This window comes from Arthrobacter sp. NicSoilB11 (assembly GCF_019977375.1).
Classification (GTDB): domain Bacteria; phylum Actinomycetota; class Actinomycetes; order Actinomycetales; family Micrococcaceae; genus Arthrobacter.
Window position 1 is genome coordinate 1 of record NZ_AP024658.1, and the last position, 55,501, is coordinate 55,501.

The 55,501-nt window shown below is 64.9% G+C and carries 41 protein-coding genes and 5 pseudogenes; 23 read left to right on the plus strand and 23 right to left on the minus strand.

Annotated elements, in window-relative coordinates; genetic code table 11:
- Window positions 1-271: 271 nt before the first annotated feature.
- Window positions 272-589, plus strand: coding sequence for a hypothetical protein (locus LDO14_RS20500; protein ID WP_018769621.1), 318 nt, complete (start codon window positions 272-274; stop codon window positions 587-589).
- 233 nt (window positions 590-822) lie between these two features.
- Here the strand turns inward: LDO14_RS20500 and LDO14_RS20505 are convergent, their stop codons facing one another.
- From LDO14_RS20505 to LDO14_RS20520, 4 genes are all read right to left on the minus strand, one after another.
- Entirely contained in the window at window positions 823-1,893 is a 1,071-nt protein-coding gene (locus LDO14_RS20505; protein ID WP_134165609.1) for an alkene reductase, read from the minus strand.
- Window positions 1,894-2,013: 120 nt separating this feature from the next.
- On the minus strand, window positions 2,014-2,778 hold the full coding sequence (locus LDO14_RS20510) for a hypothetical protein (protein ID WP_223993951.1): 765 nt from the start codon (window positions 2,776-2,778) through the stop codon (window positions 2,014-2,016).
- A gap of 164 nt (window positions 2,779-2,942) precedes the next feature.
- Window positions 2,943-3,605 carry a DUF6318 family protein gene (locus LDO14_RS20515; RefSeq protein ID WP_223993950.1) on the minus strand — a complete coding sequence of 221 codons (663 nt, stop codon included), beginning with the start codon at window positions 3,603-3,605 and terminating at the stop codon, window positions 2,943-2,945.
- Window positions 3,606-3,815: 210 nt separating this feature from the next.
- A complete protein-coding gene (locus LDO14_RS20520; RefSeq protein ID WP_223993949.1) occupies window positions 3,816-5,543 on the minus strand; it encodes a hypothetical protein in 1,728 nt (575 codons plus the stop codon).
- 184 nt (window positions 5,544-5,727) lie between these two features.
- Between LDO14_RS20520 and LDO14_RS20525 the strand changes: the two genes are divergently transcribed.
- Window positions 5,728-6,162: a pyridoxamine 5'-phosphate oxidase family protein gene (locus tag LDO14_RS20525; RefSeq protein WP_026265824.1), complete on the plus strand. Its 435-nt coding sequence runs from the start codon at window positions 5,728-5,730 to the stop codon at window positions 6,160-6,162.
- Between the two features lie 19 nt (window positions 6,163-6,181).
- Complete coding sequence (locus tag LDO14_RS20530) at window positions 6,182-6,625, plus strand: very short patch repair endonuclease (RefSeq protein ID WP_223993948.1); 444 nt, start codon at window positions 6,182-6,184, stop codon at window positions 6,623-6,625.
- A gap of 129 nt (window positions 6,626-6,754) precedes the next feature.
- Here LDO14_RS20530 and LDO14_RS20535 read toward each other — a convergent pair whose 3' ends face one another.
- Window positions 6,755-7,894 carry a glycosyl hydrolase gene (locus LDO14_RS20535; RefSeq protein ID WP_223993946.1) on the minus strand — a complete coding sequence of 380 codons (1,140 nt, stop codon included), beginning with the start codon at window positions 7,892-7,894 and terminating at the stop codon, window positions 6,755-6,757.
- 330 nt (window positions 7,895-8,224) lie between these two features.
- Here LDO14_RS20535 and LDO14_RS20540 point away from each other — a divergent pair, with 330 nt between their 5' ends.
- Entirely contained in the window at window positions 8,225-8,635 is a 411-nt protein-coding gene (locus tag LDO14_RS20540; protein WP_018769614.1) for an Hpt domain-containing protein, read from the plus strand.
- Here LDO14_RS20540 and LDO14_RS20545 read toward each other — a convergent pair.
- Entirely contained in the window at window positions 8,608-9,372 is a 765-nt protein-coding gene (locus LDO14_RS20545; RefSeq protein ID WP_186447835.1) for a response regulator transcription factor, read from the minus strand. The genes LDO14_RS20540 and LDO14_RS20545 overlap by 28 nt on opposite strands.
- A 94-nt stretch (window positions 9,373-9,466) precedes the next feature.
- Between LDO14_RS20545 and LDO14_RS20550 the strand changes: the two genes are divergently transcribed.
- A complete protein-coding gene (locus tag LDO14_RS20550; RefSeq protein ID WP_223993944.1) occupies window positions 9,467-11,122 on the plus strand; it encodes a PAS domain-containing sensor histidine kinase in 1,656 nt (551 codons plus the stop codon).
- A 19-nt stretch (window positions 11,123-11,141) separates the two neighbouring features.
- Here LDO14_RS20550 and LDO14_RS20555 read toward each other — a convergent pair whose 3' ends face one another.
- From LDO14_RS20555 to LDO14_RS20605, 11 genes and pseudogenes are all read right to left on the minus strand, one after another.
- Window positions 11,142-12,395: an McrC family protein gene (locus LDO14_RS20555; RefSeq protein ID WP_223993942.1), complete on the minus strand. Its 1,254-nt coding sequence runs from the start codon at window positions 12,393-12,395 to the stop codon at window positions 11,142-11,144.
- Window positions 12,382-14,613 carry an AAA family ATPase gene (locus LDO14_RS20560; RefSeq protein WP_223993940.1) on the minus strand — a complete coding sequence of 744 codons (2,232 nt, stop codon included), beginning with the start codon at window positions 14,611-14,613 and terminating at the stop codon, window positions 12,382-12,384. The genes LDO14_RS20555 and LDO14_RS20560 overlap by 14 nt, the downstream gene beginning before the upstream one ends.
- A gap of 70 nt (window positions 14,614-14,683) precedes the next feature.
- A complete protein-coding gene (locus tag LDO14_RS20565; protein ID WP_026265820.1) occupies window positions 14,684-14,941 on the minus strand; it encodes a membrane protein in 258 nt (85 codons plus the stop codon).
- A gap of 98 nt (window positions 14,942-15,039) precedes the next feature.
- Window positions 15,040-15,456 (minus strand): thioesterase family protein, encoded by a 417-nt coding sequence (locus LDO14_RS20570; RefSeq protein ID WP_018769608.1) that lies wholly within the window; start codon window positions 15,454-15,456, stop codon window positions 15,040-15,042.
- 110 nt (window positions 15,457-15,566) lie between these two features.
- On the minus strand, window positions 15,567-17,603 hold the full coding sequence (locus tag LDO14_RS20575) for an ABC transporter ATP-binding protein (RefSeq protein ID WP_056389187.1): 2,037 nt from the start codon (window positions 17,601-17,603) through the stop codon (window positions 15,567-15,569).
- A gap of 41 nt (window positions 17,604-17,644) precedes the next feature.
- The gene (locus LDO14_RS20580) at window positions 17,645-19,378 is read right to left on the minus strand and encodes an ABC transporter ATP-binding protein (RefSeq protein WP_223995117.1); all 1,734 of its coding nucleotides are present in this window, start codon (window positions 19,376-19,378) and stop codon (window positions 17,645-17,647) included.
- A gap of 233 nt (window positions 19,379-19,611) precedes the next feature.
- On the minus strand, window positions 19,612-21,840 hold the full coding sequence (locus tag LDO14_RS20585; RefSeq protein WP_134165618.1) for an MDR family MFS transporter: 2,229 nt from the start codon (window positions 21,838-21,840) through the stop codon (window positions 19,612-19,614).
- Window positions 21,833-22,327, minus strand: a complete 495-nt coding sequence (locus LDO14_RS20590) for a MarR family transcriptional regulator (RefSeq protein ID WP_018769604.1) — start codon at window positions 22,325-22,327, stop codon at window positions 21,833-21,835. The genes LDO14_RS20585 and LDO14_RS20590 overlap by 8 nt, the downstream gene beginning before the upstream one ends.
- Before the next feature lie 155 nt (window positions 22,328-22,482).
- The gene (locus tag LDO14_RS20595; protein WP_144601266.1) at window positions 22,483-24,171 is read right to left on the minus strand and encodes a thiamine pyrophosphate-binding protein; all 1,689 of its coding nucleotides are present in this window, start codon (window positions 24,169-24,171) and stop codon (window positions 22,483-22,485) included.
- A 4-nt stretch (window positions 24,172-24,175) separates the two neighbouring features.
- Window positions 24,176-25,240 (minus strand): annotated as a pseudogene (gene speB, locus LDO14_RS20600) (agmatinase).
- A 113-nt stretch (window positions 25,241-25,353) separates the two neighbouring features.
- Window positions 25,354-25,928: pseudogene (locus LDO14_RS20605) on the minus strand (cupin domain-containing protein).
- A 258-nt stretch (window positions 25,929-26,186) separates the two neighbouring features.
- On the opposite strand from LDO14_RS20605, the pseudogene LDO14_RS20610 reads away from it, so the two are divergent.
- Window positions 26,187-27,705: pseudogene (locus LDO14_RS20610) on the plus strand (sodium:solute symporter).
- A gap of 88 nt (window positions 27,706-27,793) precedes the next feature.
- Here the strand turns inward: LDO14_RS20610 and LDO14_RS20615 are convergent.
- On the minus strand, window positions 27,794-29,314 hold the full coding sequence (locus LDO14_RS20615; RefSeq protein WP_018769600.1) for a sodium:solute symporter: 1,521 nt from the start codon (window positions 29,312-29,314) through the stop codon (window positions 27,794-27,796).
- Window positions 29,315-29,572: 258 nt separating this feature from the next.
- Between LDO14_RS20615 and LDO14_RS20620 the strand changes: the two genes are divergently transcribed.
- The 11 genes and pseudogenes from LDO14_RS20620 (at window position 29,573) to LDO14_RS20670 (ending at window position 44,360) form a co-directional block, all read left to right on the plus strand.
- Entirely contained in the window at window positions 29,573-30,148 is a 576-nt protein-coding gene (locus tag LDO14_RS20620; RefSeq protein ID WP_223993938.1) for a cupin domain-containing protein, read from the plus strand.
- 113 nt (window positions 30,149-30,261) lie between these two features.
- Window positions 30,262-31,326: an agmatinase gene (gene speB, locus LDO14_RS20625; RefSeq protein WP_018769602.1), complete on the plus strand. Its 1,065-nt coding sequence runs from the start codon at window positions 30,262-30,264 to the stop codon at window positions 31,324-31,326.
- Window positions 31,327-31,330: 4 nt separating this feature from the next.
- A complete protein-coding gene (locus tag LDO14_RS20630) occupies window positions 31,331-33,019 on the plus strand; it encodes a thiamine pyrophosphate-binding protein (protein ID WP_144601266.1) in 1,689 nt (562 codons plus the stop codon).
- Window positions 33,020-33,174: 155 nt separating this feature from the next.
- Window positions 33,175-33,669, plus strand: a complete 495-nt coding sequence (locus LDO14_RS20635; RefSeq protein ID WP_018769604.1) for a MarR family transcriptional regulator — start codon at window positions 33,175-33,177, stop codon at window positions 33,667-33,669.
- The gene (locus LDO14_RS20640) at window positions 33,662-35,890 is read left to right on the plus strand and encodes an MDR family MFS transporter (protein ID WP_134165618.1); all 2,229 of its coding nucleotides are present in this window, start codon (window positions 33,662-33,664) and stop codon (window positions 35,888-35,890) included. The genes LDO14_RS20635 and LDO14_RS20640 overlap by 8 nt, the downstream gene beginning before the upstream one ends.
- Before the next feature lie 233 nt (window positions 35,891-36,123).
- Window positions 36,124-37,857 carry an ABC transporter ATP-binding protein gene (locus LDO14_RS20645; RefSeq protein ID WP_223995117.1) on the plus strand — a complete coding sequence of 578 codons (1,734 nt, stop codon included), beginning with the start codon at window positions 36,124-36,126 and terminating at the stop codon, window positions 37,855-37,857.
- 41 nt (window positions 37,858-37,898) lie between these two features.
- Window positions 37,899-39,936: pseudogene (locus LDO14_RS20650) on the plus strand (ABC transporter ATP-binding protein).
- A 110-nt stretch (window positions 39,937-40,046) separates the two neighbouring features.
- Entirely contained in the window at window positions 40,047-40,463 is a 417-nt protein-coding gene (locus tag LDO14_RS20655; protein WP_018769608.1) for a thioesterase family protein, read from the plus strand.
- Window positions 40,464-40,561: 98 nt separating this feature from the next.
- Window positions 40,562-40,819: a membrane protein gene (locus LDO14_RS20660; RefSeq protein ID WP_026265820.1), complete on the plus strand. Its 258-nt coding sequence runs from the start codon at window positions 40,562-40,564 to the stop codon at window positions 40,817-40,819.
- A 70-nt stretch (window positions 40,820-40,889) separates the two neighbouring features.
- Window positions 40,890-43,120: pseudogene (locus LDO14_RS20665) on the plus strand (AAA family ATPase).
- Entirely contained in the window at window positions 43,107-44,360 is a 1,254-nt protein-coding gene (locus tag LDO14_RS20670) for an McrC family protein (RefSeq protein WP_223993942.1), read from the plus strand. Before LDO14_RS20665 ends, LDO14_RS20670 begins: the two are co-directional and overlap by 14 nt.
- Before the next feature lie 19 nt (window positions 44,361-44,379).
- Here the strand turns inward: LDO14_RS20670 and LDO14_RS20675 are convergent, their stop codons facing one another.
- Window positions 44,380-46,035, minus strand: coding sequence for a PAS domain-containing sensor histidine kinase (locus LDO14_RS20675; protein ID WP_223993944.1), 1,656 nt, complete (start codon window positions 46,033-46,035; stop codon window positions 44,380-44,382).
- A gap of 94 nt (window positions 46,036-46,129) precedes the next feature.
- Between LDO14_RS20675 and LDO14_RS20680 the strand changes: the two genes are divergently transcribed.
- A complete protein-coding gene (locus LDO14_RS20680) occupies window positions 46,130-46,894 on the plus strand; it encodes a response regulator transcription factor (RefSeq protein ID WP_186447835.1) in 765 nt (254 codons plus the stop codon).
- On the opposite strand, the gene LDO14_RS20685 is transcribed toward LDO14_RS20680, so the two are convergent.
- Complete coding sequence (locus LDO14_RS20685) at window positions 46,867-47,277, minus strand: Hpt domain-containing protein (RefSeq protein WP_018769614.1); 411 nt, start codon at window positions 47,275-47,277, stop codon at window positions 46,867-46,869. The genes LDO14_RS20680 and LDO14_RS20685 overlap by 28 nt on opposite strands.
- A 330-nt stretch (window positions 47,278-47,607) precedes the next feature.
- On the opposite strand from LDO14_RS20685, the gene LDO14_RS20690 reads away from it, so the two are divergent.
- Window positions 47,608-48,747 (plus strand): glycosyl hydrolase, encoded by a 1,140-nt coding sequence (locus LDO14_RS20690; protein ID WP_223993946.1) that lies wholly within the window; start codon window positions 47,608-47,610, stop codon window positions 48,745-48,747.
- Window positions 48,748-48,876: 129 nt separating this feature from the next.
- Here LDO14_RS20690 and LDO14_RS20695 read toward each other — a convergent pair whose 3' ends face one another.
- Entirely contained in the window at window positions 48,877-49,320 is a 444-nt protein-coding gene (locus LDO14_RS20695) for a very short patch repair endonuclease (RefSeq protein ID WP_223993948.1), read from the minus strand.
- A 19-nt stretch (window positions 49,321-49,339) separates the two neighbouring features.
- Window positions 49,340-49,774, minus strand: coding sequence for a pyridoxamine 5'-phosphate oxidase family protein (locus tag LDO14_RS20700; protein WP_026265824.1), 435 nt, complete (start codon window positions 49,772-49,774; stop codon window positions 49,340-49,342).
- Between the two features lie 184 nt (window positions 49,775-49,958).
- Here LDO14_RS20700 and LDO14_RS20705 point away from each other — a divergent pair, with 184 nt between their 5' ends.
- The 4 genes from LDO14_RS20705 (at window position 49,959) to LDO14_RS20720 (ending at window position 54,679) form a co-directional block, all read left to right on the plus strand.
- Complete coding sequence (locus LDO14_RS20705) at window positions 49,959-51,686, plus strand: hypothetical protein (protein ID WP_223993949.1); 1,728 nt, start codon at window positions 49,959-49,961, stop codon at window positions 51,684-51,686.
- 210 nt (window positions 51,687-51,896) lie between these two features.
- Complete coding sequence (locus LDO14_RS20710) at window positions 51,897-52,559, plus strand: DUF6318 family protein (protein WP_223993950.1); 663 nt, start codon at window positions 51,897-51,899, stop codon at window positions 52,557-52,559.
- A gap of 164 nt (window positions 52,560-52,723) precedes the next feature.
- Window positions 52,724-53,488 (plus strand): hypothetical protein, encoded by a 765-nt coding sequence (locus LDO14_RS20715; RefSeq protein WP_223993951.1) that lies wholly within the window; start codon window positions 52,724-52,726, stop codon window positions 53,486-53,488.
- A gap of 120 nt (window positions 53,489-53,608) precedes the next feature.
- Window positions 53,609-54,679 (plus strand): alkene reductase, encoded by a 1,071-nt coding sequence (locus LDO14_RS20720; RefSeq protein WP_134165609.1) that lies wholly within the window; start codon window positions 53,609-53,611, stop codon window positions 54,677-54,679.
- 233 nt (window positions 54,680-54,912) lie between these two features.
- Here LDO14_RS20720 and LDO14_RS20725 read toward each other — a convergent pair whose 3' ends face one another.
- A complete protein-coding gene (locus LDO14_RS20725) occupies window positions 54,913-55,230 on the minus strand; it encodes a hypothetical protein (protein WP_018769621.1) in 318 nt (105 codons plus the stop codon).
- Between the last annotated feature and the right edge of the window lie 271 nt (window positions 55,231-55,501).

Sequence of the window (55,501 nt, forward strand, 5' to 3'; positions counted from 1 at the left end):
AGGCCGCCGTCGAGCAATTCAACTGCAGCCTTCACTTGCCAGGCCTTGACCCCCAGCTCAGCAGCGATCTGGGCAAAGAGTTCGTCCTCCCCTGATGCGCTGGGGCGGACGGAAGCGGCGGAAGGTCCTGGCATTTGGGTCACCAGAACATCTTGCCTTACCGGCCTGCGGGGCTCCACCGCCGCCGTACTCGCTGAGGCGCCATCGGGAAAAGCAGGTATTCCCCTGGGACGCGCAAAGTGCTGTAGTGGACTAGCCATCACTGGCACCCATGCTCGAGGAAGAGGCCACCATGCGGGAATTGCTGGTTGTGTTTCAGGACGGGTTCGACGAAGCGAACGTCACCGTGACCGTGAACGGGAAGGCTGTGCGCAGGGATGTGGGGATTTCCACGAATCCGCTTCTCGGCATCGCGTCAGAGGTCTCGGTAGAGCTGCCGGCCAAGGGTGCCCAGGTGGGCGTTGAGGTCACCAACCGTGGGCTGAAAGCCATCACCAAGGTCAGCGGCAGGCCCAAGAGTGTGCTGGTGTCCATCGAGGACGGGCGCTTGGTGATGAAGGAAGGGACCGGCCGGGAAGCCGTGCTCTAGCGCTTTTTCCTTGCGGCAAAACTGGCTCTGGTAAGAGTCCATTCGTTGGAGTAGCATCTGATCACCGCCGGCATCCGATGGAGTCCGGCGGGCCACATAATTCTTCAGCCGTGAGGTCGTCGGATGACCTTCCGGTGTTGCTGCCCGGGACCAGCACCCCAGACAGCCAACGACGGCGGCACCCATGATGGGTGCCGCCGTCGTCGTTTTGTTCAGCTCGGCCGATCCGCCGCTCAGCCCTGGTAGGCCGGGTAATCCGTGTAACCGGTGGCGCCTTCGGCGTAGAAGGTGGAGGCGTCGGGCTCGTTCAGCGGAAGGCTTTCCTTCCAGCGGCGGGCAAGGTCCGGGTTGGCGATCGCGGGGCGGCCCACCACCACGGCGTCCGCATGGCCCTCAGCCACCAGGCTCACGGCTTCTTCCCGGGTGGTGACCACGCCGAAGCCTGTGTTCACCAGGAAGGTGCCGCCGAAGCGTACGCGAAGGTCCTGGACAAGTTCGCCGGCAGGTTCGTGGTGCAGGATGCTCAGGTAGGCGAGGTTGAGCGGCGCAATGCTGTCCACGAGGACTTCGTACGTAGCACGAACATCCGCGGCGTCGGTCTCGGCAATGCCCTGGACATTGTGCTCCGGGGAAATGCGCAGCCCCACCCGGTTTGCGCCGAGGGCGGCAACCACTGCGTTGACCGTTTCGATCACAAAACGGGCGCGGTTCTCGGGTGATCCGCCGTAGCTGTCGGTCCGGATGTTGGAATTTGGCGCCAGGAACTCGTGCAGGAGGTAACCGTTGGCCGAGTGCAGTTCCACACCGTCGAACCCTGCCTCAATTGCGTTCAGGGAGGCGTTGACGATCTCCTGGATGACGACGGGGAGTTCGTCGGTGGTCAGTGCCTGCGGCACCGGGTAGGGCTTCTTGCCGGCCGGCGTCCGGACGTCGCCGTCAATCGCTACTGCACTGGGGGCGACGATGGGCAGACCGCCGGTGATGTCAGGGTGCGAAACCCGGCCGCCGTGCATGATCTGGGCGAACATGCGCCCGCCTTCGGCGTGGACGGCATCCGTAACCTTTTTCCACCCTGCAACCTGCTCCTGGGTGACGATGCCCGGCTGGCCGGGATAGGCCTGTCCTGCGGGAGTGGGGTAGGTGCCCTCGCTGACGATGAGGCCAAGGGACGCGCGCTGGCGGTAGTGCTCGACGACGAGCGGGCCCGGGATGCCTTCCTGACCGGCGCGGAGGCGGGTCAGGGGTGCCATCACCAGCCGGTTGGGAAGTTCAAGTTCGCCGAGGGTGAGTGGGGAAAACAGCATGCGCAGTTCCTTTCGAAGGCTGAAGACGTACTGCCTTTGCCAACTGTGGGGCGCGTGCAACTATTCCGGACTTTCGCGGGTGCGATAGGGATCACAGCCAGTTCTGCCCTGCTTTTGAACCTACCGTGGTGCTTCGGCACCCGGACAGCCCTGCCCCTGGGGATTGGCGTTGCAGTCGTCGGCGTAGTTGCGGGTGAGCGAGCGCCAGACGCTGATCCCTTGCGGGGGCGCGCTGAACTGGCCCTGGCCGGGTATCGGAAGGGGTGGACCGGAGTTCACCGAATAGGTGCCTTGGAACGAGGTTGTCAGCACCACCTGGAAATCGCCGGTGGATGCGTAGGCGTGGCTGGTCCGGGTCTTCTCGCCCCACCTGTCCTGTGGCAAGGCGCCGCCCATTGACGGCTGGGGGCCGAAAACCGTGCCGTCCCCGTAGTTCCAGGTGTATTGGACGGGTGTCGCCACCACGTGTACCTGTTGGCCGAACATGGTGATGTCGAACTGCTGTTCAATGGCTTCCGCGTAAAAGTTCGTCTCCGCGCCCCGGAGGGTATTGGGGCTGGGCTGCGCCACAACCTTCCCGGCGTTGACCGGCAGGTTCTGGAACTGGCGCTGGATATCGGCGGCGATCCGGGGCAGGAGGTCCTCGGGCTTCGGGTCGTAAAGGCAGGTGGGTCCTGAGTGATGCGCCCAAACCGCGCCGGGCACGCCCCGCGGCCGCGACAGCCACACGACCGGAATGCCCTTGGCACCGTCCTCCCGGTCCTTGCAGTCGAGCTGGCGGGCAAGGCAAGGGGTGTCAAAGTCTCCTCCGCCGAGGTGGCATTGGAGCTCGTACTTGTACTCGTTGGGGTCGGTGCTTACAGTCCCAGGTTCAGGTGGAGACATATGACCGGTGACTGGATCCTTAGTCCAACTGTCAACGTCTATTCCCACCTCACCGAAATCAGCTTCAAGACCGTCATCCGCAAATCCTGGGGGCACGAGCCCGGCGTTCAAAACCACCAATATGATCAGGAACGAAACAATGCTTCGCGAGCTTAATCGAAGCATCAGCGTAAGGGATGCAGATCGTTGACGCGCCAGGCGCCAGCCTCGAAGTTGGCCAACAGTACGTTGCCCGTGTTCGAACCGTTACTGGCAGTTCTAAACTCCCTGCCGCCGGGCTCGTAGTAACTGATAGGACTCTGCAGGACCTGCAAAATGACTTGGAAGTTTCCATCAGCAGATCTCTCAAACGTAGTCGTCCTGACGGGAATCGTGATCTTCCCACCCGACAGCCAGCGATTCCCTTGATAGTTGGTAATCAGAGAAGTGCTTAGTTTCGAGCAATAGTCACAGCCTGGCGAGGTTACTGACTCTAGGCCCGCCACATCACCAGTCTGGTAAGCGTAATTGAGTAGTTCAAACCAATAGGCAGTAAACGCCTCTAGTCCTTCCCTCGTTTCTGTCTTGGCTACTTCCGGCAGCACGGGAACCGGCACGTTTTGGGCGGGGCCGGACGCGTCGGCTGGCTTATAGACGGCGCTGGGTGTGGGGATGGGAGTCGGCGTGGTGCTGGCTGTGGGCGTCTCGGCCGCCACGGGCGACGAAGTGCCGCCCGGCCCCGGAGAGCCCCCGGAATTGCAGCCGGACAGAGCCAGTGAAAGACCAATAACAAGGGCTGCTGCCCCGGACCGCACAGCGCGGGACGTAAAGAAGTTCTGTGATGTCATGGGCCGCTGTACCCCCAGTAAATTTCAAGACGGCTTGCTCCGGACAGTGAGTTAAGGGTAGCCCACGTCACAATTCGGCGACCGAACTTATCCACAGGCGGACCCGGTTCCGTTTCTACCATCCGGAATGCGACAGAAGAAGTCATAAAGGAAGCCGGCACACCACGTGCACCGGCTTCCTTTTTGTAATGACCGCCAGAACTAAAGCGCCTATTTTCCGGCTGGGAGCACCAACTCCCCTGTCTTGTCCGTCGACAAGGCGAGCGAAGAAACGTACTGGATACCGCCGTCGGGAGCGTCCTGCGCGGAACGCACCATGTCCGGCCGCTCGAATTCCAACCCCGTCACGTGGCATAGGAGCTTGGCGTCGCTCGGGTTCCCATCGGCGTCGAACATGGGCAGATCAATGCCGTCTTCGGTGCGGCGAAGATAAAACCTGCCGCGGGTCAGCACAGCGAGAACCGGCGGCAGGACCAGCGCCAGGCCAACCGCGAAAATGGGCGAGTACGGCTGGATTGCGGCACCGAACGCACCAAAGAACACGGCAATGGAAATTCCTGCGGACACCAGCATGGACACGAATCCGACCGGGTTCACGGCGTACAGCATGCCGCGGCGGAACTCCGGCACCTTCGGCGAGATCTTCAGCAGGTACTTGTTGATGGCGATATCGGACGCCACCGTGACCACCCAGGCCATGGCGCAGTTGGCGTAGAAACCGAGGATGGTATTGAGGAAATCGAACATGTTCGCTTCCATCAGAACCAGCGCAATCAGCAGGTTCACCACGACGAACACCATCCGGCCCGGGTACGTCTTAGTGATGCGCGTGAACGAGTTGGTCCACGCCAGGGAGCCCGAATATGCGTTGGTGACGTTGATCTTGATCTGCGAGATGACCACCAGCACCACGGCCAGCGTCATGGCCAGCCAGGCCGGCATCATCTCCTGGTAGACGCCCAGGAACTGGTGCACGGGCTCATTGGCCGTGGCAGAGGCGGCGGGGTCCAGTGTGGCGATCAGGTAGATGGCGATAAACAGTCCCACAATCTGCTTGATCGCCCCAAAGATCACCCAGCCCGGCCCGGCAAGGATCACCGCACGCCACCAGGCTCCCTTGTTGGCCTCGGTACGCGGCGGCATGAACCGGAGGTAGTCGATCTGCTCGGCGATCTGCGCCATCAGGGACAGGCACACTCCGGCTGCGAGCATCACGGACGCCAGGTTCGGTCCGCCATCGCCGGACGCACCCGTGTACGCAAAGAAGCTGTCGATGCTCTCCGGATGGGACATCAGCAGGTAGCCCACGGGAACCACCATCAGCAGCAGCCACAGCGGAGTGGTCCACACTTGAAGTTTGGCCAGGGTGTTCATCCCATAAATCACCAACGGGATGATGATCACGGTGGAGGCGGCATACCCCAGCCACTGCGGGACGCCGAGCCCGAGCTCCAGGCCCTGCGCCATGATGGAGCCCTCCAGCGCAAAGAAGATGAAGGTGAAGGTCGCGAAAATAACGTTCGTGACCACCGATCCGTAGTAGCCAAAGCCGGAACCGCGGGTGATCAGGTCCAGGTCGATGTTGTACCGGGCCGCGTAGTAGGCCAAGGGGAATCCGGTGGCGAAGATGACGACGGCTGCGACCAGGATCCCCAGGATCGCGTTGACAGTGCCGTACGAGATCCCGATGTTCGCGCCGATCGAGAAGTCCGCCAGGTAGGCGATGCCGCCCAGCGCGCTCGTTGCCACCACTCCTGCACTCCACTTGCGGTAGGAGCGCGGCGCGAACCGCAGCGTGTAGTCCTCCAGGCTTTCCTTGGTGGCGTTCAGCGCCGCGGTGTTGCCTGCCGTCGGGGTTGCCGGGGAATGTCCGACGACGGCGGCAACGGATGGTGCCGCCGGTTCCAGTAATTGCGTTGTGTCTGTGTCGTTGCCCATTAGGTGCGTCGCTTTCGTTTGCGTTTAGCCATCACGGCCCTGCGTGCGACGCTATCCAGCAGGAAAGACAGTCCGGTCACAAGCCTGTTTCGGAAGTGTTAAGCCTTGACGGACCTGTCACAAACAGGCGGAGATGGGTACAAAGCCTCTGGCGCATTTCTACTGCGAGTAGAACAATGGCCGCATGATGTTTGAACACGCGGACGGCAATCCCGTCCTGGAACTCGATGACGAGCAGTCCTGGCGCCTGCTGGCGGCAACGCAGCACGGGCGGCTGGTGGTTTCTGTTGCGGGGGAACCGGACATTTTCCCGGTGAATTACGTGACCTCAAACCGGAAGGTCTACCTGCGCACGGCGCCGGGAAACAAACTCGCGCAACTGACCATCAACGCCCAGGTGCTGTTCGAGACCGACGGCATCCTCTCGCAGGAGGCCTGGTCGGTTGTCCTGAGGGGCACAGCGCGGGTGCTCAGCAATTCGGATGAGCTCGCAGCCATTGAGGAGCTTGGCCTGAAGACCTGGGTTCCAACACTCAAGGACTTCTACGTGGAGATCGAACCGAAGTCCGTCAGTGGCCGGCACTTCGTGTTCGGCGAACAGCCGGAACGGGAGATCTAACCGCTCCTAGACTGGAAGGATGGCGGACAGGTCCACTGCAGACAAGCTCACCCCCGAGCAGCGCAGCTGGAACATGTCCCGGATCCGCGGCAAGAACACCAAACCCGAGCTTCTGGTCCGCAGGTTGCTGCACGCCAAGGGCTATCGGTACCGCCTGCACGGCAGGTCCGGCGGCACCAAACTTCCGGGAAATCCGGATCTCGTCTTCGCCGCCCGGCACAAGGTGATCTTCGTCAACGGCTGCTTCTGGCATTTCCATGACTGCAGGGTGGGCCTGCACGCTCCGAAAACCAACGCCGAGTTCTGGGCCGCCAAACGCATCCGGACGCGAGAGCGCGACGAAGGTCAGCGCCGGCAGTTGGAAGACGCCGGCTGGGAAGTGCTGACAGTCTGGGAGTGCGAGCTGAAGGACCGTTCAGCCCTCGAAACCCAGTTGGTGAACTTCCTGGACGCCGGCGGCTGACGCAGGAATTCTTGAGGAAATCTTAAGCCGCTGCCAGCACTGTCCTTGATCCTGGCGAGGCAGGATGAACGGGTTGCCGCGATCAGGCAGCACGCCACTGACAGTTTCGGAGCGGCTATCCCCTATCCCCTAGCTTCTCCGGGCCAACAGGGCGGACTTGAAGGCGGATGCCGACGAGTCACTGCTGTTGATGCGCCAGTCCGTTTCCTTCTGCAGATGGAACCAGACGAAGCCCATCACGTCCGGCTGCGCGGCCAGATAAGACACGAGGTCCGTGTTCCAGGCGGCTTTGGAACCACCCAACTCACTGGACGCTGTCTCCGCGATCAGGACGGGTTTTCCGGGTGCCAGGGTGCGGAGCTGGGAGATGCCGGGGCCAAGGAGATCCACCGGGGAAACCCAGCTGCTCCAGGTTTGGGACGTGCCCCAGTTGTAGCCGTCCAGCGCCACGATGTCCACGTAACCTGCCCCCGGGTACAGGCCGGCCAGGTCGGTCGAGCCCCAGTAGGGCACGTTCGGGGACCAAACCCACTGGACATTGGCGGCACCCGTCGCGGCGACAACGTCGTGCACATGACGCCAAGCGGCCACATAGTCTCCGGGCTGGTTGCCGTTGACGCCCTCGGCCCACGGGTACCAGTTGCCGTTCATCTCGTGCGCAAAGCGCAGCATGACCGGCTTGCCCCAGGCCGCCAGCGACTGGCCCCACTGGGTGATATTTGCGTCGAAGTCACCGGCAGCCACCCGGTCAAGCGAATAGGCCGGCTGTTCCACCCCGCCGCCCCAAGCCCACGGCTCCCAGGTCACCAGGGGCGTGGCACCCCGCGAGCGCACCGCATCCATCTCGGTGATTGGCGGAGACTGCAGGAAATCCTTGTAGATCATGACCATCGAGGGACTTTCCCCGGCCAGGGTGGCCACCTCGTCAAGCTCGGTGCCGGCCAGCGCTCCCCCGGCGGTTGCCACTCCGAAGCGCAAGGGAGCCGTGCTGACTGTGGGCGGCTGCGGGGCGGGCGCTGGTGCTGGAGCCGGGGCAGCCTGAACCACGAAAATCGCGGAAGCCTTGATGGACGAGGTCTTGGCAGTGATGGTGAGGTTTCCGGTTGACGCCGCTGGAATGGTGATCCCCGTACTGAAAGCACCCGTCGATGTGGTCTGGAACGCGAAGGTCGTGGAACCCACAATCACTGTCCCGGTAGTGGAGACCTTGAACCCTGTTCCGGTAACGGTCACCGCGGAACCGGCCGGACCGGAAGCCGGGTTGAGCATAACTTGAGGTGAAGTGGCTGCGCTGGCCGGCTGGATTATGGACACGGCCAAACCAGCCACGATTAAGAGCGCGGCAAATAAGGTCCTGAGCGTTCGGAACACGGCAATCTATCCCCAGATTGAAGGCGGTTTTGGGCCGCTGTTGACGTCAATGCGGAAAGCACTGGCCTTGATCCTATGGGCAGCAAACCGCACTCCCATCAAGAAAACCACAATTCTTGCCGAGTCTTCTGCAAGGTAAAGGGAACGGTCCTAACCTGAAAAAAGACGAAGCACCTCCGCATTACCACCCTGTTTTCCGAGTCAGCAATTCCAGCAGAAAGGAGTGTCATGAGCACTTCAGATGATGCGCCCAGGCCGCTGGTAGACCAGTCCGTCCTGGACCGGCTGCGGGAAGAGCTTGAGGAGGAAGAAGGCTACAGCAGGGTCTTCGTGGGGAACTTCATCGAGTACCTGCCACAACGGCTGGCCCGTTTGCGGCTTGCCCTGACCACCGGAGACCTCGACGGATCGATGGATGCCGTCCTCAGCTTGAAGACCTCAAGCCAGATGGTTGGAGCCGAGCGGCTGGCGGGGCTTGCCCTGGAACTGGAGAACGAGATCCGGGCCGAGGCGCGACACGCTGACATGACGGTGGCATTGCCCAGGCTGGCAGCCGCGTACCTGCGGCCCATCACCCAGTGCAGCAGGCAAACCACGCACCGGCTGCAGGCTCAGTGCTGCCCGGGCGCCAAGCGATAACCCACTCCGCGGACTGTTTGCAGCCACCGCGGCTGCTGCGGCGAGTCGCCCAGCTTTTTGCGCAGGTTTCCCATGTGGACCTCGACGGAACGTTCGTCGGCCTCGCTGATGTAACTGCCGACGTCGTAATCCTCATCCCGAAGCCTGCGCACCAGGTCGGACTTGGTCCGGACCGTCCGGCCGGCTTCCAGGAGCGCGTACAGGAGTTCGAACTCCGTTCGGGTCAGGTTCATCTCTTTGCCGTCGACGGCCACCGTGCGGGACGCGTAGCTGAGTTCCAGCCCGTTGTGGCTGAAGTTTCCACGCTCGGGGTGGGCGGTTCCGTCTTGGGAAGCATCCACCGTTACCTCGCCGGGCTCGGGAACGGAGCGTGGCCGCCGCATCATGGCCGCGACGCGGGCGCGCAATTCGCGCGGCCGGAACGGTTTGGTGAGGTAGTCGTCCGCACCCGACTCGAGCCCGATCAGGGTGTCCAGTTCCTCGGTGCGGGCCGTGAGCATCACGATGTAGGCATCCGAAAACTCGCGGATCTGCCGCGACACCTCGAATCCGTCGATGTCCGGCAACCCCAGGTCCAGGGTGATGACGTCAGGATTCAGGCTCTTTGCCATCAGGACGCCCTCCGCGCCGCCGCTGGCGACCGAGACGTCGAATCCAGCCTGGGTCAGCACAGTGCGAACCAGTTCCCGAATGTCGTGGTCATCCTCGATGACCAGACCCACACGTGCCTCACTCATAGAGCCCCCTCAGTGCCAACGTCAGAAGTATAGCTGGCTGCGGATATCCTGCTGGTATGGCCCTGCAAACCCCCACATCCGCGTCTTCCACCCCATGAGCGACCCCACAGCCTGGTCCTCCGGACGGCTGCGGTTTTTCAAGCGGCCCTTTCACGAGTACCGGCTGACGGACCGGGTGGCCATGAGCCAGATGCCGTTGTTCGTGACCACCATCCTGACGGCCCTGCTGGTCTGGGCGTTCTTCCCGGACACCATGGACAACCCCCTTTTCGTCACGTTCCTCATCTCCCAGCTGGCGATCATGGCGCTGTGCTACCTCATCCCCTGGGAGCGCCTGCCCTACACCAGCTTCCTGGCCATCCCCCTGCTGGACTTCATCTCGATCGCCGCCGGCCGGGAGGGCGGACAGGAAAGCCTCGCGGGTATCAGCCTGCTGGCCGTGTTCCCGGTCATCTGGCTCTGCGCGTCGGGCTACTACCCGCGGGCCGCCTTGTGGCTCTCCTTCCTGGGACCGCTGGCCATTATCTGGGTGCCGTTGCTCCTGAAGGGAAACTACACGCCACAGGACTTTGCCCGGTCGCTCCTGCTGCCGGTCATGATGCTGGGCATTGGCGTCTCAGTGAGCGTCCTGACCCTGAGCATGATGCGCCAGCAGACGCAGCTGGAGGAAAAAGACGAGCAGCTGCGGGCCAACCTGCGCATCAGCAAGCGCCAGGAGGCCCTGTTAAACACCGTGCTGGAAACCGTGCACCTGGGCGTCCTTGCCGTCGACGCCGACGGCCACGACGTCCTGATGAACCGGAAACAGCGCGCCAACCATGAACTGGCCAGGCCAAAGAATATCGCGGACCCCAACGAGTCACAGCTGCTGGTCTTCGGCCCTGACCGCAAGACGCTGGTCGCCGTGGAGGAGCGGCCGGTCCGCCGGGCCGTCCTGGGGGAAACCTTCACCGATTACCTCGTCTGGCTGGGCGAGGGGAAAGAACAGCGGGCCTTTGTCACGACGGCACGCGCCATGAAGGATTCCGATGGCAACCTCGGCGGCTCTGTCATCGTCTTCAGCGACGTCACGGACCTGGTGAACGCGCTCACCGCCAAGGACGACTTCGTCTCCAGCGTCTCCCACGAATTCCGCACGCCATTGACCTCCATCCTCGGGTACGTGGAGATCCTGCTGGCCGATGAGCTGGAAGGGCCGCAGCGCGAGATGCTGGAGATCATCCGCCGGAACTCCGAGCGGCTCCTGACCCTGGTGTCGGACCTGCTGTCCAGCAGGAACGGCCAGTTGATCGTCACGCCCCACGCCGTCGATGTGGCCGAACTCGTGCGCAGCAGCGTCTCCTCCGCGATGCCGCGGGCCGCCGCCGCCGGCGTCGAACTGCGGGCCGAAACCCCGGAGCGCCTGGAAGCTCACGTGGACAGCGCCCGGATCTCCCAGGTCCTGGACAACCTGGTGTCCAATGCCATCAAGTACTCCCCGGACGGCGGCGAGGTGGTGGTGTCGCTGGCGCAGGAGGACGGCCACGTGGCCTGCCGCGTCACCGACACCGGCATGGGGATGAGCCCGGAGGACGCCTCCGAAGTGTTCGCCAAGTTCTTCCGCACCAGCAGCGTCCGCCGCACCGCCATCCCCGGCGTGGGCCTGGGCCTGCCCATCAGCAAGGCGATCGTCGAGGCACATGGCGGCACCATCGGCGTCGACAGCACGCTGGGTGAAGGGACCACCTTCATGTTCCGGGTGCCGGTGTAGCGGCCCCGCGCCCACGGGGTTACCTGGCCGGGCCTGCGGGGGCAGGACGCGGGTGGGAAACCACCTCGCCCCAGGACTGGCGGACGAGGTCCCTGACGGAGGCAAGGATGGCCGACGGCGGCTGGCTGAGATCCAGCGGGAACTCCACGATGTCGATATCGGTGTTAAGGATGCGGCGGAGTTTCATTTCGCCCTTGCCGGCATAGACGAGCCAGGCGGTGGGTACGGCCAGCGCCGTGCAGTGCGCCAGCATCTGGTAATGGTCTGCGGTGAGGGACGCACCGGCGTCCGACGCGGCCCGGTACTTGGCGTTGTACGCCACCACCGGCCGCCCACCCAGCAGGTGGACAGCATCCGGGCGCACGGACAGGCGGTCCGAGTCGCGCACCGCCTCGCTGAGGAGGGCGTTGTACCGCAGCCGAAGCTCCCCCGGATACGCGGCCATCGCCGCCCGCAGTGCGGTTCCCACGAAGTCCCCGAACACCTGGGCCATGTCCACCACGAACGAGGCCGTCCGCTGCCTGCCCTCCCCCGCTTCCGCGGACGCGTTGCGCAGGATCAGCTCCGCCAGGCGCAGCACGGCGTGGTAGCGCAGGTTCATCCTGGTGGGCTTCCACGGCGGCACCGGCGCCCCGGACGGAAGGCGCGTGACGGCGTCGAGCTTTCCCTTCAGCTGCCGCAGCCTGCCCAGCACCTCCGGCCGTACCCCCGGCACCTGCCCCATCCGCTCCAGCGCAGCGCGCAGGATCCGGTTTTCCGCGATGTCCTCGGTGAACTCGTCGTAGGAGACCTCCAGGGGAACCAGCATCCCGGGACGGCGGGAGATCTGGTCCGAAATCCGGATGCGTCCCTTGACCGTCCGCAGCGACTCGTCCACGGTGAGGTAGCCCTGCAGGACACCACGGCCCAGGGCCCCTTCGGCCAGCTGCGCCAGCGACTCGGCCAGGGCGCTCCACAGGTCACGGTCCTCGTCAGCGGCCACCAGGTCCGGCCGGAAGCCCTGATCCCCCGCATAGCTGAGGAGGAAGAGGAGCCGGCTGAGCCCCAGCCTGTCCTTGGGCCGGACGTCCAGCTGGAGCGTGGGGGTCCGGACGGAGCCCACCTTGCCCACTGGTTCAATCCTGTACAGCCCCATGCCCATGGGGGATGCCTTGGCCAGCCCGCTGGAGTTCAGGAAGGAAGCACTTGGCGCGTCCAGCCGTTCCACCAGGCCGCCTGACAGCTCGTCCAGGACCAGGTGCCGCACGGACGCCCGGGGATCAGCGCGCTGCAACGCGTCCCAGCAGCTGGTCCAGCCCGAAGCGCTCCTCCAGCTGTGCCCGCGTGAGCTGGCCGTGGTAGTGCTCCTCCAGCAGCGGCATCAGCTCATACTTCCAGATCCGGCGGAGCCCGGCCGGGGTTTGGGCCGCTGGCTTCATGAAGTAGGACGGCCCGATCATCAGGTCCCGGTCCCACTCGTCGATGGCACCGTTCAGCGCATCCAGCAGCAGCGCCGGGGTGGTGTCCAGCTGCCGGGCCTGCAGGAACCGGAGCAGGGAGCCGTTAACCGGCTCGGTCTGCGGGTGCAGCTCAATGAAGGAGAACCGGCGGCGGATGGCTGCGTCCATCATGGCGATGGAGCGGTCCGCAGTGTTCATGGTGCCGATGATGTAGAGGTTGTCCGGCAGCGTGAACGGTTCGTTGGGGCTGTACTGCAGGTAGATCCGGTCGTCGCGGTATTCCAGCAGGAAGTACAGCTCGCCGAACACCTTGGCCAGGTTGGCGCGGTTCATCTCATCGATGATCAGGAAGTACGGCTTCTTCCCGTTCCCGGGTTTAGCGGCTTCCTCCGCCAGCCTGCGCAGCGGGCCAGCCACCAGCTTGAAGGACACCTGGCCCTCGTCCGTCTTGTCCGGCCGGTAGCCCTCGAAGAAGTCCTCGTAGGCATAGGACGGGTGGAACTGGACCAGCTTGACGCGCTCGTCGGTGGTGTCGTCCGCCAGCTCGGCGGCGAGGTGCTTGGCCAGGTAGGTCTTGCCGGTGCCCGGAGGGCCGTAGAGGACCAGCTGGCGGTTCTCCTCCAGCAGGTCCGCGATCTCCTGGAGCGGTTCCAGCTCCATGTGCAGCGACGCCGCGAATTCCTGCGTCAGCGGGCGGAAGCCCTCCTGGACAGGCTGGACGACGGCGGCACCGTCAGTGTCGCCGTCGGGCTCGGTTTCCGCCTCGGCAGGCAGCAGCGCCTGCAGCGCCTGGACCACCCGGGTCACGTCCACCACGATGCCGGGGGTGGCGAGCTGGCGCTGGACGTGCCGGGGAAGGCTGGTGGTGGTGTGCCCGTCGTCGAACCAGCGCACCTTGCGCCGCAGCCGGCGGTTGTCGTCGTTGTACTCGGGCTCCCCCAGCACGCCGCCCAGCCGGACAGTTCCGGCGTGCTGGTAGAGCACCAGATCACCCGGTTTCATGACGGTCAGGAAGGCAAACACCGCAGTCTTGGTGTCCTCGCGTTCCACGTAGCCCAGGTGTTTGTAGTCCTCGTCCACGGCGTGCTGGACCAGGCCGGCGGTGACGCCGGGGTCCAGGTGCCGGAGATGTTCGACGTCGAGGGTCACCTTTTCCTCGCCGTGCCAGGCCGTGAGCAGCTCGGCGTGGTCGCTGTGCGTGCGGAGCAGCCAGGCCCGCCGGCCGGGGTCGCCCACTTTGCGCCACTGGCTGACCAGCTGGCGGGAGTACCAGTCCGTGCGCTGGCCCGCCTGCTCGTCCAGGTGCAGCCGGATGCGGTGGATGTCCGCCGTGATGTCCTCTTCGCTGTCGCCGTTGGCCCCGCCCACCAGCGACGCGAACGCGTCCCGGATTTCCTGCCGCTCCACGTCCGCCACCACCGGCTCGAAGTAGCTGGGCCAGGCCAGGAACTCAATGCTGCGGCGGATGGCGGGCTGATCGTCGGGAGTTGATGCAGCGAGGCGGTGGAACTGCACGGGGTCCTTGATGGCCGCCTGCACCACGCTTGCCGGCCGCTGCGCCACGTTCTGCACAAACCGGCACAGCCACTTCAGGTGGTCCCAGATGGTCCAGTTGAATTCGGCGGTCCGATCGCGGATCACGCCGTGGTCCGTCATGCCGGCGTACAGCTCCTCGGGAAGCTCCAGCGGCGGCTCAAGCCAGCCCGCGGCCTCGGCCACGCGGGCGCGCTTGACCTTCAACGACTTCACTTCGTGGGCCAGCGGAAGCGACTGCAGGAACAGCAGCTCCACGGCCAACTGCTTGGCCCCGCGGGTGGCGCCCTCCAAGTTCTCGCGGAGGTTGGTCATCATCGGGGCCTTGGAGTCGGCGATGCCCCGGTCCAGGCGGTCGAGCAACTCCGCGGCCGCCGGAACCGACCAGGTCCGGGTGCGGCCGTCCAGGGGTGAAGCCTTGCCTTGGAGACCGGGCCCCAGCACGAACCACGCCGCATCCTCGATCTCCTTGGAGATGCCGAGGGCGCGGGTCATGGCAACAGTGGCAGTGGGGGTCATGCCTCCAAATTTACAGGGTCAAGCTGGGCGGCCGCTCCAAACCGTCCGGCCGCCCATCCGCCATGCCGGGCTAAATGCCGGTGGCGGGCCGCTTCCTGCCGAAGACGAAGTACCCCATGGGGCCGATGAAATTGATGAACGAGGCCGCCCGCCAAACAGCCTTTGGGCCGTTAATCAGCTCGGCGGGCCTGCGCGAGATGTCCCGTTGGGCGGCAACCAGCAGGGACACCTGCATGATCGCGGTAAGGATGATGCCCGCCCTGCCGGATGGGGACATTTCCTTCCATGTCTTCTTGTTCCGGCGGCCATGGGTCTTGTTCTTTGCCATCTTGTTTTTAGCCATCTTGTTTTTAGCCATCGGGGCTTCCTTTCACCGTTCGCTGGTTGTTCCAGTCCAGTGTGTCCAGACCGGCCCTGTCCAGAGGCTTACTGCCTGTAGGGGGCCATCCGTTCCTTTTGTTCCTGGCTGAGTCTCTGCACCCGGCCGGTCGTTTCGTCCACGAACGCCAGGTGGCTGCTCGCCTTCACGCAGTCCTCGCGGGTGACGGGGTCCTGGAGCAGGTAGTGGATATCGAAGCTGGCTCCCTTGACGGCGCCGATCCAGAGCTGCACCACCGCCGGAATGTTGCGGTACTCCAGCGTCCGGACGTAGCGGATCTTGTGATCCACTACCAGCGCCATGGTTCCGGCCGGAACGTCGTTGAACAGCGATACCGGCGGCTCCACACCGGGCAGACCCGCGCCCCGGGGCGGCCCGAAGGCGGCGATCCTCGCCTCCTCCAGCATCCTGACGATCTGGACATTGTTGATATGGCCGTAGGCGTCCATGTCTCCCCAGCGCATCGGCACCAGGACCTCAATGCGCTTACCGCCGTCCGGCCCGGCCCCTTCCGCGGCCTCCCGTCCGTCTTCCTGCCGCTGCAGCCGCTGGGCTGCCTCGGCCTGCTGGGCGCTCAGCTGCGCACCGCCGTCGAATCGTCCACCGGTACTTCTCCGGCATCTGCACCCGCGAACTGTGACATGTAGAGGCGGTGGTAGGCGCCCCGGGCGTCGAGCAGCACCTGGTGGTTGCCCTGTTCCACGATTTGTCCGTTTTCCATGACCAGGATGGTATCGGCATCGCGGATGGTGGAGAGCCGGTGGGCGATGACGAAGCTCGTGCGGTCCGAGCGCAACGCGGCCATGGCCTTCTGCACCAGGAGTTCGGTGCGGGTGTCCACGGAACTGGTGGCCTCGTCCAGGATCAGCAGCGAGGGGTTCGCCACGAAAGCACGGGCGATGGTGATGAGCTGTTTCTCGCCGGCGCTGACGTTGTTGCCCTCCTCGTCAATCACGGTGTTGTAGCCCTCGGGCAGGGCCCGCACGAAGCGGTCCACGAAGGTGGCCTTCGCGGCGGCCATCACCTGCTCGTGCGTGGCGTTGAGGTTGCCGTAGCGGATGTTGTCGTAGATGGAGCCGCCGAACAGCCACGCGTCCTGGAGGACCATACCCACTTTGGAGCGCAGCTCGGAGCGGCTGAGGTGCGTAATGTCCACGCCGTCGAGCATGATGGAGCCGGCGTTGAGCTCGTAGAACCGCATAACCAGGTTCACCAGCGTGGTCTTGCCGGCGCCCGTGGGCCCCACAATCGCCACTGTGTTGCCGGGCTCTGCCGTGAAGGACAGGTTCTCGATGAGCGGCTTGTCCGGGGTGTAGCTGAAGGTAACGTTCCGGAAGTCCACATGCCCGTCGGTCTTCGGCGGCAGGTGTTCGGTGGCGGTCTCGGCGTCCTGTTCGTCGGCGTCCAGGAATTCGAAGACGCGCTCGGAGGATGCCACGCCGGACTGCAGCATGTTGGCCATGCCCGCCATCTGGCCCAGGGGCTGGGTGAACTCACGGGAGTACTGGATGAACGCGGTGGCATCACCCAGGGACATGGCGCCGGATGCCACCCGCAGGCCGCCCACCACTGCGATGCCCACGTAGCTCAAGTAGGAGACGAACTGCATGACGGGGAAGATGATTCCGGACACGAACTGCGCCCCAAAGCTTGCCTTGTAAAGGGCCTCGTTGCGTTCCTCGAACCGGGCCAGCATGTCCGCATCGCGGCCGAAGACGCGGACCAGGTCGTGCCCGGAAAAGGACTCCTCGATCTGGCCGTTCAATGACCCGGTGTTCTTCCACTGGGCAGCAAAGAGCTTCTGGCTCCGGACTCCGATCAGGCCAGCGGCCACCCCGGACAGCGGAAGCGCGATCAGGGCAATCAGGGCCAGCTGCCAGGAGACGATAAACATCATGATCACGATGCCCACCACGCTCAGCACGGAATTGACCAGTTGGGCGAAGGCCTGCTGGAGTGCCTGCTGGATGTTGTCGACGTCGTTGGTCACCCGGGACAGCACGTCGCCGCGCTGCCGGGTGTCGAAGTAGTTCAGGGGAAGCCGGTTCAGCTTGGCCTCGGTGTCATCACGCAGCCGCCGGATGACCTTCATGACGATCCGGTTCAGCACGTACCCCTGCAGCCACATGAAGATGTTCGCCACGAAGTACATGAGCAGCACGATGGCGATGAGCATGGTGAGCTTGTCGAAGTTGATGCCGGTGCCGGGCACAAGTTCCATGCGGGCCACCATGTCCGCAAAGTTGTCCTGCCCCTGCTGCCGGAGGCCGGCAACGAACTGCTCCTTGCTGGCCCCGGCGGGAAGTTGTTTGCCAACCACCCCGGCGAAGATCACGTCCATGGCCTGGCCCAGGATCTTGGGGGCGATGACGTTGAGGACCACGGAGATGACCACCAGGCCCACCACGGCATAGATGCCCAGCGCTTCGGGCTTCAGCAGCCCCATGAGACGTTTGGCAGACGGCCAGAAATGCTCGGCTTTCTTGGCCGGCATGGCACCGAACATGCCGCCGTCGGCTTCGGTGGGCTGGAACTCCTCTTCGACGTAGTCGTCATCCTCCGGCTGCCCTGCGCCCGGTTGTGCCTCCCCCGCGGGCGGCTGGACGGACATTGGCGTCTCTTCCACGGGACTGGAGTCCTTCTTGCGCGGGCTCATGCCACTTCCTCCACACTCAGCTGGGATTCAACGATTTCCTGGTAGGTGGGTGAGGTTTCCAACAGTTCCTCATGGGTTCCACGGTCAACGATCCGCCCGTTGTCCAGGACCAGGATCTGGTCAGCCTCGGTAATGGTGGAGATCCGCTGGGCCACGATGATCACCGTGGCGTCCGAGGTGGTGCGTTTGAGGGCGGCACGGAGCCGGGCGTCGGTGGCAACGTCCAGGGCGGAGAAGGAGTCGTCAAACAGGTAGACGCGCGGTTTGGTCACCAGCGCGCGGGCGATGCACAGGCGCTGGCGCTGGCCGCCGGAGACGTTGGTGCCGCCCTGCGAGATCCGGGAATCGAGTCCGTTCTTCTTTTCCCGGACAAATGATTCACCCTGGGCTGTCCGGAGCGCATCCCACAGTTCCTGGTCGGTCGCCTCGGTCTTGCCGAACCGGAGGTTGTGCCCGATGGTGCCGGAGAACAGGTAGGGACGCTGCGGCACCAGGGCGACGCGTTTGGTGATCTCCGCGCGGTCCAGCCTGTCCACCGGGACGCCGTCAAGCAGCACCTGGCCTTCTGCGGCGTCGTACAACCGCGGCAGGAGGGAAAGGAGGGACGTTTTGCCGGCACCGGTTGACCCAATGATGGCGATGGTCTGGCCGGGGCGTGCAGTGAAGCTGATGTTGCTAAGCACCGGGGACTCGGCTCCCGGGTAGGCAAACGTGACGTTGCGGTACTCAACCACGCCTTGCAGGGAGGCCGGGGCTTCGGGACGCTCGGGGTCGTGGATGGAAGGTTCGACGCCGAGCACCTCGCCGATGCGGTCAGCACAGACTGAGGCGCGCGGGATCATCATGGCCATGAACGTGCCCATCATGACGGCCATCAGGATCTGCAGCAGGTACTGCAGGAATGCGGTCAGCGAACCCACCTGCATGGCACCGGCGTCCACCCGCTGCCCGCCAAACCACAGCACAGCGGCAGTGGACAGATGCAGGATCATGCTGATGGCCGGGAACATCAGGACGAACAGGGCGCCGATGCGGAGGGAGACGTCCGTGAGTTCCTTATTGGCGCCACCGAACCGGTCCGTCTCATACGGTTCGCGGACGAAGGCCCGGACCACGCGGATACCGATGATCTGTTCGCGCAGGACGGCGTTGATCCGGTCGATCTTCCGCTGCATGGAGCGGAACAGCGGCATGAGGCGGACCACCAGGTACCCCACCACCACGGCCAGCAGCGGGACGGACACCCACACCAGCCAGGAGAGGTTGATGTCCTCACGCAGCGCCATGATGATGCCGCCGATGCACATGATGGGGGTGGCGACCATGAAGTTCAGCGCCATCAGCAGGAGCATCTGCACCTGCTGGACATCGTTGGTGCCGCGGGTGATGAGCGTGGGAGCGCCGAACGCGTTGACGTCCTTGGCGGAGAAGCTGGTGACTTTGCGGAACACCGCGCGGCGCAGGTCGCGGCCCACCGCCATGGCCGTCCTGGAGCCGAAGTAGACGCCGGCAATGGCCGCAGCTATCTGGGCGAAGGCCACCAGGAGCATCACTGCACCGGTGCGCCAGATGAAATCGGTGTCTCCGCGGGCCACCCCTTCGTCAATGATCTGCGCATTCAGGCTGGGCAGATACAGGGCGGCAATGGTGGACGCGAGCTGGAAAACGAGGACAGCCAGGATGTACGGCAAATACGGTTTGGAGTAGCGCCGTATAAGGGTGAGGAGCATGGACTCAACTCTAGTGATGCCCACCGACATTGGGTCCCCTTGGAAGCAGGTTTTCCGGCCGGAGCCACTGGTGGAGGGCCAGTCTACGGGGGCACCATGGGCAGCGGCATTCCCCGCAGTCCGCAGTAGAAGCCGCAGCCCGCACCGGGAAGTGTCTTCCCGGTGCGGGCTGCGGCGTTGGTGTTGCCGGTGCGGGGGGCCGCGCCCTGCTGTCGATGGCCTGCCAGGCGCTGCTAGGAGCCGGCCCCGGCGGACGGAGCCTCGGCTGACAGGGCATCGGCTGACAGGGCATCGGCTGACGGTGCGTCAGGCGCTGCGGCACTGTGCTTCCCGCGCCCTGCCAGGTACAGCGCGGCCGCTGCCTGGATCTTTCGCTCCTTCAGGAGCTTGCGCTGCATCCTGCTGAGCTCTGCCGCGGTGGCCGCCTGCCTGGCCGCCACGTCCTGCTGGGAGCGCAGCTGTTCCTGGATGTCCAGCACCAGGCCGCCCAGTTCCGCCTGCTGGCGGGCCAGCAGGTGCTGGGTGTCCTGCAGTTTCTGCAGGGTGGCGGCGGCGCTGGCCACCGCGTCGGCAGCCTTGTCCATCGTGTCGGCAGAGCGCAGGTCCAGCCCTTCGGAACGGAAGCTCCTGGCGAAGACTTCCTCGAAGTCCTCCGTGGCCACCCGCCCGGACGCCGCGGCAGCAGCGGCAGCACCGCCGTCGTACATCTTGGCCGGCGCTGAACCCAGCCCTGCAGGTGTGGCACTCCTTGCGGGCAGTCCGTTCCCGGGGGCGTTCCCGGCCGGCGGGACCACGGGCAGCTGGCCGGTCATGGCGGTCATTCCGGCTTCGCCGGCGGCGTTGGCCTGCAGTGTGGCCTCGGGGGTGATGTCCACGGTCCTGCGCAGCGGCACCTCCTTGATGAAGATCACGGCGATGAGGGCAACCGCGCTCACGACCGCGGAAATCATGAAGATGCCGGCAGTCGCGTCACCGTAGGCCGCCCGCATGATGTCCGCGACCGGTGCGGGCAGGTCCTTGAGGTCCATGCTGGCGCCGCTGTTGCCGGAAGCCTGGATGCCCAGCTTCGACAGTCCATCGGTGGCCAGGTCCTTGACGTGGTTGGCCATGACGGCGCCCAGGACGGACACGCCGATGGCGCCGCCCACCGAGCGGAAGAACGCGACGGAGGCACTCGCGGAACCGATGTCCTTGGCCTGGACCGTGTTCTGCACGGCGAGGACCAGGTTCTGCATCAGCATGCCCAGGCCGATGCCGAAGATGCCGGTATAAAGGCCGGTCAGCCAGAGTTCGGTGGTGTGGTCCATGGTTCCGGCTAGCGCCAGGCCGCCGATCAGCAGGACGGTGCCGCCGATCAGGAAGCGCTTCCACTTGCCGTAGCGGCTGATCAGCTGGCCGGACAGGACGGAACCGACCAGGTTGCCGGCGATCATGGGCAGGGTCAGCAGGCCCGCCTCGGTGGGCGTGGCGCCGCGGGCCACCTGGTAGTACTGGCCCAGGAAGGTGGAGGAGCCGAACATGGCCACGCCCACGGCAACGGATGCCACGATGGCCAGCGCGGTGGTGCGTTCGGAGATGATCTTCAGCGGGATGATCGGCTGCGAGACCTTGGATTCAACCAGGACCAGCAGTGCGAGCAGGAGGACGCCGCCGCCCACCATTACCGCGGTCTGCCAGGACCACCAGTCGTAATAGTCGGCTTTGCCTGCGAAGGAGACCCAGACCAGGAGCAGGCTGACGCCGGAGGTGAGCAGGATGGCACCGAGCCAGTCGATCTTGGCCGGGCGCTTGATGTGCGGAACCTTGAGCGTGACCTGGAGCAGGATCAGGGCGACGACGGCGAGCGGCACGCAGACGAAGAACGTCCAGCGCCAGCCAAGCGAGCTGTCCACGATGAAGCCGCCCAGCAGCGGTCCGCCGGCGGTACCGACGGCCATGACGGCACCCATGTAGCCGGAGTACTTGCCGCGTTCACGCGGCGGAATGATGGAGCCGATGATCGCCTGGGCCAGGGCAGTCAGCCCACCCATGGCGATGCCCTGGATCACGCGGGCGGTGAGCAGGAACGGGATGTTTTCGGAGAAGCCTGCCATCACCGAGCCGGCCACGAAAATCACGATGCTGAGCTGGACCAGGACCTTTTTGTCGAAGAGGTCGGCGAGCTTGCCCCAGATGGGGGTGGTTGCTGCGTTGGCCAGCAGCGCGGCTGTGATGACCCACGCGAAGTCGGTCTGGGTGCCCTTGAGCTCGGACATGATGGTGGGCAGCGCGTTGGCCACGATGGTGCTGCTGAGGATTGCGGTAAAGAAGGCAGCGAGGAGACCGGTCAGGGCCTCCATGATCTGCCGGTGGTTCATGGGTGCGCCGGGTTCGTGGCGCTTGGATTGCCGCGACTCCTGTTTGGCGCTGCGTTGGCGCTGGCGCTCCTGTTCCTGGTCCGCGGCGGCGGTGACGTTAGCCATTAATGGACTCCTGCGTTTCGTGTTCAATGGTGGTTCCGGCCGCCCTTGCCCGGATGGAATTCTTCAGGGATGTGGTGAGCTTGCTCAGCATCGCGGCTGTTGCCACGGCGTCGTCCTCGTTCCAGTCGGCGAGGTAGGCCTGCAGGGTCTCCGCCCGGTGCCGCACCAACTCCGCAAGCTTTTCCTTGCCGCGCGGGGAGAGTGCCAACAGCTGGGCCCGGCCGTCGTCCGGATCCGGGGTGCGGACCACCAGGCCCGCGTCCGCCAGCTCCGCCACATGCCGGCTCAGCACCGGAGGGCTGACCCCCAGCCGCTCAGCCAGGTGCGCGGCACGGGTCTCCCCTTCGCCGATGAACTTGAGCACGCCCTGGAGGGCGATGCCCGTGTCCTGGCCCTTGATGTTGATCATGGTGACGCAGCGCAATGCGCGCTGGAGGTCATAGATGTTGCTGACGAGGTCGGCTGCAGTGGCCGGTGCGACAGACATGATCCTCCCTAAAGAATTAGTTGCTGCAAGCAACTGTATCAGGAAAAGGTTGCTTAGGGAAACGAAGTTGTTGCCGCTGGCGCTTAAACACACACGCTCCCCCACTTCAGCCGTTGTGGCAGAAGTGAGGGAGCGTGTGAGCGTTATTGGCTACATCAGTCGCCCAGGTGGGTGGGCCCGAACATCTTCAAAAGCGTCTCAACCACGACGACGTTGGGCCCGTCCCCGGCGAAGCCCGCCTTCAGCGCGTCCCCCACATCCTCCGGGGCAACCCGGGTGGCGGGAATGCCGAAGGACTCGGCAAGCCTGACGAAGTCCGGGCGGGCCAGTTCGGTAGCGGTTGCCTTGCCGAAGGCACCCACCATGTATTCACGCAGGATGCCGTAGCCGCCGTCGTCCACGATCAGCCAGGTGACCGGCACGTTGTGCTGTTTCGCCGTAGCCAGTTCGGCGATGGAATACATCGAGGAGCCATCGCCGGACACGGCGAGTACCCGGCCCGGCCTCCCCTGGGTTTCCAATCCCACGGCCGCTCCAATGGCGCCGGGAAACGCGAAGCCCAGGCCGCCGGCGCCCTGGGCTGAGTGGAACTGCCCCTGCCGCGCGTCCCAGCAGGACCAGCCCCAGTAGGCGGCGATGGTCATGTCCCAGAAGGTCTGCATGTCCGCCGGCACGGCCTCGCGGATGTCGGCCATGAACTTCAGTTCCTTGCCCAGGTCCTGGGATTCCAGCCGGGCACGGACCTTGGCGAGCGATTCCTGCACCAGCGACTCCGGCGTGGCGCCATGCCAGTCCGGGGCCGCGGCCCTGCCGGGCTGCAGTGCTTCATCAAGAGCTGCGAGCGCCTGCCCGGCGTCGGCACGGATGCCAAGGCCAGGCCGGTTGGATTCCAGCACCCGCGGTTCGGCGTCGATCTGGATGATCCGCCCGCGTGGTTCGAACGTGAAGTAGTTGGACGTCACCTCGCCCAGCGAGGAGCCGATCACCACCAGGACGTCGGCGTCCTCCAGGACGTCGGTCATGTAGCGGTCCTCGATCCAGGCCTGGAGGGACAACTCGTGGTTCCAGGGGAACGCGCCATTGCCGCCCGGCGTGCAAATCACGGGAGCGCGGAGTTTCTCCGCGATGGACAGCAGGGACTTCTCCGCCTTGCCGCGGCGGGTGCCGCCTCCTGCAATGATTGCCGGGCGCCTGGCTGCTTCCAGCCACTTCACGGCCTCCCGCACCAGTTCGATCCGCGGCGGGTTGTCCGCTGCCTCCGCCAAGGCATCCTCCACTGGAGGCACCATGATGGGATCCAGCAGCACGTTTTGCGGAATCTCCAGCCAGACCGGGCCCTGCGGTGAGGAGATGGCCTCGGTCCAGGCGTCCTGGATGGCGGACGGGATGCCCGAGGCATGCTGGATCAGGCGCTGGCTCTTGGTTACGTTCGCCGCCGACGCCTTCTGGTCATCAAGCTGGTGCAGCATGCCCTTGCGCCGGGCACCCAGCCCCTCCAGGGGAATCTGGCTGGCCACCACCACCATGGGCACACCCGTGGCGTAAGCCTCCTGTAGGCCGGCCAGGGACGTCAGCGCGCCGGGGCCGGTGGACAGGAACAGCACGCCCACTTCCCCGGTGGCGCGGGAGTAGCCGTCCGCGGCAAAGGCGCTGTTGTTCTCGATCCGGGAGGAGACGAAGTGCAGGTTGCCGCGTCCCATCGCGTCGAACAGTCCCAGGGCATGCTGCCCCGGGATGCCGAACACCGTCTTGGCACCCAACGCTTCGAGGGTCTCGACGACGAGGTCCCCGCCATTGCGGGCACCCCTTCCCTCCGCGGGGGCGGGTGCCGCCAGTTCGGTCACCGCCCTACTCCTTGGTGGCCGCGGCGAAGCCGGCGGGACGGCGGGCCTCCTGGCCCAGGGCCTGCGCCTGGTAGCCCGTTTCGGCTCCGAAGCGGCTCCCGGGAACGGCATTGTCCGCCATGAGTCACCAGTTCGTACGCCACGTGGCTGGCGGCAACACCGGTAATTTCGGCATGGTCGTAGGCGGGCGCTACTTCAACGACGTCGGCCCCCACCAGGTTCATGCCGCGGAAGCCGCGGATGATTCTCCAGGAGTTTCGCGGCTAGTGATGCCGCCTGCTTCCGGCGTGCCGGTGCCCGGTGCGGTGCGCGGATCCAGGACGTCAATGTCCACCGAGATGTAGAGCGGCGGTTGCCGATCCGGTCGCGGACCTTGGCGACGGTTTCCAGCACGCCCTGATAGTAGACGTCCGCTGAAGTGACAATGCCAAACCCAAAGCGGTGGTCGTCGTCGAGATCCTTCTTGCCGTAGAGCGGCCGCGGGTGCCGATGTGGCTGATGGCTTCAGTGTCCAGGATGCCTTCCTCCACCGCGCGGCGGAAGGGCGTGCCATGGGTGTATTCGGCGCCGAAGTAGGTGTCCCAGGTGTCCAGGTGGGCATCGAAGTGGAGCATGGCAATGGGCCCGCACGGCGCGCTCGGCAGCGGCCCGCAGCAGCGGGCAGCGCGATGGTGTGGTCCCCGCCCAGGGTCAACAGCTTGCTCCCGGCGGCGGTGAGGTCCAGCGCGTTCTGCTGGATGGTTTCGATGGCTTCGTTGATGTGGAACGGGTTGACGGCCATGTCGCCGGCGTCGGCCACCTGGATGTTCTCGAACGGGCTGACATCCCAGGCGGGATTGTAGGGACGCAGCAGCCGGCTGGCCTCGCGGACATGGTTGGCGCCGAAACGGGCCCCGGGGCGGTAGGAAACACCTGAATCGAACGGCACCCCCACCACGGTCACGTCAGCCTTGGCCACCTGGTCCAGGCGGGGAAGACGGGCATAGGTGGCAGCTCCGGCATAGCGGGGAATCCGGGATGAATCGATAGGGCCAAGGTTGCCGTTGGCTTCAATGCGCAGCTCTTCCAATGGAGGCCTCTCCTTCGAGGAGGTAAGGGACAGGTGTGACTGCAATCATACACTCCTGTTTCCCTTAGAGCATCAGGTGTTTACCAAACCTGCCCCCGAACCCCGAGGACAAGTCAGCGGCTGGCGGCGGGCACCAGGACCCAGAGCACCTCTACGGGCTTGTCCGTGGGGTTGGCCCAGGTATGGGGTTCGCGGCCGGGAAAGGTTACGGTGTCGCCGGCGCTCAGGTCGTATTCCTCGTTGGTGAGGATCAGCTTGATGGACCCCTTGATCACATGCAGCACATCCACGTCGCAGTCCACCGCATAGAGCTCGGACTCGCCGCGGCCGTGCGGCTCGATCACGGCCTGGATGATCTGGACCCTGCGCTCCGAGCGCGCCGTCAGGAGCCGCTCCACGATGCCCTGGCCGCCGAGCGAAATCCGGGGGCCGTCGTTCCGCTTGGTCAAGTGGGTCTCGGGTGCCGCAAAAAGGTCGCCAATGGAAATGGACAGGACCTGGCAGAGCGTCACCAGTGAGGCCACCGACGGTGAGGTCAGGTCCCGCTCCACCCTGCTGAGGAAACCCTTTGTCAGGCCGGTGGCATCGGCAACCTGCTCGATGGTGAGCCGCTGGGACTGCCGGGCGGCCCGGATCCTTGAGCCGATGGCAACAGGGACGTTACTGGCTCAACTGGCAGTGCCTTCATCTACGAACCTTTCATGGCCGGCAGTCCGGCTCCACTCTCGAGCCATACTAATCTGCGGCGCTTTTGTGACACGCGCATGCCACACGGGAGCGGCACCGGCGTTCCGATCCTTGACTGTTGCAGCCGTCACACTCTAGTCTTTGGAAACTCCTGTTGCCTATAAGGCAATACCAGGAACCCCTCTCCGTTCGTCCGCGGCGGTGCCGGGCGCCGTCGCCCCCGGCACCACACCCGGCCCACAGCTCCAAGGAGCCAACTATGGATGCAAGTGCCATCAACATCGCCATCGTGGTGGTGTATCTGCTCGCAATGCTGGCCTTCGGCTGGTGGGGCAAATCCCGCACCAGGAACAACAGCGACTTCCTCGTTGCCGGCCGTCGCCTGGGACCGTTCCTGTACACCGGGACCATGGCCGCCGTCGTCCTCGGCGGGGCGTCCACGGTGGGCGGCGTGGCCTTGGCTACAAGTTCGGCATCTCCGGCATGTGGCTGGTGGTGGCCATTGGCGCCGGCGTCCTGCTGCTGAGCCTTCTCTTCGCCGGGACCATCCAGAAACTGAAGATCTACACCGTGTCCCAGATGCTCACCCTCCGCTACGGGAGCAAGGCCACCCAAGCCTCCGGCATCGTCATGCTCGCGTACACGTTGATGCTCTGCGCCACGTCAACCGGCGCCTATGCCACCATCTTCGTCGTGCTGTTCAACCTGGACCGGGCGCTGGCCATCGCCATCGGCGGCGCGATCGTCCTGGTGTACTCCACCATCGGCGGCATGTGGTCCATCACCCTTGCGGACCAGGTCCAGTTCGTGATCAAGACGGTGGGCATCTTCTTCCTCATGCTCCCCTTCACCCTGAACGCCGCGGGCGGCCTCGACGGGATCCGCAGCCGCGTGGATGCCAGCTTCTTCCAGATGGACGGCATCGGCGTCCAGACGATCATCACCTACTTCGTCGTCTACACCCTGGGCCTGCTGATCGGCCAGGACATCTGGCAGCGCGTGTTCACCGCCAAGACCCCAAGGGTGGCCCGTTGGGGCGGCGCCACCGCAGGCATCTACTGCATCCTCTACGGCGTGGCCGGTGCGCTGATCGGCATGGCCGCCAACGTGGCCCTGGCCAACGTCAAGATCGCGGCGAAGGACGACGTCTACGCCGAGGTGGCCCAGAACCTGCTCCCCGTCGGCATCGGCGGACTGGTCCTGGCCGCCGCCGTGGCTGCCATGATGTCCACCGCGTCCGGCGCCCTCATCGCCGCCGCCACCGTTGCCCGTGCCGACGTCCTGCCGTTCGTTGCCGGCTGGTTCGGCAAGGACGTCAACACCGGCGACACCGAAAACCCGGAACACGACGTCAAGGCCAACCGCATCTGGGTCCTGGCGCTGGGCATTGTGGCCATCGTCATCGCCATCATCACCAAGGACGTGGTAGCGGCCCTGACCATTGCCTACGACATCCTGGTGGGCGGCCTGCTGGTGGCCATCCTGGGCGGCCTGGTGTGGAAGCGAGGCACCGGCGTTGCTGCCGCGCGTCCATGGCTGTCGGGTCGGTCATCACCCTCGGCACCATGATCATCCTGGAAGTGAACGCCAAGGCCCCGCTGGACGGGATATACGCCAACGAGCCCATCTACTACGGCCTGATCGCCTCCGCGGTTGTCTACATCACGGCTTCGCTGCTCACCCGCCCCACGGACCCCGCCGTCATGCGGGCCTGGCAGCTTCGTGTTGCCGGCCAGGAGCCGGAAGAAGCGCCCGAGGAAGTCCTCGCCGGCCGCTGACCTGACCAAGCATTAAGCACGACGGCGGCGCCTCCTTGCGCGTGAATGCGAAAGGAGGCGCCGCCGTCGTGCTTAATGCTTGGTCAGGTCAGCGGCCGGCGAGGACTTCCTCGGGCGCTTCTTCCGGCTCCTGGCCGGCAACACGAAGCTGCCAGGCCCGCATGACGGCGGGGTCCGTGGGGCGGGTGAGCAGCGAAGCCGTGATGTAGACAACCGCGGAGGCGATCAGGCCGTAGTAGATGGGCTCGTTGGCGTATATCCCGTCCAGCGGGGCCTTGGCGTTCACTTCCAGGATGATCATGGTGCCGAGGGTGATGACCGACCCGACAGCCATGGACGCGGCGGCAGCAACGCCGGTGCCTCGCTTCCACACCAGGCCGCCCAGGATGGCCACCAGCAGGCCGCCCACCAGGATGTCGTAGGCAATGGTCAGGGCCGCTACCACGTCCTTGGTGATGATGGCGATGACGATGGCCACAATGCCCAGCGCCAGGACCCAGATGCGGTTGGCCTTGACGTCGTGTTCCGGGTTTTCGGTGTCGCCGGTGTTGACGTCCTTGCCGAACCAGCCGGCAACGAACGGCAGGACGTCGGCACGGGCAACGGTGGCGGCGGCGATGAGGGCGCCGGACGCGGTGGACATCATGGCAGCCACGGCGGCGGCCAGGACCAGTCCGCCGATGCCGACGGGGAGCAGGTTCTGGGCCACCTCGGCGTAGACGTCGTCCTTCGCCGCGATCTTGACGTTGGCCAGGGCCACGTTGGCGGCCATGCCGATCAGCGCACCGGCCACGCCGTAGAGGATGCAGTAGATGCCTGCGGTGGCGCCGCCCCAACGGGCCACCCTTGGGGTCTTGGCGGTGAACACGCGCTGCCAGATGTCCTGGCCGATCAGCAGGCCCAGGGTGTAGACGACGAAGTAGGTGATGATCGTCTGGACGCCGATGCCGTCCATCTGGAAGAAGCTGGCATCCACGCGGCTGCGGATCCCGTCGAGGCCGCCCGCGGCGTTCAGGGTGAAGGGGAGCATGAGGAAGAAGATGCCCACCGTCTTGATCACGAACTGGACCTGGTCCGCAAGGGTGATGGACCACATGCCGCCGATGGTGGAGTACACCAGGACGATCGCGCCGCCGATGGCGATGGCCAGCGCCCGGTCCAGGTTGAACAGCACGACGAAGATGGTGGCATAGGCGCCGGTTGACGTGGCGCAGAGCATCAACGTGTACGCGAGCATGACGATGCCGGAGGCTTGGGTGGCCTTGCTCCCGTAGCGGAGGGTGAGCATCTGGGACACGGTGTAGATCTTCAGTTTCTGGATGGTCCCGGCGAAGAGAAGGCTCAGCAGCAGGACGCCGGCGCCAATGGCCACCACCAGCCACATGCCGGAGATGCCGAACTTGTAGCCAAGGCCCACGCCGCCCACCGTGGACGCCCCGCCGAGGACGACGGCGGCCATGGTCCCGGTGTACAGGAACGGTCCCAGGCGACGGCCGGCAACGAGGAAGTCGCTGTTGTTCCTGGTGCGGGATTTGCCCCACCAGCCGAAGGCCAGCATTGCGAGCAGATACACCACCACGATGGCGATGTTGATGGCACTTGCATCCATAGTTGGCTCCTTGGAGCTGTGGGCCGGGTGTGGTGCCGGGGGCGACGGCGCCCGGCACCGCCGCGGACGAACGGAGAGGGGTTCCTGGTATTGCCTTATAGGCAACAGGAGTTTCCAAAGACTAGAGTGTGACGGCTGCAACAGTCAAGGATCGGAACGCCGGTGCCGCTCCCGTGTGGCATGCGCGTGTCACAAAAGCGCCGCAGATTAGTATGGCTCGAGAGTGGAGCCGGACTGCCGGCCATGAAAGGTTCGTAGATGAAGGCACTGCCAGTTGAGCCCAGTAACGTCCCTGTTGCCATCGGCTCAAGGATCCGGGCCGCCCGGCAGTCCCAGCGGCTCACCATCGAGCAGGTTGCCGATGCCACCGGCCTGACAAAGGGTTTCCTCAGCAGGGTGGAGCGGGACCTGACCTCACCGTCGGTGGCCTCACTGGTGACGCTCTGCCAGGTCCTGTCCATTTCCATTGGCGACCTTTTTGCGGCACCCGAGACCCACTTGACCAAGCGGAACGACGGCCCCCGGATTTCGCTCGGCGGCCAGGGCATCGTGGAGCGGCTCCTGACGGCGCGCTCGGAGCGCAGGGTCCAGATCATCCAGGCCGTGATCGAGCCGCACGGCCGCGGCGAGTCCGAGCTCTATGCGGTGGACTGCGACGTGGATGTGCTGCATGTGATCAAGGGGTCCATCAAGCTGATCCTCACCAACGAGGAATACGACCTGAGCGCCGGCGACACCGTAACCTTTCCCGGCCGCGAACCCCATACCTGGGCCAACCCCACGGACAAGCCCGTAGAGGTGCTCTGGGTCCTGGTGCCCGCCGCCAGCCGCTGACTTGTCCTCGGGGTTCGGGGGCAGGTTTGGTAAACACCTGATGCTCTAAGGGAAACAGGAGTGTATGATTGCAGTCACACCTGTCCCTTACCTCCTCGAAGGAGAGGCCTCCATTGGAAGAGCTGCGCATTGAAGCCAACGGCAACCTTGGCCCTATCGATTCATCCCGGATTCCCCGCTATGCCGGAGCTGCCACCTATGCCCGTCTTCCCCGCCTGGACCAGGTGGCCAAGGCTGACGTGACCGTGGTGGGGGTGCCGTTCGATTCAGGTGTTTCCTACCGCCCCGGGGCCCGTTTCGGCGCCAACCATGTCCGCGAGGCCAGCCGGCTGCTGCGTCCCTACAATCCCGCCTGGGATGTCAGCCCGTTCGAGAACATCCAGGTGGCCGACGCCGGCGACATGGCCGTCAACCCGTTCCACATCAACGAAGCCATCGAAACCATCCAGCAGAACGCGCTGGACCTCACCGCCGCCGGGAGCAAGCTGTTGACCCTGGGCGGGGACCACACCATCGCGCTGCCGCTGCTGCGGGCCGCTGCCGAGCGCGCCGGCGGGCCCATTGCCATGCTCCACTTCGATGCCCACCTGGACACCTGGGACACCTACTTCGGCGCCGAATACACCCATGGCACGCCCTTCCGCCGCGCGGTGGAGGAAGGCATCCTGGACACTGAAGCCATCAGCCACATCGGCACCCGCGGCCCGCTCTACGGCAAGAAGGATCTCGACGACGACCACCGCTTTGGGTTTGGCATTGTCACTTCAGCGGACGTCTACTATCAGGGCGTGCTGGAAACCGTCGCCAAGGTCCGCGACCGGATCGGCAACCGCCCGCTCTACATCTCGGTGGACATTGACGTCCTGGATCCGGCACACGCACCGGGCACCGGCACGCCGGAAGCAGGCGGCATCACTAGCCGCGAACTCCTGGAGATCATCCGCGGCTTCCGCGGCATGAACCTGGTGGGGGCCGACGTCGTTGAAGTAGCGCCCGCCTACGACCATGCCGAAATTACCGGTGTTGCCGCCAGCCACGTGGCGTACGAACTGGTGACCCTCATGGCGGACAATGCCGTTCCCGGGAGCCGCTTCGGAGCCGAAACGGGCTACCAGGCGCAGGCCCTGGGCCAGGAGGCCCGCCGTCCCGCCGGCTTCGCCGCGGCCACCAAGGAGTAGGGCGGTGACCGAACTGGCGGCACCCGCCCCCGCGGAGGGAAGGGGTGCCCGCAATGGCGGGGACCTCGTCGTCGAGACCCTCGAAGCGTTGGGTGCCAAGACGGTGTTCGGCATCCCGGGGCAGCATGCCCTGGGACTGTTCGACGCGATGGGACGCGGCAACCTGCACTTCGTCTCCTCCCGGATCGAGAACAACAGCGCCTTTGCCGCGGACGGCTACTCCCGCGCCACCGGGGAAGTGGGCGTGCTGTTCCTGTCCACCGGCCCCGGCGCGCTGACGTCCCTGGCCGGCCTACAGGAGGCTTACGCCACGGGTGTGCCCATGGTGGTGGTGGCCAGCCAGATTCCCCTGGAGGGGCTGGGTGCCCGGCGCAAGGGCATGCTGCACCAGCTTGATGACCAGAAGGCGTCGGCGGCGAACGTAACCAAGAGCCAGCGCCTGATCCAGCATGCCTCGGGCATCCCGTCCGCCATCCAGGACGCCTGGACCGAGGCCATCTCCTCACCGCAGGGCCCGGTCTGGCTGGAGATTCCGCAAAACGTGCTGCTGGATCCCATCATGGTGCCTCCAGTGGAGGATGCCTTGGCGGAGGCAGCGGACAACCCGCCGCGGATCGAACTGGTGCGGGAGGCCGTGAAGTGGCTGGAAGCAGCCAGGCGCCCGGCAATCATTGCAGGAGGCGGCACCCGCCGCGGCAAGGCGGAGAAGTCCCTGCTGTCCATCGCGGAGAAACTCCGCGCTCCCGTGATTTGCACGCCGGGCGGCAATGGCGCGTTCCCCTGGAACCACGAGTTGTCCCTCCAGGCCTGGATCGAGGACCGCTACATGACCGACGTCCTGGAGGACGCCGACGTCCTGGTGGTGATCGGCTCCTCGCTGGGCGAGGTGACGTCCAACTACTTCACGTTCGAACCACGCGGGCGGATCATCCAGATCGACGCCGAACCGCGGGTGCTGGAATCCAACCGGCCTGGCCTTGGCATCCGTGCCGACGCCGGGCAGGCGCTCGCAGCTCTTGATGAAGCACTGCAGCCCGGCAGGGCCGCGGCCCCGGACTGGCATGGCGCCACGCCGGAGTCGCTGGTGCAGGAATCGCTCGCCAAGGTCCGTGCCCGGCTGGAATCCCAGGACCTGGGCAAGGAACTGAAGTTCATGGCCGACATCCGCGAGGCCGTGCCGGCGGACATGCAGACCTTCTGGGACATGACCATCGCCGCCTACTGGGGCTGGTCCTGCTGGGACGCGCGGCAGGGGCAGTTCCACTCAGCCCAGGGCGCCGGCGGCCTGGGCTTCGCGTTTCCCGGCGCCATTGGAGCGGCCGTGGGATTGGAAACCCAGGGGAGGCCGGGCCGGGTACTCGCCGTGTCCGGCGATGGCTCCTCGATGTATTCCATCGCCGAACTGGCTACGGCGAAACAGCACAACGTGCCGGTCACCTGGCTGATCGTGGACGACGGCGGCTACGGCATCCTGCGTGAATACATGGTGGGTGCCTTCGGCAAGGCAACCGCTACCGAACTGGCCCGCCCGGACTTCGTCAGGCTTGCCGAGTCCTTCGGCATTCCCGCCACCCGGGTTGCCCCGGAGGATGTGGGGGACGCGCTGAAGGCGGGCTTCGCCGGGGACGGGCCCAACGTCGTCGTGGTTGAGACGCTTTTGAAGATGTTCGGGCCCACCCACCTGGGCGACTGATGTAGCCAATAACGCTCACACGCTCCCTCACTTCTGCCACAACGGCTGAAGTGGGGGAGCGTGTGTGTTTAAGCGCCAGCGGCAACAACTTCGTTTCCCTAAGCAACCTTTTCCTGATACAGTTGCTTGCAGCAACTAATTCTTTAGGGAGGATCATGTCTGTCGCACCGGCCACTGCAGCCGACCTCGTCAGCAACATCTATGACCTCCAGCGCGCATTGCGCTGCGTCACCATGATCAACATCAAGGGCCAGGACACGGGCATCGCCCTCCAGGGCGTGCTCAAGTTCATCGGCGAAGGGGAGACCCGTGCCGCGCACCTGGCTGAGCGGCTGGGGGTCAGCCCTCCGGTGCTGAGCCGGCATGTGGCGGAGCTGGCGGACGCGGGCCTGGTGGTCCGCACCCCGGATCCGGACGACGGCCGGGCCCAGCTGTTGGCACTCTCCCCGCGCGGCAAGGAAAAGCTTGCGGAGTTGGTGCGGCACCGGGCGGAGACCCTGCAGGCCTACCTCGCCGACTGGAACGAGGACGACGCCGTGGCAACAGCCGCGATGCTGAGCAAGCTCACCACATCCCTGAAGAATTCCATCCGGGCAAGGGCGGCCGGAACCACCATTGAACACGAAACGCAGGAGTCCATTAATGGCTAACGTCACCGCCGCCGCGGACCAGGAACAGGAGCGCCAGCGCCAACGCAGCGCCAAACAGGAGTCGCGGCAATCCAAGCGCCACGAACCCGGCGCACCCATGAACCACCGGCAGATCATGGAGGCCCTGACCGGTCTCCTCGCTGCCTTCTTTACCGCAATCCTCAGCAGCACCATCGTGGCCAACGCGCTGCCCACCATCATGTCCGAGCTCAAGGGCACCCAGACCGACTTCGCGTGGGTCATCACAGCCGCGCTGCTGGCCAACGCAGCAACCACCCCCATCTGGGGCAAGCTCGCCGACCTCTTCGACAAAAAGGTCCTGGTCCAGCTCAGCATCGTGATTTTCGTGGCCGGCTCGGTGATGGCAGGCTTCTCCGAAAACATCCCGTTCCTGCTCACCGCCCGCGTGATCCAGGGCATCGCCATGGGTGGGCTGACTGCCCTGGCCCAGGCGATCATCGGCTCCATCATTCCGCCGCGTGAACGCGGCAAGTACTCCGGCTACATGGGTGCCGTCATGGCCGTCGGTACCGCCGGCGGACCGCTGCTGGGCGGCTTCATCGTGGACAGCTCGCTTGGCTGGCGCTGGACGTTCTTCGTCTGCGTGCCGCTCGCCGTCGTCGCCCTGATCCTGCTCCAGGTCACGCTCAAGGTTCCGCACATCAAGCGCCCGGCCAAGATCGACTGGCTCGGTGCCATCCTGCTCACCTCCGGCGTCAGCCTGCTCCTGGTCTGGGTCTCCTTCGCAGGCAAAGCCGACTATTACGACTGGTGGTCCTGGCAGACCGCGGTAATGGTGGGCGGCGGCGTCCTCCTGCTCGCACTGCTGGTCCTGGTTGAATCCAAGGTCTCGCAGCCGATCATCCCGCTGAAGATCATCTCCGAACGCACCACCGCGCTGGCCATCGTGGCATCCGTTGCCGTGGGCGTGGCCATGTTCGGCTCCTCCACCTTCCTGGGCCAGTACTACCAGGTGGCCCGCGGCGCCACGCCCACCGAGGCGGGCCTGCTGACCCTGCCCATGATCGCCGGCAACCTGGTCGGTTCCGTCCTGTCCGGCCAGCTGATCAGCCGCTACGGCAAGTGGAAGCGCTTCCTGATCGGCGGCACCGTCCTGCTGATCGGCGGCCTGGCGCTAGCCGGAACCATGGACCACACCACCGAACTCTGGCTGACCGGCCTTTATACCGGCATCTTCGGCATCGGCCTGGGCATGCTGATGCAGAACCTGGTCCTCGCCGTGCAGAACACGGTCCAGGCCAAGGACATCGGTTCCGCGAGTGCCTCCGTCGCGTTCTTCCGCTCGGTGGGCGGCGCCATCGGCGTGTCCGTCCTGGGCGCCGTCATGGCCAACCACGTCAAGGACCTGGCCACCGATGGACTGTCGAAGCTGGGCATCCAGGCTTCCGGCAACAGCGGCGCCAGCATGGACCTCAAGGACCTGCCCGCACCGGTCGCGGACATCATGCGGGCGGCCTACGGTGACGCGACTGCCGGCATCTTCATGATTTCCGCGGTCGTGAGCGCGGTTGCCCTCATCGCCGTGATCTTCATCAAGGAGGTGCCGCTGCGCAGGACCGTGGACATCACCCCCGAGGCCACACTGCAGGCCAACGCCGCCGGCGAAGCCGGAATGACCGCCATGACCGGCCAGCTGCCCGTGGTCCCGCCGGCCGGGAACGCCCCCGGGAACGGACTGCCCGCAAGGAGTGCCACACCTGCAGGGCTGGGTTCAGCGCCGGCCAAGATGTACGACGGCGGTGCTGCCGCTGCTGCCGCGGCGTCCGGGCGGGTGGCCACGGAGGACTTCGAGGAAGTCTTCGCCAGGAGCTTCCGTTCCGAAGGGCTGGACCTGCGCTCTGCCGACACGATGGACAAGGCTGCCGACGCGGTGGCCAGCGCCGCCGCCACCCTGCAGAAACTGCAGGACACCCAGCACCTGCTGGCCCGCCAGCAGGCGGAACTGGGCGGCCTGGTGCTGGACATCCAGGAACAGCTGCGCTCCCAGCAGGACGTGGCGGCCAGGCAGGCGGCCACCGCGGCAGAGCTCAGCAGGATGCAGCGCAAGCTCCTGAAGGAGCGAAAGATCCAGGCAGCGGCCGCGCTGTACCTGGCAGGGCGCGGGAAGCACAGTGCCGCAGCGCCTGACGCACCGTCAGCCGATGCCCTGTCAGCCGATGCCCTGTCAGCCGAGGCTCCGTCCGCCGGGGCCGGCTCCTAGCAGCGCCTGGCAGGCCATCGACAGCAGGGCGCGGCCCCCCGCACCGGCAACACCAACGCCGCAGCCCGCACCGGGAAGACACTTCCCGGTGCGGGCTGCGGCTTCTACTGCGGACTGCGGGGAATGCCGCTGCCCATGGTGCCCCCGTAGACTGGCCCTCCACCAGTGGCTCCGGCCGGAAAACCTGCTTCCAAGGGGACCCAATGTCGGTGGGCATCACTAGAGTTGAGTCCATGCTCCTCACCCTTATACGGCGCTACTCCAAACCGTATTTGCCGTACATCCTGGCTGTCCTCGTTTTCCAGCTCGCGTCCACCATTGCCGCCCTGTATCTGCCCAGCCTGAATGCGCAGATCATTGACGAAGGGGTGGCCCGCGGAGACACCGATTTCATCTGGCGCACCGGTGCAGTGATGCTCCTGGTGGCCTTCGCCCAGATAGCTGCGGCCATTGCCGGCGTCTACTTCGGCTCCAGGACGGCCATGGCGGTGGGCCGCGACCTGCGCCGCGCGGTGTTCCGCAAAGTCACCAGCTTCTCCGCCAAGGACGTCAACGCGTTCGGCGCTCCCACGCTCATCACCCGCGGCACCAACGATGTCCAGCAGGTGCAGATGCTCCTGCTGATGGCGCTGAACTTCATGGTCGCCACCCCCATCATGTGCATCGGCGGCATCATCATGGCGCTGCGTGAGGACATCAACCTCTCCTGGCTGGTGTGGGTGTCCGTCCCGCTGCTGGCCGTGGTGGTGGGGTACCTGGTGGTCCGCCTCATGCCGCTGTTCCGCTCCATGCAGCGGAAGATCGACCGGATCAACGCCGTCCTGCGCGAACAGATCATCGGTATCCGCGTGGTCCGGGCCTTCGTCCGCGAACCGTATGAGACGGACCGGTTCGGTGGCGCCAATAAGGAACTCACGGACGTCTCCCTCCGCATCGGCGCCCTGTTCGTCCTGATGTTCCCGGCCATCAGCATGATCCTGCATCTGTCCACTGCCGCTGTGCTGTGGTTTGGCGGGCAGCGGGTGGACGCCGGTGCCATGCAGGTGGGTTCGCTGACCGCATTCCTGCAGTACCTGCTGCAGATCCTGATGGCCGTCATGATGGGCACGTTCATGGCCATGATGATCCCGCGCGCCTCAGTCTGTGCTGACCGCATCGGCGAGGTGCTCGGCGTCGAACCTTCCATCCACGACCCCGAGCGTCCCGAAGCCCCGGCCTCCCTGCAAGGCGTGGTTGAGTACCGCAACGTCACGTTTGCCTACCCGGGAGCCGAGTCCCCGGTGCTTAGCAACATCAGCTTCACTGCACGCCCCGGCCAGACCATCGCCATCATTGGGTCAACCGGTGCCGGCAAAACGTCCCTCCTTTCCCTCCTGCCGCGGTTGTACGACGCCGCAGAAGGCCAGGTGCTGCTTGACGGCGTCCCGGTGGACAGGCTGGACCGCGCGGAGATCACCAAACGCGTCGCCCTGGTGCCGCAGCGTCCCTACCTGTTCTCCGGCACCATCGGGCACAACCTCCGGTTCGGCAAGACCGAGGCGACCGACCAGGAACTGTGGGATGCGCTCCGGACAGCCCAGGGTGAATCATTTGTCCGGGAAAAGAAGAACGGACTCGATTCCCGGATCTCGCAGGGCGGCACCAACGTCTCCGGCGGCCAGCGCCAGCGCCTGTGCATCGCCCGCGCGCTGGTGACCAAACCGCGCGTCTACCTGTTTGACGACTCCTTCTCCGCCCTGGACGTTGCCACCGACGCCCGGCTCCGTGCCGCCCTCAAACGCACCACCTCGGACGCCACGGTGATCATCGTGGCCCAGCGGATCTCCACCATTACCGAGGCTGACCAGATCCTGGTCCTGGACAACGGGCGGATCGTTGACCGTGGAACCCATGAGGAACTGTTGGAAACCTCACCCACCTACCAGGAAATCGTTGAATCCCAGCTGAGTGTGGAGGAAGTGGCATGAGCCCGCGCAAGAAGGACTCCAGTCCCGTGGAAGAGACGCCAATGTCCGTCCAGCCGCCCGCGGGGGAGGCACAACCGGGCGCAGGGCAGCCGGAGGATGACGACTACGTCGAAGAGGAGTTCCAGCCCACCGAAGCCGACGGCGGCATGTTCGGTGCCATGCCGGCCAAGAAAGCCGAGCATTTCTGGCCGTCTGCCAAACGTCTCATGGGGCTGCTGAAGCCCGAAGCGCTGGGCATCTATGCCGTGGTGGGCCTGGTGGTCATCTCCGTGGTCCTCAACGTCATCGCCCCCAAGATCCTGGGCCAGGCCATGGACGTGATCTTCGCCGGGGTGGTTGGCAAACAACTTCCCGCCGGGGCCAGCAAGGAGCAGTTCGTTGCCGGCCTCCGGCAGCAGGGGCAGGACAACTTTGCGGACATGGTGGCCCGCATGGAACTTGTGCCCGGCACCGGCATCAACTTCGACAAGCTCACCATGCTCATCGCCATCGTGCTGCTCATGTACTTCGTGGCGAACATCTTCATGTGGCTGCAGGGGTACGTGCTGAACCGGATCGTCATGAAGGTCATCCGGCGGCTGCGTGATGACACCGAGGCCAAGCTGAACCGGCTTCCCCTGAACTACTTCGACACCCGGCAGCGCGGCGACGTGCTGTCCCGGGTGACCAACGACGTCGACAACATCCAGCAGGCACTCCAGCAGGCCTTCGCCCAACTGGTCAATTCCGTGCTGAGCGTGGTGGGCATCGTGATCATGATGTTTATCGTCTCCTGGCAGCTGGCCCTGATTGCCCTGATCGCGCTTCCGCTGTCCGGGGTGGCCGCTGGCCTGATCGGAGTCCGGAGCCAGAAGCTCTTTGCTGCCCAGTGGAAGAACACCGGGTCATTGAACGGCCAGATCGAGGAGTCCTTTTCCGGGCACGACCTGGTCCGCGTCTTCGGCCGCGATGCGGACATGCTGGCCCGGTTCGAGGAACGCAACGAGGCCCTTTACAAGGCAAGCTTTGGGGCGCAGTTCGTGTCCGGAATCATCTTCCCCGTCATGCAGTTCGTCTCCTACTTGAGCTACGTGGGCATCGCAGTGGTGGGCGGCCTGCGGGTGGCATCCGGCGCCATGTCCCTGGGTGATGCCACCGCGTTCATCCAGTACTCCCGTGAGTTCACCCAGCCCCTGGGCCAGATGGCGGGCATGGCCAACATGCTGCAGTCCGGCGTGGCATCCTCCGAGCGCGTCTTCGAATTCCTGGACGCCGACGAACAGGACGCCGAGACCGCCACCGAACACCTGCCGCCGAAGACCGACGGGCATGTGGACTTCCGGAACGTTACCTTCAGCTACACCCCGGACAAGCCGCTCATCGAGAACCTGTCCTTCACGGCAGAGCCCGGCAACACAGTGGCGATTGTGGGGCCCACGGGCGCCGGCAAGACCACGCTGGTGAACCTGGTTATGCGGTTCTACGAGCTCAACGCCGGCTCCATCATGCTCGACGGCGTGGACATTACGCACCTCAGCCGCTCCGAGCTGCGCTCCAAAGTGGGTATGGTCCCTCCAGGACGCGTGGCTGTTCGGCGGCTCCATCTACGACAACATCCGCTACGGCAACCTCAACGCCACGCACGAGCAGGTGATGGCCGCCGCGAAGGCCACCTTCGTGGACCGCTTCGTGCGGGCCCTGCCCGAGGGCTACAACACCGTGATTGACGAGGAGGGCAACAACGTCAGCGCCGGCGAGAAACAGCTCATCACCATCGCCCGTGCTTTCGTGGCGAACCCCTCGCTGCTGATCCTGGACGAGGCCACCAGTTCCGTGGACACCCGCACCGAACTCCTGGTGCAGAAGGCCATGGCCGCGTTGCGCTCGGACCGCACGAGCTTCGTCATCGCCCACCGGCTCTCCACCATCCGCGATGCCGATACCATCCTGGTCATGGAAAACGGACAAATCGTGGAACAGGGCAACCACCAGGTGCTGCTCGACGCCCGGGGCGCCTACCACCGCCTCTACATGTCACAGTTCGCGGGTGCAGATGCCGGAGAAGTACCGGTGGACGATTCGACGGCGGTGCGCAGCTGAGCGCCCAGCAGGCCGAGGCAGCCCAGCGGCTGCAGCGGCAGGAAGACGGACGGGAGGCCGCGGAAGGGGCCGGGCCGGACGGCGGTAAGCGCATTGAGGTCCTGGTGCCGATGCGCTGGGGAGACATGGACGCCTACGGCCATATCAACAATGTCCAGATCGTCAGGATGCTGGAGGAGGCGAGGATCGCCGCCTTCGGGCCGCCCCGGGGCGCGGGTCTGCCCGGTGTGGAGCCGCCGGTATCGCTGTTCAACGACGTTCCGGCCGGAACCATGGCGCTGGTAGTGGATCACAAGATCCGCTACGTCCGGACGCTGGAGTACCGCAACATTCCGGCGGTGGTGCAGCTCTGGATCGGCGCCGTCAAGGGAGCCAGCTTCGATATCCACTACCTGCTCCAGGACCCCGTCACCCGCGAGGACTGCGTGAAGGCGAGCAGCCACCTGGCGTTCGTGGACGAAACGACCGGCCGGGTGCAGAGACTCAGCCAGGAACAAAAGGAACGGATGGCCCCCTACAGGCAGTAAGCCTCTGGACAGGGCCGGTCTGGACACACTGGACTGGAACAACCAGCGAACGGTGAAAGGAAGCCCCGATGGCTAAAAACAAGATGGCTAAAAACAAGATGGCAAAGAACAAGACCCATGGCCGCCGGAACAAGAAGACATGGAAGGAAATGTCCCCATCCGGCAGGGCGGGCATCATCCTTACCGCGATCATGCAGGTGTCCCTGCTGGTTGCCGCCCAACGGGACATCTCGCGCAGGCCCGCCGAGCTGATTAACGGCCCAAAGGCTGTTTGGCGGGCGGCCTCGTTCATCAATTTCATCGGCCCCATGGGGTACTTCGTCTTCGGCAGGAAGCGGCCCGCCACCGGCATTTAGCCCGGCATGGCGGATGGGCGGCCGGACGGTTTGGAGCGGCCGCCCAGCTTGACCCTGTAAATTTGGAGGCATGACCCCCACTGCCACTGTTGCCATGACCCGCGCCCTCGGCATCTCCAAGGAGATCGAGGATGCGGCGTGGTTCGTGCTGGGGCCCGGTCTCCAAGGCAAGGCTTCACCCCTGGACGGCCGCACCCGGACCTGGTCGGTTCCGGCGGCCGCGGAGTTGCTCGACCGCCTGGACCGGGGCATCGCCGACTCCAAGGCCCCGATGATGACCAACCTCCGCGAGAACTTGGAGGGCGCCACCCGCGGGGCCAAGCAGTTGGCCGTGGAGCTGCTGTTCCTGCAGTCGCTTCCGCTGGCCCACGAAGTGAAGTCGTTGAAGGTCAAGCGCGCCCGCGTGGCCGAGGCCGCGGGCTGGCTTGAGCCGCCGCTGGAGCTTCCCGAGGAGCTGTACGCCGGCATGACGGACCACGGCGTGATCCGCGATCGGACCGCCGAATTCAACTGGACCATCTGGGACCACCTGAAGTGGCTGTGCCGGTTTGTGCAGAACGTGGCGCAGCGGCCGGCAAGCGTGGTGCAGGCGGCCATCAAGGACCCCGTGCAGTTCCACCGCCTCGCTGCATCAACTCCCGACGATCAGCCCGCCATCCGCCGCAGCATTGATTCCTGGCCTGGCCCAGCTACTTCGAGCCGGTGGTGGCGGACGTGGAGCGGCAGGAAATCCGGGACGCGTTCGCGTCGCTGGTGGGCGGGGCCAACGGCGACAGCGAAGAGGACATCACGGCGGACATCCACCGCATCCGGCTGCACCTGGACGAGCAGGCGGGCCAGCGCACGGACTGGTACTCCCGCCAGCTGGTCAGCCAGTGGCGCAAAGTGGGCGACCCCGGCCGGCGGGCCTGGCTGCTCCGCACGCACAGCGACCACGCCGAGCTGCTCACGGCCTGGCACGGCGAGGAAAAGGTGACCCTCGACGTCGAACATCTCCGGCACCTGGACCCCGGCGTCACCGCCGGCCTGGTCCAGCACGCCGTGGACGAGGACTACAAACACCTGGGCTACGTGGAACGCGAGGACACCAAGACTGCGGTGTTTGCCTTCCTGACCGTCATGAAACCGGGTGATCTGGTGCTCTACCAGCACGCCGGAACTGTCCGGCTGGGCGGCGTGCTGGGGGAGCCCGAGTACAACGACGACAACCGCCGGCTGCGGCGCAAGGTGCGCTGGTTCGACGACGGGCACACCACCACCAGCCTTCCCCGGCACGTCCAGCGCCAGCTCGCCACCCCCGGCATCGTGGTGGACGTGACCCGGGTGGTCCAGGCGCTGCAGGCGCTGCTGCCTGCCGAGGCGGAAACCGAGCCCGACGGCGACACTGACGGTGCCGCCGTCGTCCAGCCTGTCCAGGAGGGCTTCCGCCCGCTGACGCAGGAATTCGCGGCGTCGCTGCACATGGAGCTGGAACCGCTCCAGGAGATCGCGGACCTGCTGGAGGAGAACCGCCAGCTGGTCCTCTACGGCCCTCCGGGCACCGGCAAGACCTACCTGGCCAAGCACCTCGCCGCCGAGCTGGCGGACGACACCACCGACGAGCGCGTCAAGCTGGTCCAGTTCCACCCGTCCTATGCCTACGAGGACTTCTTCGAGGGCTACCGGCCGGACAAGACGGACGAGGGCCAGGTGTCCTTCAAGCTGGTGGCTGGCCCGCTGCGCAGGCTGGCGGAGGAAGCCGCTAAACCCGGGAACGGGAAGAAGCCGTACTTCCTGATCATCGATGAGATGAACCGCGCCAACCTGGCCAAGGTGTTCGGCGAGCTGTACTTCCTGCTGGAATACCGCGACGACCGGATCTACCTGCAGTACAGCCCCAACGAACCGTTCACGCTGCCGGACAACCTCTACATCATCGGCACCATGAACACTGCGGACCGCTCCATCGCCATGATGGACGCAGCCATCCGCCGCCGGTTCTCCTTCATTGAGCTGCACCCGCAGACCGAGCCGGTTAACGGCTCCCTGCTCCGGTTCCTGCAGGCCCGGCAGCTGGACACCACCCCGGCGCTGCTGCTGGATGCGCTGAACGGTGCCATCGACGAGTGGGACCGGGACCTGATGATCGGGCCGTCCTACTTCATGAAGCCAGCGGCCCAAACCCCGGCCGGGCTCCGCCGGATCTGGAAGTATGAGCTGATGCCGCTGCTGGAGGAGCACTACCACGGCCAGCTCACGCGGGCACAGCTGGAGGAGCGCTTCGGGCTGGACCAGCTGCTGGGACGCGTTGCAGCGCGCTGATCCCCGGGCGTCCGTGCGGCACCTGGTCCTGGACGAGCTGTCAGGCGGCCTGGTGGAACGGCTGGACGCGCCAAGTGCTTCCTTCCTGAACTCCAGCGGGCTGGCCAAGGCATCCCCCATGGGCATGGGGCTGTACAGGATTGAACCAGTGGGCAAGGTGGGCTCCGTCCGGACCCCCACGCTCCAGCTGGACGTCCGGCCCAAGGACAGGCTGGGGCTCAGCCGGCTCCTCTTCCTCCTCAGCTATGCGGGGGATCAGGGCTTCCGGCCGGACCTGGTGGCCGCTGACGAGGACCGTGACCTGTGGAGCGCCCTGGCCGAGTCGCTGGCGCAGCTGGCCGAAGGGGCCCTGGGCCGTGGTGTCCTGCAGGGCTACCTCACCGTGGACGAGTCGCTGCGGACGGTCAAGGGACGCATCCGGATTTCGGACCAGATCTCCCGCCGTCCCGGGATGCTGGTTCCCCTGGAGGTCTCCTACGACGAGTTCACCGAGGACATCGCGGAAAACCGGATCCTGCGCGCTGCGCTGGAGCGGATGGGGCAGGTGCCGGGGGTACGGCCGGAGGTGCTGGGCAGGCTGCGGCAGCTGAAGGGAAAGCTCGACGCCGTCACGCGCCTTCCGTCCGGGGCGCCGGTGCCGCCGTGGAAGCCCACCAGGATGAACCTGCGCTACCACGCCGTGCTGCGCCTGGCGGAGCTGATCCTGCGCAACGCGTCCGCGGAAGCGGGGGAGGGCAGGCAGCGGACGGCCTCGTTCGTGGTGGACATGGCCCAGGTGTTCGGGGACTTCGTGGGAACCGCACTGCGGGCGGCGATGGCCGCGTATCCGGGGGAGCTTCGGCTGCGGTACAACGCCCTCCTCAGCGAGGCGGTGCGCGACTCGGACCGCCTGTCCGTGCGCCCGGATGCTGTCCACCTGCTGGGTGGGCGGCCGGTGGTGGCGTACAACGCCAAGTACCGGGCCGCGTCGGACGCCGGTGCGTCCCTCACCGCAGACCATTACCAGATGCTGGCGCACTGCACGGCGCTGGCCGTACCCACCGCCTGGCTCGTCTATGCCGGCAAGGGCGAAATGAAACTCCGCCGCATCCTTAACACCGATATCGACATCGTGGAGTTCCCGCTGGATCTCAGCCAGCCGCCGTCGGCCATCCTTGCCTCCGTCAGGGACCTCGTCCGCCAGTCCTGGGGCGAGGTGGTTTCCCACCCGCGTCCTGCCCCCGCAGGCCCGGCCAGGTAACCCCGTGGGCGCGGGGCCGCTACACCGGCACCCGGAACATGAAGGTGGTCCCTTCACCCAGCGTGCTGTCGACGCCGATGGTGCCGCCATGTGCCTCGACGATCGCCTTGCTGATGGGCAGGCCCAGGCCCACGCCGGGGATGGCGGTGCGGCGGACGCTGCTGGTGCGGAAGAACTTGGCGAACACTTCGGAGGCGTCCTCCGGGCTCATCCCCATGCCGGTGTCGGTGACGCGGCAGGCCACGTGGCCGTCCTCCTGCGCCAGCGACACCACCACCTCGCCGCCGTCCGGGGAGTACTTGATGGCATTGGACACCAGGTTGTCCAGGACCTGGGAGATCCGGGCGCTGTCCACGTGAGCTTCCAGGCGCTCCGGGGTTTCGGCCCGCAGTTCGACGCCGGCGGCGGCGGCCCGCGGCATCGCGGAGGAGACGCTGCTGCGCACGAGTTCGGCCACATCGACGGCGTGGGGCGTGACGATCAACTGGCCGTTCCTGCTGGACAGCAGGTCCGACACCAGGGTCAGGAGCCGCTCGGAGTTCCGGCGGATGATCTCCAGCATCTCGCGCTGCGGCCCTTCCAGCTCATCGGCCAGCAGGATCTCCACGTACCCGAGGATGGAGGTCAATGGCGTGCGGAATTCGTGGGAGACGCTGGAGACGAAGTCGTCCTTGGCGGTGAGCGCGTTCACCAGGTCCGTGACGTCGCTGAAGACGATGACAGAGCCGCCGAGGTTGCCATCGGAATCCTTCATGGCGCGTGCCGTCGTGACAAAGGCCCGCTGTTCTTTCCCCTCGCCCAGCCAGACGAGGTAATCGGTGAAGGTTTCCCCCAGGACGGCCCGGCGGACCGGCCGCTCCTCCACGGCGACCAGCGTCTTGCGGTCAGGGCCGAAGACCAGCAGCTGTGACTCGTTGGGGTCCGCGATATTCTTTGGCCTGGCCAGTTCATGGTTGGCGCGCTGTTTCCGGTTCATCAGGACGTCGTGGCCGTCGGCGTCGACGGCAAGGACGCCCAGGTGCACGGTTTCCAGCACGGTGTTTAACAGGGCCTCCTGGCGCTTGCTGATGCGCAGGTTGGCCCGCAGCTGCTCGTCTTTTTCCTCCAGCTGCGTCTGCTGGCGCATCATGCTCAGGGTCAGGACGCTCACTGAGACGCCAATGCCCAGCATCATGACCGGCAGCAGGAGCGACCGGGCAAAGTCCTGTGGCGTGTAGTTTCCCTTCAGGAGCAACGGCACCCAGATAATGGCCAGCGGTCCCAGGAAGGAGAGCCACAAGGCGGCCCGCGGGTAGTAGCCCGACGCGCAGAGCCAGATGACCGGGAACACGGCCAGCAGGCTGATACCCGCGAGGCTTTCCTGTCCGCCCTCCCGGCCGGCGGCGATCGAGATGAAGTCCAGCAGGGGGATGGCCAGGAAGCTGGTGTAGGGCAGGCGCTCCCAGGGGATGAGGTAGCACAGCGCCATGATCGCCAGCTGGGAGATGAGGAACGTGACGAAAAGGGGGTTGTCCATGGTGTCCGGGAAGAACGCCCAGACCAGCAGGGCCGTCAGGATGGTGGTCACGAACAACGGCATCTGGCTCATGGCCACCCGGTCCGTCAGCCGGTACTCGTGAAAGGGCCGCTTGAAAAACCGCAGCCGTCCGGAGGACCAGGCTGTGGGGTCGCTCATGGGGTGGAAGACGCGGATGTGGGGGTTTGCAGGGCCATACCAGCAGGATATCCGCAGCCAGCTATACTTCTGACGTTGGCACTGAGGGGGCTCTATGAGTGAGGCACGTGTGGGTCTGGTCATCGAGGATGACCACGACATTCGGGAACTGGTTCGCACTGTGCTGACCCAGGCTGGATTCGACGTCTCGGTCGCCAGCGGCGGCGCGGAGGGCGTCCTGATGGCAAAGAGCCTGAATCCTGACGTCATCACCCTGGACCTGGGGTTGCCGGACATCGACGGATTCGAGGTGTCGCGGCAGATCCGCGAGTTTTCGGATGCCTACATCGTGATGCTCACGGCCCGCACCGAGGAACTGGACACCCTGATCGGGCTCGAGTCGGGTGCGGACGACTACCTCACCAAACCGTTCCGGCCGCGCGAATTGCGCGCCCGCGTCGCGGCCATGATGCGGCGGCCACGCTCCGTTCCCGAGCCCGGCGAGGTAACGGTGGATGCTTCCCAAGACGGAACCGCCCACCCCGAGCGTGGAAACTTCAGCCACAACGGGCTGGAACTCAGCTACGCGTCCCGCACGGTGGCCGTCGACGGCAAAGAGATGAACCTGACCCGAACGGAGTTCGAACTCCTGTACGCGCTCCTGGAAGCCGGCCGGACGGTCCGGACCAAGTCCGACCTGGTGCGCAGGCTTCGGGATGAGGATTACGACGTCGGCAGTTACATCAGCGAGGCCGACGAACGTTCCGTCGAGGTCCACATGGGAAACCTGCGCAAAAAGCTGGGCGACTCGCCGCAGCAGCCGCGGTGGCTGCAAACAGTCCGCGGAGTGGGTTATCGCTTGGCGCCCGGGCAGCACTGAGCCTGCAGCCGGTGCGTGGTTTGCCTGCTGCACTGGGTGATGGGCCGCAGGTACGCGGCTGCCAGCCTGGGCAATGCCACCGTCATGTCAGCGTGTCGCGCCTCGGCCCGGATCTCGTTCTCCAGTTCCAGGGCAAGCCCCGCCAGCCGCTCGGCTCCAACCATCTGGCTTGAGGTCTTCAAGCTGAGGACGGCATCCATCGATCCGTCGAGGTCTCCGGTGGTCAGGGCAAGCCGCAAACGGGCCAGCCGTTGTGGCAGGTACTCGATGAAGTTCCCCACGAAGACCCTGCTGTAGCCTTCTTCCTCCTCAAGCTCTTCCCGCAGCCGGTCCAGGACGGACTGGTCTACCAGCGGCCTGGGCGCATCATCTGAAGTGCTCATGACACTCCTTTCTGCTGGAATTGCTGACTCGGAAAACAGGGTGGTAATGCGGAGGTGCTTCGTCTTTTTTCAGGTTAGGACCGTTCCCTTTACCTTGCAGAAGACTCGGCAAGAATTGTGGTTTTCTTGATGGGAGTGCGGTTTGCTGCCCATAGGATCAAGGCCAGTGCTTTCCGCATTGACGTCAACAGCGGCCCAAAACCGCCTTCAATCTGGGGATAGATTGCCGTGTTCCGAACGCTCAGGACCTTATTTGCCGCGCTCTTAATCGTGGCTGGTTTGGCCGTGTCCATAATCCAGCCGGCCAGCGCAGCCACTTCACCTCAAGTTATGCTCAACCCGGCTTCCGGTCCGGCCGGTTCCGCGGTGACCGTTACCGGAACAGGGTTCAAGGTCTCCACTACCGGGACAGTGATTGTGGGTTCCACGACCTTCGCGTTCCAGACCACATCGACGGGTGCTTTCAGTACGGGGATCACCATTCCAGCGGCGTCAACCGGAAACCTCACCATCACTGCCAAGACCTCGTCCATCAAGGCTTCCGCGATTTTCGTGGTTCAGGCTGCCCCGGCTCCAGCACCAGCGCCCGCCCCGCAGCCGCCCACAGTCAGCACGGCTCCCTTGCGCTTCGGAGTGGCAACCGCCGGGGGAGCGCTGGCCGGCACCGAGCTTGACGAGGTGGCCACCCTGGCCGGGGAAAGTCCCTCGATGGTCATGATCTACAAGGATTTCCTGCAGTCTCCGCCAATCACCGAGATGGATGCGGTGCGCTCGCGGGGTGCCACGCCCCTGGTGACCTGGGAGCCGTGGGCTTGGGGCGGCGGGGTGGAACAGCCGGCCTATTCGCTTGACCGGGTGGCTGCCGGTGACTTCGACGCAAATATCACCCAGTGGGGCCAGTCGCTGGCGGCCTGGGGCAAGCCGGTCATGCTGCGCTTTGCGCACGAGATGAACGGCAACTGGTACCCGTGGGCCGAGGGCGTCAACGGCAACCAGCCCGGAGACTATGTGGCCGCTTGGCGTCATGTGCACGACGTTGTCGCCGCGACGGGTGCCGCCAATGTCCAGTGGGTTTGGTCCCCGAACGTGCCCTACTGGGGCTCGACCGACCTGGCCGGCCTGTACCCGGGGGCAGGTTACGTGGACATCGTGGCGCTGGACGGCTACAACTGGGGCACGTCCCAAACCTGGAGCAGCTGGGTTTCCCCGGTGGATCTCCTTGGCCCCGGCATCTCCCAGCTCCGCACCCTGGCACCCGGAAAACCCGTCCTGATCGCGGAGACAGCGTCCAGTGAGTTGGGTGGTTCCAAAGCCGCCTGGAACACGGACCTCGTGTCTTATCTGGCCGCGCAGCCGGACGTGATGGGCTTCGTCTGGTTCCATCTGCAGAAGGAAACGGACTGGCGCATCAACAGCAGTGACTCGTCGGCATCCGCCTTCAAGTCCGCCCTGTTGGCCCGGAGAAGCTAGGGGATAGGGGATAGCCGCTCCGAAACTGTCAGTGGCGTGCTGCCTGATCGCGGCAACCCGTTCATCCTGCCTCGCCAGGATCAAGGACAGTGCTGGCAGCGGCTTAAGATTTCCTCAAGAATTCCTGCGTCAGCCGCCGGCGTCCAGGAAGTTCACCAACTGGGTTTCGAGGGCTGAACGGTCCTTCAGCTCGCACTCCCAGACTGTCAGCACTTCCCAGCCGGCGTCTTCCAACTGCCGGCGCTGACCTTCGTCGCGCTCTCGCGTCCGGATGCGTTTGGCGGCCCAGAACTCGGCGTTGGTTTTCGGAGCGTGCAGGCCCACCCTGCAGTCATGGAAATGCCAGAAGCAGCCGTTGACGAAGATCACCTTGTGCCGGGCGGCGAAGACGAGATCCGGATTTCCCGGAAGTTTGGTGCCGCCGGACCTGCCGTGCAGGCGGTACCGATAGCCCTTGGCGTGCAGCAACCTGCGGACCAGAAGCTCGGGTTTGGTGTTCTTGCCGCGGATCCGGGACATGTTCCAGCTGCGCTGCTCGGGGGTGAGCTTGTCTGCAGTGGACCTGTCCGCCATCCTTCCAGTCTAGGAGCGGTTAGATCTCCCGTTCCGGCTGTTCGCCGAACACGAAGTGCCGGCCACTGACGGACTTCGGTTCGATCTCCACGTAGAAGTCCTTGAGTGTTGGAACCCAGGTCTTCAGGCCAAGCTCCTCAATGGCTGCGAGCTCATCCGAATTGCTGAGCACCCGCGCTGTGCCCCTCAGGACAACCGACCAGGCCTCCTGCGAGAGGATGCCGTCGGTCTCGAACAGCACCTGGGCGTTGATGGTCAGTTGCGCGAGTTTGTTTCCCGGCGCCGTGCGCAGGTAGACCTTCCGGTTTGAGGTCACGTAATTCACCGGGAAAATGTCCGGTTCCCCCGCAACAGAAACCACCAGCCGCCCGTGCTGCGTTGCCGCCAGCAGGCGCCAGGACTGCTCGTCATCGAGTTCCAGGACGGGATTGCCGTCCGCGTGTTCAAACATCATGCGGCCATTGTTCTACTCGCAGTAGAAATGCGCCAGAGGCTTTGTACCCATCTCCGCCTGTTTGTGACAGGTCCGTCAAGGCTTAACACTTCCGAAACAGGCTTGTGACCGGACTGTCTTTCCTGCTGGATAGCGTCGCACGCAGGGCCGTGATGGCTAAACGCAAACGAAAGCGACGCACCTAATGGGCAACGACACAGACACAACGCAATTACTGGAACCGGCGGCACCATCCGTTGCCGCCGTCGTCGGACATTCCCCGGCAACCCCGACGGCAGGCAACACCGCGGCGCTGAACGCCACCAAGGAAAGCCTGGAGGACTACACGCTGCGGTTCGCGCCGCGCTCCTACCGCAAGTGGAGTGCAGGAGTGGTGGCAACGAGCGCGCTGGGCGGCATCGCCTACCTGGCGGACTTCTCGATCGGCGCGAACATCGGGATCTCGTACGGCACTGTCAACGCGATCCTGGGGATCCTGGTCGCAGCCGTCGTCATCTTCGCCACCGGATTCCCCTTGGCCTACTACGCGGCCCGGTACAACATCGACCTGGACCTGATCACCCGCGGTTCCGGCTTTGGCTACTACGGATCGGTGGTCACGAACGTTATTTTCGCGACCTTCACCTTCATCTTCTTTGCGCTGGAGGGCTCCATCATGGCGCAGGGCCTGGAGCTCGGGCTCGGCGTCCCGCAGTGGCTGGGGTATGCCGCCTCCACCGTGATCATCATCCCGTTGGTGATTTATGGGATGAACACCCTGGCCAAACTTCAAGTGTGGACCACTCCGCTGTGGCTGCTGCTGATGGTGGTTCCCGTGGGCTACCTGCTGATGTCCCATCCGGAGAGCATCGACAGCTTCTTTGCGTACACGGGTGCGTCCGGCGATGGCGGACCGAACCTGGCGTCCGTGATGCTCGCAGCCGGAGTGTGCCTGTCCCTGATGGCGCAGATCGCCGAGCAGATCGACTACCTCCGGTTCATGCCGCCGCGTACCGAGGCCAACAAGGGAGCCTGGTGGCGTGCGGTGATCCTTGCCGGGCCGGGCTGGGTGATCTTTGGGGCGATCAAGCAGATTGTGGGACTGTTTATCGCCATCTACCTGATCGCCACACTGGACCCCGCCGCCTCTGCCACGGCCAATGAGCCCGTGCACCAGTTCCTGGGCGTCTACCAGGAGATGATGCCGGCCTGGCTGGCCATGACGCTGGCCGTGGTGCTGGTGGTCATCTCGCAGATCAAGATCAACGTCACCAACGCATATTCGGGCTCCCTGGCGTGGACCAACTCGTTCACGCGCATCACTAAGACGTACCCGGGCCGGATGGTGTTCGTCGTGGTGAACCTGCTGATTGCGCTGGTTCTGATGGAAGCGAACATGTTCGATTTCCTCAATACCATCCTCGGTTTCTACGCCAACTGCGCCATGGCCTGGGTGGTCACGGTGGCGTCCGATATCGCCATCAACAAGTACCTGCTGAAGATCTCGCCGAAGGTGCCGGAGTTCCGCCGCGGCATGCTGTACGCCGTGAACCCGGTCGGATTCGTGTCCATGCTGGTGTCCGCAGGAATTTCCATTGCCGTGTTCTTTGGTGCGTTCGGTGCCGCAATCCAGCCGTACTCGCCCATTTTCGCGGTTGGCCTGGCGCTGGTCCTGCCGCCGGTTCTCGCTGTGCTGACCCGCGGCAGGTTTTATCTTCGCCGCACCGAAGACGGCATTGATCTGCCCATGTTCGACGCCGATGGGAACCCGAGCGACGCCAAGCTCCTATGCCACGTGACGGGGTTGGAATTCGAGCGGCCGGACATGGTGCGTTCCGCGCAGGACGCTCCCGACGGCGGTATCCAGTACGTTTCTTCGCTCGCCTTGTCGACGGACAAGACAGGGGAGTTGGTGCTCCCAGCCGGAAAATAGGCGCTTTAGTTCTGGCGGTCATTACAAAAAGGAAGCCGGTGCACGTGGTGTGCCGGCTTCCTTTATGACTTCTTCTGTCGCATTCCGGATGGTAGAAACGGAACCGGGTCCGCCTGTGGATAAGTTCGGTCGCCGAATTGTGACGTGGGCTACCCTTAACTCACTGTCCGGAGCAAGCCGTCTTGAAATTTACTGGGGGTACAGCGGCCCATGACATCACAGAACTTCTTTACGTCCCGCGCTGTGCGGTCCGGGGCAGCAGCCCTTGTTATTGGTCTTTCACTGGCTCTGTCCGGCTGCAATTCCGGGGGCTCTCCGGGGCCGGGCGGCACTTCGTCGCCCGTGGCGGCCGAGACGCCCACAGCCAGCACCACGCCGACTCCCATCCCCACACCCAGCGCCGTCTATAAGCCAGCCGACGCGTCCGGCCCCGCCCAAAACGTGCCGGTTCCCGTGCTGCCGGAAGTAGCCAAGACAGAAACGAGGGAAGGACTAGAGGCGTTTACTGCCTATTGGTTTGAACTACTCAATTACGCTTACCAGACTGGTGATGTGGCGGGCCTAGAGTCAGTAACCTCGCCAGGCTGTGACTATTGCTCGAAACTAAGCACTTCTCTGATTACCAACTATCAAGGGAATCGCTGGCTGTCGGGTGGGAAGATCACGATTCCCGTCAGGACGACTACGTTTGAGAGATCTGCTGATGGAAACTTCCAAGTCATTTTGCAGGTCCTGCAGAGTCCTATCAGTTACTACGAGCCCGGCGGCAGGGAGTTTAGAACTGCCAGTAACGGTTCGAACACGGGCAACGTACTGTTGGCCAACTTCGAGGCTGGCGCCTGGCGCGTCAACGATCTGCATCCCTTACGCTGATGCTTCGATTAAGCTCGCGAAGCATTGTTTCGTTCCTGATCATATTGGTGGTTTTGAACGCCGGGCTCGTGCCCCCAGGATTTGCGGATGACGGTCTTGAAGCTGATTTCGGTGAGGTGGGAATAGACGTTGACAGTTGGACTAAGGATCCAGTCACCGGTCATATGTCTCCACCTGAACCTGGGACTGTAAGCACCGACCCCAACGAGTACAAGTACGAGCTCCAATGCCACCTCGGCGGAGGAGACTTTGACACCCCTTGCCTTGCCCGCCAGCTCGACTGCAAGGACCGGGAGGACGGTGCCAAGGGCATTCCGGTCGTGTGGCTGTCGCGGCCGCGGGGCGTGCCCGGCGCGGTTTGGGCGCATCACTCAGGACCCACCTGCCTTTACGACCCGAAGCCCGAGGACCTCCTGCCCCGGATCGCCGCCGATATCCAGCGCCAGTTCCAGAACCTGCCGGTCAACGCCGGGAAGGTTGTGGCGCAGCCCAGCCCCAATACCCTCCGGGGCGCGGAGACGAACTTTTACGCGGAAGCCATTGAACAGCAGTTCGACATCACCATGTTCGGCCAACAGGTACACGTGGTGGCGACACCCGTCCAATACACCTGGAACTACGGGGACGGCACGGTTTTCGGCCCCCAGCCGTCAATGGGCGGCGCCTTGCCACAGGACAGGTGGGGCGAGAAGACCCGGACCAGCCACGCCTACGCATCCACCGGCGATTTCCAGGTGGTGCTGACAACCTCGTTCCAAGGCACCTATTCGGTGAACTCCGGTCCACCCCTTCCGATACCCGGCCAGGGCCAGTTCAGCGCGCCCCCGCAAGGGATCAGCGTCTGGCGCTCGCTCACCCGCAACTACGCCGACGACTGCAACGCCAATCCCCAGGGGCAGGGCTGTCCGGGTGCCGAAGCACCACGGTAGGTTCAAAAGCAGGGCAGAACTGGCTGTGATCCCTATCGCACCCGCGAAAGTCCGGAATAGTTGCACGCGCCCCACAGTTGGCAAAGGCAGTACGTCTTCAGCCTTCGAAAGGAACTGCGCATGCTGTTTTCCCCACTCACCCTCGGCGAACTTGAACTTCCCAACCGGCTGGTGATGGCACCCCTGACCCGCCTCCGCGCCGGTCAGGAAGGCATCCCGGGCCCGCTCGTCGTCGAGCACTACCGCCAGCGCGCGTCCCTTGGCCTCATCGTCAGCGAGGGCACCTACCCCACTCCCGCAGGACAGGCCTATCCCGGCCAGCCGGGCATCGTCACCCAGGAGCAGGTTGCAGGGTGGAAAAAGGTTACGGATGCCGTCCACGCCGAAGGCGGGCGCATGTTCGCCCAGATCATGCACGGCGGCCGGGTTTCGCACCCTGACATCACCGGCGGTCTGCCCATCGTCGCCCCCAGTGCAGTAGCGATTGACGGCGACGTCCGGACGCCGGCCGGCAAGAAGCCCTACCCGGTGCCGCAGGCACTGACCACCGACGAACTCCCCGTCGTCATCCAGGAGATCGTCAACGCCTCCCTGAACGCAATTGAGGCAGGGTTCGACGGTGTGGAACTGCACTCGGCCAACGGTTACCTCCTGCACGAGTTCCTGGCGCCAAATTCCAACATCCGGACCGACAGCTACGGCGGATCACCCGAGAACCGCGCCCGTTTTGTGATCGAAACGGTCAACGCAGTGGTTGCCGCCCTCGGCGCAAACCGGGTGGGGCTGCGCATTTCCCCGGAGCACAATGTCCAGGGCATTGCCGAGACCGACGCCGCGGATGTTCGTGCTACGTACGAAGTCCTCGTGGACAGCATTGCGCCGCTCAACCTCGCCTACCTGAGCATCCTGCACCACGAACCTGCCGGCGAACTTGTCCAGGACCTTCGCGTACGCTTCGGCGGCACCTTCCTGGTGAACACAGGCTTCGGCGTGGTCACCACCCGGGAAGAAGCCGTGAGCCTGGTGGCTGAGGGCCATGCGGACGCCGTGGTGGTGGGCCGCCCCGCGATCGCCAACCCGGACCTTGCCCGCCGCTGGAAGGAAAGCCTTCCGCTGAACGAGCCCGACGCCTCCACCTTCTACGCCGAAGGCGCCACCGGTTACACGGATTACCCGGCCTACCAGGGCTGAGCGGCGGATCGGCCGAGCTGAACAAAACGACGACGGCGGCACCCATCATGGGTGCCGCCGTCGTTGGCTGTCTGGGGTGCTGGTCCCGGGCAGCAACACCGGAAGGTCATCCGACGACCTCACGGCTGAAGAATTATGTGGCCCGCCGGACTCCATCGGATGCCGGCGGTGATCAGATGCTACTCCAACGAATGGACTCTTACCAGAGCCAGTTTTGCCGCAAGGAAAAAGCGCTAGAGCACGGCTTCCCGGCCGGTCCCTTCCTTCATCACCAAGCGCCCGTCCTCGATGGACACCAGCACACTCTTGGGCCTGCCGCTGACCTTGGTGATGGCTTTCAGCCCACGGTTGGTGACCTCAACGCCCACCTGGGCACCCTTGGCCGGCAGCTCTACCGAGACCTCTGACGCGATGCCGAGAAGCGGATTCGTGGAAATCCCCACATCCCTGCGCACAGCCTTCCCGTTCACGGTCACGGTGACGTTCGCTTCGTCGAACCCGTCCTGAAACACAACCAGCAATTCCCGCATGGTGGCCTCTTCCTCGAGCATGGGTGCCAGTGATGGCTAGTCCACTACAGCACTTTGCGCGTCCCAGGGGAATACCTGCTTTTCCCGATGGCGCCTCAGCGAGTACGGCGGCGGTGGAGCCCCGCAGGCCGGTAAGGCAAGATGTTCTGGTGACCCAAATGCCAGGACCTTCCGCCGCTTCCGTCCGCCCCAGCGCATCAGGGGAGGACGAACTCTTTGCCCAGATCGCTGCTGAGCTGGGGGTCAAGGCCTGGCAAGTGAAGGCTGCAGTTGAATTGCTCGACGGCGGCCT

What these genes read in the sequence shown, in the direction of transcription:
- LDO14_RS20535 (WP_223993946.1), bottom strand. Translation starts at nt 7,894, where the DNA reads ATGCTCAACCCGGCTTCCGGTCCGGCCGGTTCCGCGGTGACCGTTACC.
- LDO14_RS20640 (WP_134165618.1), top strand. Translation starts at nt 33,662, where the DNA reads ATGGCTAACGTCACCGCCGCCGCGGACCAGGAACAGGAGCGCCAGCGC.
- LDO14_RS20700 (WP_026265824.1), bottom strand. Translation starts at nt 49,774, where the DNA reads ATGATGTTTGAACACGCGGACGGCAATCCCGTCCTGGAACTCGATGAC.
- LDO14_RS20690 (WP_223993946.1), top strand. Translation starts at nt 47,608, where the DNA reads ATGCTCAACCCGGCTTCCGGTCCGGCCGGTTCCGCGGTGACCGTTACC.
- LDO14_RS20530 (WP_223993948.1), top strand. Translation starts at nt 6,182, where the DNA reads ATGGCGGACAGGTCCACTGCAGACAAGCTCACCCCCGAGCAGCGCAGC.
- LDO14_RS20505 (WP_134165609.1), bottom strand. Translation starts at nt 1,893, where the DNA reads ATGCTGTTTTCCCCACTCACCCTCGGCGAACTTGAACTTCCCAACCGG.
- LDO14_RS20565 (WP_026265820.1), bottom strand. Translation starts at nt 14,941, where the DNA reads ATGGCAAAGAACAAGACCCATGGCCGCCGGAACAAGAAGACATGGAAG.
- LDO14_RS20675 (WP_223993944.1), bottom strand. Translation starts at nt 46,035, where the DNA reads ATGAGCGACCCCACAGCCTGGTCCTCCGGACGGCTGCGGTTTTTCAAG.
- LDO14_RS20570 (WP_018769608.1), bottom strand. Translation starts at nt 15,456, where the DNA reads ATGCGCTGGGGAGACATGGACGCCTACGGCCATATCAACAATGTCCAG.
- LDO14_RS20680 (WP_186447835.1), top strand. Translation starts at nt 46,130, where the DNA reads ATGAGTGAGGCACGTGTGGGTCTGGTCATCGAGGATGACCACGACATT.
- LDO14_RS20525 (WP_026265824.1), top strand. Translation starts at nt 5,728, where the DNA reads ATGATGTTTGAACACGCGGACGGCAATCCCGTCCTGGAACTCGATGAC.
- LDO14_RS20715 (WP_223993951.1), top strand. Translation starts at nt 52,724, where the DNA reads ATGTCTCCACCTGAACCTGGGACTGTAAGCACCGACCCCAACGAGTAC.
- LDO14_RS20540 (WP_018769614.1), top strand. Translation starts at nt 8,225, where the DNA reads ATGAGCACTTCAGATGATGCGCCCAGGCCGCTGGTAGACCAGTCCGTC.
- LDO14_RS20590 (WP_018769604.1), bottom strand. Translation starts at nt 22,327, where the DNA reads ATGTCTGTCGCACCGGCCACTGCAGCCGACCTCGTCAGCAACATCTAT.
- LDO14_RS20695 (WP_223993948.1), bottom strand. Translation starts at nt 49,320, where the DNA reads ATGGCGGACAGGTCCACTGCAGACAAGCTCACCCCCGAGCAGCGCAGC.
- LDO14_RS20575 (WP_056389187.1), bottom strand. Translation starts at nt 17,603, where the DNA reads ATGTCCGTCCAGCCGCCCGCGGGGGAGGCACAACCGGGCGCAGGGCAG.
- LDO14_RS20615 (WP_018769600.1), bottom strand. Translation starts at nt 29,314, where the DNA reads ATGGATGCAAGTGCCATCAACATCGCCATCGTGGTGGTGTATCTGCTC.
- LDO14_RS20685 (WP_018769614.1), bottom strand. Translation starts at nt 47,277, where the DNA reads ATGAGCACTTCAGATGATGCGCCCAGGCCGCTGGTAGACCAGTCCGTC.
- LDO14_RS20720 (WP_134165609.1), top strand. Translation starts at nt 53,609, where the DNA reads ATGCTGTTTTCCCCACTCACCCTCGGCGAACTTGAACTTCCCAACCGG.
- LDO14_RS20620 (WP_223993938.1), top strand. Translation starts at nt 29,573, where the DNA reads ATGAAGGCACTGCCAGTTGAGCCCAGTAACGTCCCTGTTGCCATCGGC.
- LDO14_RS20515 (WP_223993950.1), bottom strand. Translation starts at nt 3,605, where the DNA reads ATGACATCACAGAACTTCTTTACGTCCCGCGCTGTGCGGTCCGGGGCA.
- LDO14_RS20655 (WP_018769608.1), top strand. Translation starts at nt 40,047, where the DNA reads ATGCGCTGGGGAGACATGGACGCCTACGGCCATATCAACAATGTCCAG.
- LDO14_RS20520 (WP_223993949.1), bottom strand. Translation starts at nt 5,543, where the DNA reads ATGGGCAACGACACAGACACAACGCAATTACTGGAACCGGCGGCACCA.
- LDO14_RS20510 (WP_223993951.1), bottom strand. Translation starts at nt 2,778, where the DNA reads ATGTCTCCACCTGAACCTGGGACTGTAAGCACCGACCCCAACGAGTAC.
- LDO14_RS20660 (WP_026265820.1), top strand. Translation starts at nt 40,562, where the DNA reads ATGGCAAAGAACAAGACCCATGGCCGCCGGAACAAGAAGACATGGAAG.
- LDO14_RS20585 (WP_134165618.1), bottom strand. Translation starts at nt 21,840, where the DNA reads ATGGCTAACGTCACCGCCGCCGCGGACCAGGAACAGGAGCGCCAGCGC.
- LDO14_RS20550 (WP_223993944.1), top strand. Translation starts at nt 9,467, where the DNA reads ATGAGCGACCCCACAGCCTGGTCCTCCGGACGGCTGCGGTTTTTCAAG.
- LDO14_RS20580 (WP_223995117.1), bottom strand. Translation starts at nt 19,378, where the DNA reads ATGCTCCTCACCCTTATACGGCGCTACTCCAAACCGTATTTGCCGTAC.
- LDO14_RS20545 (WP_186447835.1), bottom strand. Translation starts at nt 9,372, where the DNA reads ATGAGTGAGGCACGTGTGGGTCTGGTCATCGAGGATGACCACGACATT.
- LDO14_RS20725 (WP_018769621.1), bottom strand. Translation starts at nt 55,230, where the DNA reads ATGCTCGAGGAAGAGGCCACCATGCGGGAATTGCTGGTTGTGTTTCAG.
- LDO14_RS20710 (WP_223993950.1), top strand. Translation starts at nt 51,897, where the DNA reads ATGACATCACAGAACTTCTTTACGTCCCGCGCTGTGCGGTCCGGGGCA.
- LDO14_RS20705 (WP_223993949.1), top strand. Translation starts at nt 49,959, where the DNA reads ATGGGCAACGACACAGACACAACGCAATTACTGGAACCGGCGGCACCA.
- LDO14_RS20560 (WP_223993940.1), bottom strand. Translation starts at nt 14,613, where the DNA reads ATGACCCCCACTGCCACTGTTGCCATGACCCGCGCCCTCGGCATCTCC.
- LDO14_RS20500 (WP_018769621.1), top strand. Translation starts at nt 272, where the DNA reads ATGCTCGAGGAAGAGGCCACCATGCGGGAATTGCTGGTTGTGTTTCAG.
- LDO14_RS20635 (WP_018769604.1), top strand. Translation starts at nt 33,175, where the DNA reads ATGTCTGTCGCACCGGCCACTGCAGCCGACCTCGTCAGCAACATCTAT.
- LDO14_RS20645 (WP_223995117.1), top strand. Translation starts at nt 36,124, where the DNA reads ATGCTCCTCACCCTTATACGGCGCTACTCCAAACCGTATTTGCCGTAC.